Raw genomic sequence first — 57,671 nt, 5'->3', positions numbered from 1 at the left:
AGCTCTTGACGAGACCGGCCCGGCGGGCGTTGGACAGGGTCCAGTCCAGCGGGTTGCCCGCGTCCTTCATGGTGGTCGGGTACTCGTAGTCGATGTCGACGCCGTTGAAGCCGTACTTCTTGATGAAGTCGACCGTCGAGTCGGCGAAGGTGTTGATCCCGGCCTGGTTGACCGAGCCGTCGGCGTTGGTCGCCATCGAGTAGAAGCCGCCGGAGTCCACCCGCTTGCCGCTGTCGTCGAAGTAGCCGCCGGTCTCGGCCCAGCCGCCCACCGACACCATCGTCTTCACGTTCGGGTACTGCTTCTTGAACTTGTTGAGCAGGTTGAAATGGCCCTTGTAGGGGAGGCCCGGGTCCATTTCGGCACCGGCGACTCCCGGCCACGTCATGCCGGTCGAGGCGTTGTCCGGGCCATCGGCGCCGACCGAGAGCTTGTTGGCGCCGTCGACGTGGGCGAACGCGTAGTTGAGGTGTGTGACCTTGTCCCACGGGATGTCGGAGGCGAGGTAGGCGGGCTTGCCGTCCTTGCCGGTCCGCCAGTTGGTGAAGTATCCGATGACCCGCCGCGGGTGGTCGGCGCCCATCTTCTCGCGGCCCTCGGAGTCGTACACGGAGCAGTACGGGACGGCGACGCCGGGGGTCTCGTAGAGCCCGTCGGGGCGACAGGACTCCTGGTCGGCGGCGTGCGACACGGTTGCGGAGAGCGAGCCGATCAGCAGTGCGGCGACACTGGCGCCGGCTGCGAGCAGCGTAACTCTCGCGCGGGTGGGGGACAGCACGTTCGGTTCCTCCTGGGGAGGTCGGCAGAACACAACTGGCAAGGGGCTGGGTCGTGTTGGTTCCCGGGTGTGCGCACACCGCGGAACCGTTCCTCGGAGGTGACGCAGAGATTAAGAGGACTAGACCACTGCGTCAATAGGTCTGGACCAATAGAGTGCGAGTGTCCGAAAAGAGCCGTTGTCGCAGCCTGTTTGTGAGCCACTCCACAGCGTTCGCCCGTATGGGTCACGGCCAGTCGTGGCACACTGATCGTGTACCAGCAGCAGCGCACTCCGGGGTCGGTGTAATTCCGAACCGGCGGTTATAGTCCGCGACCCGTCCGCATCCAGCGGCCGGTTGACCAGGTGAGATTCCTGGACCGACGGTGAAAGTCCGGATGGGAGGCAGTGCGCGGCGGGCCGTTTCGCGGGTACGCCGCCGTCGGCGGATGGTTTTCGGGCGACCGATCCATCCGTTTTTCGGGCATATCGGCGTCCCTGTTCAGCGTTCCGCTTCATCTGTCGTCATCGACAGGCCCCGGAGTCCGTGCCCGAAGAGGCAGGAGGACCCGGTGGACACCGCAGCCGACGCCACCGCCATGCGCCGAGCCATCACGCTCGCCGCCCGCGGTCTCGGCTCCACCAGCCCCAATCCGGTCGTCGGATGTGTCGTCCTCGACGCGACGGGACACCTCGTCGGTGAGGGCTTCCACCAGCGCGCCGGAGGGCCGCACGCCGAGATCCACGCCCTGCGCGCGGCCGGCGCGAAGGCCCGTGGCGGCACCGCCTACGTCACCCTCGAACCCTGTAACCACACCGGACGCACCGGCCCCTGCGCACAGGCGCTCGTCGAAGCCGGGATCGCCCGGGTCGTGTACGCGGTCGGCGACCCGAACCCGCAGGCCACCGGCGGTGCGGACACCCTGCGCGCCGCCGGGACCAAGGCCGAGCAGGGCCTGCTCGCCGAGGAGGCCGAAGCGGTCAATGCCGCCTGGCTGACCTCGGTGCGCCTGGGCCGCCCGCACGTCACCTGGAAGTACGCGGCGACCCTGGACGGCCGGATCGCGGCGGCGGACTCCACCAGCCGCTGGATCACCTCCGCCGAGTCCCGCGCCGACGTGCACCGCCTGCGTGCCGAGGCGGACGCCGTCGTGGTCGGCTCCGGTACCGCCCGCACCGACGATCCCCAGCTCGGTGTACGGGGCATCGACGGCGCCGTCCAGCCGCTGCGGGTCGTCGTCGACACCGCCGCCACCGCCGTACGGCCGGACGCCCGGGTCCTCGACGCGACCGCGCCCACCGTGATCGCGGTCGCCGACGACGCCGACGCCCGCCACCTCCCCGACGAGGCCGTCCTGCGGCTGCCCCGTGCGGCCGACGGCCCGGGCCTGGACCTTTCCGCACTCCTCGCCGCCCTCCACGGGCGCGGCGTCCGCTCCGTACTCCTCGAAGGCGGTCCGACCCTGGCCGGGGCCTTCGTCGCGGCGGGACTGGTCGACAAGGTCGTCGGCTATCTGGCCCCCGTACTCCTCGGCGCCGGGCCCGCGGCCCTCGCCGAGGCCGGAATCTCCACCATCGCCCAGGCGTTGCGCCTCGATGTGACCGAGGCCGTACGTATCGGTCCCGATCTGCGCATCACCGCCGTCCCCGGCCCTGCCCCGAAGGGAAACTGAGTGTTCACCGGAATTGTCGAAGAGCTGGGTGAGGTCACCGCCGTCGAGAACCTCGGCGACGCCTCCCGATTCCGCCTGCGCGGTCCCGTGGTCACCGAGGGTGCGAAGCACGGTGACTCGATCGCCGTCAACGGTGTGTGCCTGACCGTCGTCGACCTCGGCGAGCACGACTTCACCGCCGATGTGATGGCCGAGACCCTGAACCGCTCCAGCCTGGGCGCGCTGGCGACCGGCTCCCGGGTCAACCTGGAGCGCCCCATGGCGCTCGGCGGCCGGCTCGGCGGGCACATCGTCCAGGGGCACGTCGACGGCACGGGCCGCATCATCGAGCGCAAGATCTCCGAGAACTGGGAGATCGTGAAGATCTCCCTGCCGGCGGACCTGACCCGCTACGTGGTGGAGAAGGGATCGATCACCGTCGACGGCGTGAGCCTGACCGTCGTCGACGCCGGACCCGACTACTTCACCATCAGCCTCATTCCCACCACCCTCGCCCTGACCACGCTCGGCATCAAGGAGCCCGGCGACCCGGTCAACCTCGAGGTGGACGTCATCGCGAAGTACGTCGAGCGGCTGCTCGGCAACTCCGCGCAGGAGCACGGGGAGCCGGCGAAGTGAGCGCCCTGCACTGGCTGAACTCGGAGGCGTTCACCGTCTTCGACCAGCACATCATCTGGTCCGACATGATCGGCAACACGATCGGTCTGATCGCCCTCACCCTGGGCTGGCTCCGCTCGATCTGGACCTGGCCCGCCCAGCTCCTGTCCGGCGCCGTGCTCGTCGCCGCCAATGTCTCCGTCCACCAGGCGGGCAGCGTCGGCAAGCAGGTCGTCGTCATCGCCGTGGCCGTATGGGGCTGGCAGCAGTGGACCAGGGGCCGGCAGCAGGCCCAGGACGGATCCATCGCCGTACGGTTCGCCACCTGGCGCGAGCGCGGCTACCTGCTCGGTGGAGCCGCCCTCGGCACCCTGGCGGTCGGCGGCCTGTTCACCGCGTTCCCCTCGCTCTCCTGGAGCCCGTGGGCGGACGCGTACATATTCGCCGGGACGCTCGTGGCGATGCTCGCCCAGGCCCGCGGCATGGTCGAGTTCTGGTTCGCCTGGCTCCTCGTCGACCTGGTCGGTGTACCGCTCAACTTCCACAGCGGTCTCGCCTTCTCCGGTCTCATCTACGTCGTCTACGGGGCCCTCGTCCTGTGGGGCATGCGCGACTGGTGGCTGCGTACGCGGACACCCGCTCTGGAAGGAGCCACGGCATGACTGCCCAGCCCGCCTGGTTGCACCGGGAACACGACGTGCCCGTCGAGGACCTCTCCCTCGACCCCGTCGAGCAGGCCATCCGTGACATCGCGGCCGGCCGGCCCGTCGTGGTCGTCGACGACGAGGACCGGGAGAACGAGGGCGACCTCGTCATCGCGGCCGAGAAGGCCACGCCCGAGATCATCGCCTTCATGATGAGCGAGTGCCGCGGACTCATCTGCGCGCCCATGGAGAACGACGAACTGGAGCGGCTCGAACTGCCGCAGATGGTCGAGCACAACACCGAGTCGATGAAGACCGCTTTCACCGTCTCCGTCGACGCCTCGGCCGCCCACGGCGTGAGCACCGGCATCTCCGCCGCCGACCGCGCGACCACGCTCCGGCTGCTCGCGGGCGGCACGGCAGGACCCGGCGACTTCGTGCGCCCCGGCCATGTCTTCCCGCTGCGCGCCCGTACCGGCGGGGTGCTCGTGCGCAACGGCCACACCGAGGCCGCGGTCGATCTGGCCCGGCTGGCCGGGCTGCGGCCCGCCGGCGCGATCGTCGAGATCGCAGGGGAGGACGGCGTCATGCTGCGCCTGCCCCAGCTGGTCCCGTTCGCCCGCAAGCACGGGCTGACGATAATCTCCATCGAGGACCTGATCGCCTACCGGCGGACCTCCGAGCCGACCGTCCGTCGCGAGGCCGAGGTGCGGCTGCCGACGAGTTTCGGCGCGTTCACCGCGTACGGCTACCGCTCCACCGTGGACGGCATCGAGCACGTCGCCCTGGTCCACGGCGACATCGGGGACGGCGAGGACGTCCTGGTCCGGGTCCACTCCGAGTGCCTGACCGGCGACATCTTCCAGTCCCAGCGCTGCGACTGCGGTCCCCAGCTGCATGCCTCCATGCGGCGCATCACGGAGGAGGGCCGCGGCGTGATCGTCTATCTGCGCGGCCACGAGGGCCGCGGCATCGGACTGGTGTCCAAGCTGCGGGCGTACGAACTCCAGGAGCGCGGCGTCGACACCCTCGACGCCAATCTGGAACTCGGCCTGCCCGCCGACGCCCGGGACTACGCGGCCGGTGCCCAGATCCTCAAGGACCTCGGCGTGCGCAGCCTGCGACTCATGACGAACAACCCCGAGAAGACCGCCGCGATCCTGCGGCACGGTCTGGCGGTCACCGGCCGTGAGCCGATGCCCGTCCAGGCAGGCGAACACAACCTGCGGTACCTGCGCACCAAGCGCGACCGCATGGGCCACGACCTGCCCTGGCTCGACGCCGCCACCGCGTCGACCTGCGGCAACCAGTAGCCGACCGCATTTTCCGAGTAGCCATCCCTGAACAGCTGTAGGAGAGACATGAGCGGCAAGGGCGCACCCGAACTGTCCGTACGCAACTGCGGTGACCTGCGCGTCGCGGTCGTCGCGGCGCAGTGGCACGAGAAGGTCATGGACGGACTCGTCGACGGTGCACTGCGCGCGCTGCACGAGCTGGGCATCGACGAGCCGACCCTGCTGCGGGTCCCGGGCAGCTTCGAACTCCCGGTCGTCGCCAAGGTGCTGGCCGGCCGCGGCTATGACGCGATCGTCGCACTCGGCGTGATCATCCGCGGTGGCACCCCGCACTTCGAATACGTGTCCCACGGGGTCACCAACGGTCTCACCCAGGTCGCCGTCGACACCGGCGTCCCCGTCGGCTTCGGTGTCCTCACCTGCGACACCGAGGAGCAGGCACTCGACCGGGCGGGCCTGGAAGGGTCCAACGAGGACAAGGGGCACGAAGCGGTCACCGCCGCCGTCGCCACCGCCACCACACTGCGCTCGGTCAGCGAACCCTGGCGCTGAGTGCGGGTCCGGGACCCCTTATTCTTAAGGACATCATGGCGAACAAAACCTTCGAAGAGCTCTTCGCCGAGCTGCAGCTCAAGGCCGCCAACGGCGACCCCTCCACCTCCCGTACCGCCGAACTGGTGGACAAGGGCGTGCATGCCATCGGCAAGAAGGTCGTCGAGGAGGCCGCCGAAGTCTGGATGGCCGCCGAGCACGAGAGCAAGGACGCCGCCGCCGAGGAGATCTCGCAGCTGCTCTACCACGTCCAGGTGATGATGGTCGCGCGCGGAATCTCCCTCGACGACGTCTACGCCCACCTCTGAGCACGACCTCCGCACCCGTCCGCACGTTCCCAGTCACCCCTTTCGCAAAGGAAACCCGACCTCATGCTGCGCATCGCCGTCCCGAACAAGGGTGCTATCTCCGGGCCTGCGATGGCGATGCTTCATGAGGCCGGCTACAAGCAGCGCAAGGAGTCCAAGGAACTCGTCCTCGTCGACCCCGAGAACCAGGTCGAGTTCTTCTACCTGCGGCCGCGCGACATCGCGATCTACGTCAGCTCGGGCCGCCTCGACATCGGCATCACCGGCCGCGACCTGCTGCTGGACTCCGGTGCCGATGCCGAGGAGATCCTCCAGCTCGGCTTCGCCCGCTCCACCTTCCGTTACGCCACCAAGCCCGGCACCGCTGCCGGCCCCGAGGACTTCGACGGCATGACGATCGCCACCTCCTACGAGGGCATCGTCGCCAAGCACCTGGCCGAGACCGGCGTCAACGCCTCCGTCGTCCACCTCGACGGTGCCGTGGAGACGGCCATCGAGCTCGGTGTCGCCCAGATCATCGCCGACGTCGTCGAGACCGGCACCAGCCTGCGCAACGCCGGACTCGAAGTCATCGGCGAGCCGATCATGAAGTCGGAAGCGGTCGTCATCCGCCGCACCGGCGCCCCCGACGACGACCCGAAGGTCCAGCAGTTCCTGCGCCGCCTCCAGGGCGTCCTGGTGGCCCGCAGCTACGTGATGATGGACTACGACTGCCGCGTCGAGCACCTGGAGCGCGCCGTGGCCCTCACCCCGGGCCTGGAGTCGCCGACCATCTCCCCGCTGCACCACGAGGGCTGGGTCGCCGTCCGGTCCATGGTCGCCTCCAAGGAGGCGCAGCGGATCATGGACGACCTGTACGACCTCGGCGCCCGCGCCATCCTCACCACGGCCATCCACGCCTGCCGCCTCTGACGGCGGGAGACGGAAGAAGACCATGTCAGCCCCCGTACCCCCCGACCTTCCTGTCACCTTCCGGCCCACCCGCACCCGGGTGGTCCTGCTGAGCGTCGGGGCGGCGATGTTCGCCGTCATCACCGTCGTCGCCTTTACCCTCGAACAGCTCAGCGGGGGAGAGCGGGTCAGCTTCGTCTTCACCGCCCTGCTCTTCTTCGGTGTCCTGGCGCTGCTCAGCCGCCCCAAGGTCGTGGCGGACGACGGCGGGGTGACCGTGGTCAACCTCACACGCACCCGGCGGCTGTCCTGGGCGGAGATCGTGCGCGTCAACCTGCGCGCCGGCGACCCGTGGGTGTTCCTCGACCTCAGCGACGGGACCAGCATGCCCGCCCTCGGCATCCAGCCCGGAATCGCCAAGGCACAGGCCATTCGCGACGCCAAAATGCTCCGCGCCCTGGCCGAGAACCGCGGCACCGGCAAGGACAACGGCTGAGCCCCCTGCCCCGTACGGCCTCTCGTTGATTACTCTGGAGGGTGGCGGCGCCCTGTGCGCCCCGCCCCGCACCAGAGGCCCCCGAGGCCCGCGGGGCTTTCCTGCGACCCAAGGAGTGACTCCCTCCAGCAATGGACGGATCGTCCGGTAGTACCTGCGCCGCCCCTTCTGTGGAGGCGGCGGCATGACCACCCCCCTGCTGCTTCTCAGCGCGGCATTCCTTCTCATCCTCGCCAACGGGTTCTTCGTGGCAGCCGAGTTCGGGCTCGTCACCGTGGACCGGGCGGACGCCGAGCGCGCCGCCGCCGAGGGCGACCGGCGGGCCCGAACCGTCGTCGGCGCCCTGCGCGAACTCTCCTTCCAGCTCTCCGGCACCCAGCTCGGCATCACCATCACCTCGCTGGTGGTCGGCATGCTCGCCGAGCCGGCTCTCGCCCAGCTGCTGGAAGGCCCCCTCTCCCTGACCGGTCTGCCCGACGGTGCCGTCCCCGGCATCAGCGTGGTCATCGGCATGCTGCTCGCGGCCGCCGTCCAGATGGTCATCGGCGAACTCGTACCGAAGAACTGGGCGGTCTCCAAGCCGCTCCAGGTCGCACGGTTCGTCGCCGGACCCCAGCAGGGGTTCACCCGGGTCTTCCGCCCGGTGATCGGCCTGCTGAACACCGTCGCCAACCGACTGGTGCGGCTCCTCGGAGTCGAGCCGACCGAGGAGCTGGCGTCCGCCCGTACGCCGGGGGAGCTGGTCTCCCTCGCGCGGCACTCGGCGGAGGCCGGCACCCTCGAACAGGACACCGCGGACCTCTTCGTACGGACGCTGTCGCTCGCCGGGCTCACCGCCCAGCACGTGATGACCCCGCGCGTGAAGGTCAGTGCCCTGCAGTCCTCCGCGACCGCGGCGGACGTTCTCAACCTCACCCGCGCCACCGGCCTCTCCCGCTTTCCCGTCTACCAGGACCGGATCGACGAGGTCGTCGGCATGATCCACCTCAAGGACGCGCTGGCGGTCCCCGCCCATGAGCGCCTGCGGACCCCGGCCGGCCGGATCGCCGTGCCGCCGCTGCTGGTGCCCGAGAGCCTGCCCGTCGAACAGCTGCTCCAGCGGCTGCGCAACGAGCAGCCGATCGCCGTCGTGGTCGACGAGTACGGCGGCACCGCCGGCGTCGTCACGCTGGAGGACATCATCGAGGAGCTCGTCGGCGAGGTGCGGGACGAGCACGACGCCGAGGGCGCCGACCGCCCCGAGCTGGCCGCCGCTGCCCCCGAGGACGGGCGGCCCGCCTGGGACGCCGAAGGCAGCTGCCGGGTACTGACCCTGCGCCGGATAGGCCTCGACGTACCCGAGGGCCCCTACGAGACCGTCGCCGGGCTGGTCGCCGACCTGCTCGGCCGGATTCCCGCCCCCGGTGACCGGGCCGAACTGCCCGGCTGGCGGATCGCCGTCCGCCAGGTCGGCCACTACCGGGCCGAGAAGGTCCGCTTCGTGCGCCTGGCCGAGTCGCCCGCACCGGCCGCCGCGCCTCGGGCGTCCCGCCGGGTCCTGGAGGCTGCGCGATGAGCCTGGTCCAGTTGCTCTTCGCCGGACTCCTCGTCCTGGCGAACGGCTTCTTCGTCGGGGCGGAGTTCGCCCTCGTCTCGGTGCGCCGCAGCCAGATCGAACCCCTGGCGGCTGCCGGGTCGAGCCGGGCCCGCAAGGTGCTGTACGGGCTGGAGAACCTGCCGCAGATGATGGCGGCCGCCCAGTTCGGCATCACCATCTGCTCACTGACCCTCGGTGCCGTCGCGGAACCGACCGTCGCCCGTCTGCTGGAGCCGGTCTTCCACGCGGTGCACCTGCCCGAGGAACTGATCCACCCGCTCGGCTTCGTGCTGGCGCTGGCCCTCGTCGTCTTCCTCCACCTCGTCGTCGGCGAGATGGTCCCGAAGAACCTGGCGATGGCGGCCCCGGAGAAGACCTCGCTGTGGTTCAGCCCCGGCCTCGTCGGATTCGCCCGGCTCTGCCGTCCGGTCACCTCGGCGCTGGGCGCCTGCGCCCGGCTCGTGCTCCGGCTCTTCGGTGTCGAACCCAAGGACGAGGTGGAGGCCGTCTTCACCAGCGAGCAGCTCAACCGGCTCGTCGAGGACTCCGGACAGGCCGGGCTCCTGGAACCGGAGGCGCAGGAACGACTGGAGGACGCACTGGAGCTGGGCAGCCGGCCCGTCACCGATGTGCTGCTGCACCGGGCCTCCCTGGTGACGGTGGACCCCTCCGTCACCCCGCGCCGGATCGAGGAGCTCACCGTACGGACGGGCTACTCACGCTTTCCCGTCTGCGCGGAGGGCGGCGGCCCGTTCATGGGCTACCTGCACGTCAAGGACGTGCTGGACCTGGAGGACGGCGAGCGGGCCGTCCCGCAGCACGTGTGGCGCCCCATGGCCACCGTGCGGGCCGAACTGCCCCTGGACGACGCCCTGACCGTGATGCGCCGCGCGGCGACGCATCTGGCCCAGGTCGCCGACGCATCGGGCCGGGTGCTCGGCCTGGTCGCCATGGAGGACGTCCTGGAAATGCTGGTCGGCGAGGTACGTGACCCGGCCCACCGGATCGCGGAGCCCCGCCGAACCGAGGAGCGGCAGACCGGATCTGGATCGGACGAACACTCCGCCCTGGTCGGCCAGGGCGGGTTTCGAAAGTAGCGTCGTCCGCCTGATGGGCGGGCCCGGCGGCGTCCGGTGCGTGCGATCGCACGCTGGAGGCCACCCCGGTACTCGTCGTACCGGGGTGGCCCCGACCACGCGGCGAGCGTGTGTGCCAGGCGTCGCCGGGCAGCCGGGACTCCCGGAACACGCCCCAGGGCGTACCGTCCCCGGCCGTCGGGCGCTACGGCTCCGGCGGTCCGGGACGGCCGCCTCACAGCTCGGGCGGCTCCTGCCGGCCCCGGCCCACCGGTCCCCGCCCCGACAGCACCTCGCCGTACGCCTGCATCAGATCCGGCAGCCGCAGCGTCGCCAGATCGTCCCGCGTCGGCACCGTCGCATAGCCGGAGAGCCGCAGGTCGCGGTAGGCGCAGCTCTTCTCGTACAGCGTGCGCAGGAAGCGCCCGTTGCCCAGCTCGTCGAGCCAGCCCTGGTCGACGACATGGCCGCTGATGGACCGCAGCTCCTCCAGCGACTCCTCGTCCCACGCGTCCCCGTTCTCCGCGGCCAGCACCTCACCGATGGAGGTGAGCTCCAGCGGCCGGTAGCTGGGGAAGTCCACCCGGGTGGTGAAGCGTGAGGAGAGCCCGGGGTTGGTGGACAGCAGCCGGTCCATGCCCTCCGGGTAGCCGGCCAGGATGACGACGAGATGGTCGCGGTTGTCCTCGGCTCGCTTGAGGAGGACCTGGAGTGCCTCGTCGCCGTACGCGTCGCCCTTGCTGTATCCGGTGTTGGAGAGGCTGTACGCCTCGTCGACGAAGAGCACCCCGCCCAGCGCCGAGTCGATCAGCTCATTGGCCTTCACCGCTGTCTGGCCCAGGAACTCCCCGACCAGGTCCGCCCGCTGGGCCTCGACCAGATGGTCCCCGCCGAGCAGGCCCAGCGCGTAGAACACCCGGCCCAGGATCCGCGCCACCGTGGTCTTGCCTGTCCCGGACGGCCCCGAGAAGACGAAATGCCGCTTCGGCGGCTGTACGGGGAGCCCCTGGCCCGCCCGCAGCCTCGCCATGTTCAGCTGCGCCGACAACGCCTTGACCTGCCGCTTCACCGGTTCCAGGCCGACCATCCGCTCCAGTTCCGCCAGCGCCTCGGCGAGCCGTACGGGGTCGCTGGGCCCGGCCGGGAACGACTGCGACGCGCTCTGACCGGGTGCCGCGGTCTTCTGTCGCGCCCCGTCCGGGGGCGGCGACACCCCGAAGCCCGGCAGGTCCTGCGCCTCGACACCGGGCCGCAGCTCCCGGCCGTCCACCAGATCGGTGCCCAGCAACGAGTCGCCGTCCGGCTGTGCCTCCGCGAACGAGCCGTCGGCACCCAGGCCGGTCAGTGAGACGGCAGCCAGGCCGGACGCCTCCTCGGAGCCGTCCAGCCCGTCGTAGTCCGCGATCGCGGCCAGCCGCGCCGACGTGTCCATGAACGCGGGGTCGATCCGGTGGACCGCCCGGTACAGGGGCAGCGCGGCCGCGCTGCGGCCCGTGCCCTCGTGCGCGCGGGCCAGCCAGTAGCGCAGTTCCTTGCGCTGTGGCTGCTCACTGCGGCAGCGCATGAGCGCGGTGGACAGCAGGGGCTCGGCCTGCCCGTACATCTCCAGCCGTACCCGCGCCATCCCGCCGAAGAGCCCCGCCTCGATGCCGAGCAGCGGATCGTCGATCAGTTGCTCCGTATGGCGTACGAGCTGCTCCCAGTCCTTGACGAGGTAGGAGCGGCAGGCGTGCAGGAAGCGGACCTGGGGGTCGGCGTCCACCGGCGGCAGGCCGGCCAACGCCCGGTCGAGTTCCGGGACATGGCGGCCGTCCAGCCAGTGCGAGGCGTGCGCGAGCAGCAGGTCGCGCGGACTCTCCAGCACCGGCTGCACCCACCAGCCCAGCCAGTACCAGGAGTTGAGTGTGCGGCGGTGGCGCCCGCGCTGATCGCCGAACCGGTCGCGATGGCGGTACATGTGCAGCAGTGCCGTCGTCGTGTCGACCCGCAGCGCGTGGAGGCCGAGCCAGGCGTCCGCCATACCGGGATCGAGGCTCACCGCGGCCCTGAACTCTTCTTCGGCCTGCGGGTAGGCGCCCATGGTGTAGGCGTCCACGCCGCGCAGCCACGCGAGGTCGGCCGGGGCCTGTGCGCCCTGCGTGCCGCTGTCCATCAGGTCCCCCACAAACCGTGCCCCCAGGATGTCCCGTCGCACGACGGCCCGCCGAGGCGCGCCGAATCACTGTGCCATGGACGGGAATTGACCGCACCGAGAGGCATCGTACCTGCGCAGGGAGTGTGCGACTAAGGGCGCCGCAGGCCGAAGGTCGGCTGTGACTCACGGTAAGTGAAAGGGGGTGTGGTGGGGCCGGAAACCCGCGTCGAGCACAGAACGAAGCCCCCGATCACGGGGGAACAACCGGGGGCTTCGTGTCTGCGGGGGCTCCGAAAAGCCGCACATTGAGAACGTAAGACCTGTACCGCCCCCGGGTCAAGAAGAGTTGAGGCACTTCCGGTCCGATTTCCGACTGCTCAGTATGGCCCGGCCAGGCGATCACGATGGGTGACGGAATGGATCGTTCCTGCTGTCGGAGGGACTCCCTCCAGCCACTCGTACCCCACAGGCAACTGGCGTACCAGAGCATCGGCCCAGGGGCGCGAGGGATCGGCCGAGAAATGGGCCGACTCGGCTGCCGTCCAGCCGTCCCAGAAGGCGCTCAGCGCCGGCCCGTCGCGTCGGCGGCCCCGCTCCCAGGACTCCTCGGCCGGCAGATCCATCCACAACAGGTGGGTGAGGGAAGGGCGCAGGGCCCGCCGTCCAGCGCCGACGCCTTCGATCAGGACCACCGGTGCGGGGCCCAGGACGCGCGGCGGTCCGAAGGTGCGCGCCGTCCAGTCGTACGGCGCGTAGCGGGCGGTTTCGCCGCGCGACAGCGGGCCGGTCACCTGCTCGCTCAGCCGTCCGGTCCACGCGAACAGTTCCTCGTGGGTGGCCAGATCGTCCAGATGCAGCACCGGGGCGTCGTCGAGCGTCGCCGCGAGCCGGGCGGCGAAGGTGCTCTTGCCCGATCCCGCATGGCCGTCGACGGCGATCAGCCGGACCGGCCCGCAGGACGGCGGCAGGGTGCGCAGCCGTGTGGCAAGGCGTGAGAGGTCGTTCATGGCCCCAGCCTACGAGCCGGTGCGAAGCAGCCGCAGGTCACGCCAGTGGTCCACACCAATATTGGTCCTTCGACGCGAGCCGAATCGCTGGCCGAACCGGGGGAGGACCCGCAATAGTTGGCGCACTGTCGTGCACCTGCCGCCCTATTCCGCTTACGACCGGGGGTCTCGCCCATGCCCAGTCCGACCTCACGCAGAACCGTGCTCACCGCCGCGATCGCGGCAGCGGCCGGCGCCGGAGCGGTGTCGTCCGCCGCCTCCGCGTCAGCCGCGGCCCCGCCCCGTACCCGGCCCGACGCACCTTCGGCGGCAACATCTCTCGTGGACAACCACTTCTGGACGTCGTACACCGACTGGCGCTGCGGCTCAGCCGCAGGCACCCGCGCGGTCGCGGGCCGCCGGCCGGGGCTGGTGATCGCCCACCCGCTGGGGCGTACCGACTACACGGACCCGCACACCGGCACCACCGCGGCGTGGGACTACGCCACCTGGACCTCACCGGTCCACCGCTCCGCCGTCCCGGCAACCGAGGTGATCGCGTCCTGGAACGCGGACACCCCCGCCGGCACCTGGATCCAGATCGAACTGCGGGGCGGCTACTCGGACGGCACCGAGACCCCCTGGTACGTCATGGGCCGCTGGGCCGCGGGCGACGGCGACATCCGCCGTACCTCCGTCGACGACCAGACCGACGGCAAGAGCTCCATCTGGACCGACACCTTCTCGGTGGACGACGCGGCGAGCGGCCTGCGCCTGCTGTCCTACCGGCTGCGCCTCACCCTGTACCGCACCCCGGGCACCCGGCTCACACCCACGGTGTGGCGCCTCGGCGCGATGGCCTCGGACATCCCCGACCGCTTCACCGTGCCCGCCTCCGCCCCCGGGCTCGCCCGGGAACTCGCGGTGCCGCGCTTCTCGCAGAACGTGCACGTGGGGCAGTACCCCGAGTACGACAACGGCGGTGAGGCGTGGTGCAGCCCCACCTCCTCGCAGATGATCATCGAGTACTGGGGGCGCAAGCCCTCCGCGGAGGACCTCGACTGGGTCAAGCCCGGACTGGCGGACCCGCAGGTCTGCCACGCGGCGCGTTTCACGTACGACAACCAGTACGAGGGCTGCGGCAACTGGCCGTTCAACGCCGCCTACGCGGCGACGTACGAGGACATGAGCGCCGTGGTGACCCGGCTCGGCTCGCTGGAGGACCTGGAGACCCTGATCCGGGCCGGCATCCCGGTCATAACGTCGCAGTCGTTCCTCAAGACCGAACTGACCGGTGCGGGGTACGGGACCTCCGGCCACCTGATGACGGTGATCGGCTTCACCGAGGACGGCGACGTGATCGCCAACGACCCGGCGTCGCCGAGCGACGAGGCGGTGCGGCGTGTCTACCTGCGGCACGAGTGGGAGACGATCTGGCTCCGCACCAAGCGCCACAACGCGAGCGGCAGTGTGGTGTCGGGCACAGGCGGCGTCTGCTACCTGTACTTCCCCGCCCACCCGACACCCGCCCAGCGCCGGGCCCTGGCGGCCGTCGGCGTCCGCTGACGCGGTCCGGCAGGCCCCCGGGGCAGTGACGCGGATCTCTACCCCGGGGGCCTGCCGGGATGGCACTGTGGTCGCGTCATCGCAGGCGCCCTCCAAGGGCCGCCCGCCCCCGGCCGACCGAGCGAGATGCCATGACCGCCACCGCCGCCACCGCCGCCCACACCCGCCGCCGTGCCCGGACGGGCGGGCCCGGCGACAGCTCGAAGCTGCTGGAGAACATCCTGGGCTGGACGCTCGTCGTGGTCGTCGCCATGCTCGTGACCCGGCTCGGCCTCATGTGATCCTGCGGGCAGGTCCCGTGTCCGTGATCCAACGCGGGCCGTGCGCAAGCCACCGGGCCGGTCCTGTGCGAGCCTCCTGCCATGTCACTCAGGAGCGGCACGTCACCTTCATCTGAGCCGCGGCGTGGTGCGCGTTCTTCCACCCGGCGGACCAGTCGTCCCCCCGGTCCAGGAGCTTCACCCCGATCGTCGAACCCTTCATGGCGAAGGTGCCCGCGTTGACCCACTGACCCCGGTGGCTCGCCTGGTCGATCGAGAAGCTGTCGTACTTGGTGGTGCGGTCGTTGGCGTTCACCAGCACGTGGTACGTCGTCGGGTGCCCGCCCACGTACAGCGTCGTGTTGCTGTGGGGGACGAACACGGAGATCTGGCAGGTGCGTGCCTTTGTGCCGGGCTTCCACCACCACTTGACGCGGCTGCCGGCATCGGTGCCGGCGTCGCCCGACATCGGGACGGCGAGGTAGCCCCCGTTGCAGCCGCCGGCCGTCGAGCCGCCGGACGTCCGGGTGTACCAGCCCGAGGTGCCCGAGGTGAAGAAGCCGTCCCGCTGGAAGCCGCCTCCCGAGGGAGTCGGGCAGCCCTGACCGGTGACGCCGGTGTACACAACGCTGGACTTCGGGGCGTCGTCCGACGCGGCGGCGGCCGACGTGCCTGAGGTCTTGCCGGACGTGGTCGCCGTGGTGCCGGACGCCTCGCCTGCGGCCACGGCCGAGTCGCTGCCGCTCCCGCTCGTGGGCGTGGTGGCACTCCCGGAGGCGGTTGAGCCCTTTGCGGTCTTCTTCGAGCCGGCGGCCGCGGACGCCGAATCCTTCTCCGTGGCGCCGTTCGCTGTGACGCCCCCGCCTTCGTGGACGCCGCCCGTGCCCCCTTGCTTCTCCTTCGTTCCGGTGGGGGTGCCGCTCCGGGCCGCACTCTTCTTGTTGTCCTCCAGCGTGCCGGAGTCGGGTGCCTCCTGCTCACCCGGTACGAGGCCCGGTCCGGAGCCGTCCGGCCCCATCGGGCTTCCTGCGGGCGCGTTGGCGCCGGAGGGGGCGTCCTTGTCGTGCGGCCCGGATATCAGGAAGGGCACACCCACCAGGACGAGGCCGCCGATGATCGCGGCGGCGATCATCGGCCTGCCCGGCCGCCCGAGCGGAAGCCCGACGGTGCGACGGGAGACGGTGGCGGGCCGGCCGTTCGCCGCGAGCAGGCCCTCCGCCTTTGCTGCCGTGCTCCCTTCGGCCTCCGCCGTCGCCCCGGTGCGCGCCGCTTCCCCGGCTGCCGGGCTTTCTTCGGCGCTCGCCGCTTCCCCGGCTGCCCGGCCTTCCTCCGCGGCCGCCGTCGTCCGGCTCTCTTCCGGTTCGGCCTCCGCAGGGGCGGCCTCATGCTCGGCGGTCGCGCGGCCTTCCTCCGCCTGCGGCGCGGGCCGCGCAGCCGGGACGCTCCCCGGCTGCGCAACGGCTGCCGAAGGCGCCGATGCCGTGGACACCGGCGGGGCGGCCGACGCCGCCGCTGCCGTCGGCTTCGCCGGCGGGAACAGGCCCGTGGCCGGCTCCTCGGCCAGTACCGCAAGCGCTGCCGCGCGCGCGACCGGGGAGCCGGAGGCGCTGTTGGTCCTGCCGGCGGGAGCGGGCTCGCTGGTTGTCATGACGTGTCTCTCTCTGGGGTGGGGCGGAGCGGAGATGGTGGGCGAGCCGTTCAGCGGACGCCCGGGGTGTGCTGGAACGGACCGGTGCACCGGTCGGGCCATGGCGGGCCCGCCGACACGTTCACCCGGCGGGCGGTCGCGTCCAGCCGGGCGACGGCATCGGCGGAAGGGGCCCGGGCCCCTGCGAGGGACGGCACTTCGGCCAGCAGGACACGGGCCGGGAGATCGCCGTCCGCCTCGTGCCGGGCCAGGACGGTGAACGCGGTGCCCGAACCGAACAGCGCGGTGGCACTGTTCATGTCCCGCGCCAGGATCGATGTGCGGCGGGCGGTCAGGGGACGTACGGCATACCGGACGTGACCGGGCGGCGGAAGCGGGGCGTTCCTCGCCTCCAGGTGGACGACGTCGAGCGGCGCGTCGCAGTGCAGCACGGCGCCGGGCACGATGTCGTCGGGGATGTCCGGGCCCGGCACCGCGCGAGCCAGCGTGCCCCGCAACGCCGGCAGTCTGCTCAGCCCGGAGGCCAGACATGCGGCGTACGGGCGCAGTCCACCCGCGTCGGTCGCCAGCGCGCGGGCACCGAAGGGACCGTCGGGCGGGGACGAGAGATAGAGGTGCACGGCGACGAGGTCGGTACGTGCCGCCCCCTCCGCCGCTCCGCGCAGACCCGGCAGACGTACGAGTGTCTGGCTCACCGGCCCGTTGTGCGCCTCCCAGACGTCGGCGACGAGCTCCCGGAACGCGGCCCGCTCCGTGTCGCTGCTGAACCCGCTGGGCGGGGAGGCGGCGCCGCGCGGGGCCGCCGGGATCCGCGCGGGTGAGGTGCGGGCCGGGTGGCGAACGACACCGGCCGCCGGTTCCGCGGAAGGCGCGGCAGGAGGCGCGGCAGGAGGAGGGGTGGTGGAGACGGCCGAGACTGCGGAGACGGCGGCGGACGTGGCGGGGGACCCCACACCGGCGGGTGCCACGGCGCCGGTACCTGTCACGGCGCCGGTACCCGTCACGGCCGCCGACCGGGGCGTGCTGCTCGTGGCCGGGCGGCCGGGCGTGGACTGCGGCTCCCCGGTGGCGACGGGGAGCGGGGCCGGCGGTGGCGGTGGTGCCGTGGCGGAGGCGGGCACCCCCGACGTGGTCGACGGCTCCCCGGTGGCGACGGAGACCGGTGGGCCGGTGGCGGGCTCCGCAGCGGCGGAGGCCGTGCCGACGGCGGCCCGGACGGTGCCGGTCGCGGCTGCGGCGAAGGTGAGACCGTTCCGCACGGCGAAGCGGCGCAGCTGGGTCACGGCTTCCGGGTCCGAGCCGTGCGGGGCGGCCAGCTCCGCGTACGCGCGCAACTCGTCGTCCAGTTCGGACAGCAGCCCCGACAGCGCTTCCAGGAGGGCGGCCCGGCTGTCGCCGTCCTCGGACGACGACGGGTCCAGCTCGATGCGGAAGGCCCTGGCCTCGGCGGGCCGTTCGCGGACCGTGGCGAGCGGCCGGGGCGACCGCCCCAGCCAGAGTCCCGCCCGCACCGCCACTGCGTAGTAGCCGTCCGGCAGACGCAGCGCGGCCTCCTCGGGGAGGGCCGTCCCGGTGGCGGGCAGCTGCCGGTGCGCCGGGCGGGCGGGCGGACGGCGGCCGTCGGGCCCGGCGGGCGAGCAGAGCAGGGAGGCGAGCAGAGCGGGCCAGGTGCAGTCGCCCTCCGCTGATGTCACCCGCACCGATTCCGTGTGTCGTTCGGGCGCGCCGTCCGCCCCGGCCGTCGTGGTGGCGAACGGCAGACCGGTGCAGTATTCGACGTCGGTGCCGAGCAGGTCGGCGACGCCTTCGGCGAGCGTCAGCAGGTCCCGCCCGTCGCCCGGGACGAGCCGGACCGACCGTCGCAGTTCGGCCGGCAGCCCGGCGAGCAGGGTGGCCAGGTCCTCGGCCGGTACCTGTCCGGAGGACGCGGTGCCCACGAGGACGCTCAGCCGCTCCGGATGGACGGACAGCGCGAACGGCAGCTGGCCCGGGCGCGGCGGGGCCGCCCCGGTGGGCCGCACCAGCAGCCCGGCGGGAATCTGCGTGACCGTGCAGGCGCCCAGTTCACCGAGGGGCAGGCGGGACAGGGCTCGCTGCCAGCGGGGCGCGGGGATGCGTGTGCCGAGCGCCTCGGGCTCGGCGCCCGGTTCGAACCGCCACCAGCCGCCCGCGGGGGTGGCGGGTGCGTCGACGTACAGGATGCCGCCGGGAACGAGGACGGCGGCGGCGTCCGGAGCCTCGACCTCCAGCTCCCAGGCATCGGCGAGCCGCTGTGCCAGCGGAGCGCGGTCCTGCGCGGGGGCCGCCGCGCCCGACATCACCAGCCGGATGCCGGGGCGCTGTTCGTCACGGAGCCTGGCGAACAGGCCGCCCAGCTCCTCGCCCAGGTTCCCGGCGGCCTCCGCGGCGACGTCGACCACGACGACCGGCCGCCCGGGGGCGGCGGGGAGGCGGTCGGTCAACCCCCGGACCGAGGTGCGGCGGTCGGCGGAGGAGCGCAGCAGGAACCTTTCACCGTGCTCCTCCAGCACCGTGTGGGGCGCCGTCCGGGATGTGCCGCCGGCGGCCTCAGGGGAGGCGTCGCCGCGGCGCCCGAGCCACCGGGAGAGACGCGAGGGTACTGCGCTCACCGGACCTCCTGCCGGGAACCGATACCGCTGTGCTGCACTGATCCTCCATCAATGACCAAATGATGTTGAGCGTGACCGTAGCCTTCGCCGCGTCAGGCGGCGCCCCCGGGGCGCGTCACCGCACGAGTATCGCCACGACGTCGTCGGAGCGCCGGGAGCGCGAGGGGCCGGCCTCGTTGTTCCCCTCGGGCGCGGGGAAGTCCGCCAGGTAGGTGCCTGTCGGGGTCACCAGGCCGAGCCGCAAGGGGCGGTGGAGGATCCGGGCCATCGACTCGGCGATGTCCCGGGCCCGCTGGATCCTGACCTGTTCGACCGCGGCCCGCTCCTCGTTCCGTTCCTCCTCGTCCCCGGCCTCGTCCCGGGCCTCGTTCTCGCGGATGTCGAGCCACAGCTCCGCCGCCGGTCCGGCGGGTTCGGCTCGTCCGATGTCCTCCACGAAGAGCTGGACCATGTCGTCCGTCGCACTGTCGGCCCAGTGGCCGGCGTGACCGTTCTCCCGGAGGAGCGACTCGCCGTCGAAGACGTGTTGTGCGACATGGCCGGGCAGCACGCCGAGGCCCAGCAGGTCGCGTTCCGGCAGCCGTACCAGTGCCGTGCCGTTGACCCGGCGCGTACCCGCCGGTCCTTGGACGGTGATGACTGTTCCGACGGTGACCAGGTGTGTCTGCCAGAGGCGTTGGCCCTCCGGCTCGGAGGTGACGCCCTGCCGCTGCCAGCTGCGGTCGGTGGTGGTGTGCGAGCCGCCTGCCGCAGGGCGTTGCGTCTGTCCCCGGACCAGCGGCGCCGTGGTGCCCGTGGCGAAGGTCTTCTCCTCGTTCAGGTCGTACTTGAACTGGAGGTTCACCGCGGAGCTGTTCGACTGGACCGCCGACGACGTGGCGGAGTTCGCCTGCACGTACACCCGGTCCATCGCCACGGAGCCGGTGTGCGAGAGCGACACCGGCCGCAGCAGGTCGACGGAGAACGTGACCCGCTCGTCGAAGGACCAGGGCGGGGCGACGCCGAGCAGTGCCGCGACCTGGAACGCGTCCAGGTCCACCGACGCGTGCTGCACCAGTTCCGTGAGCTGAACGGCGGCCAGGTCACCGGCTTCCGATCCCGGTTCGGCGGCATCGGACGGCGGCGTCCCGACGAGGCCCAGCGAGGGAGCCACCGCGTTCACCGCGGCCAGCAGGTCCTTCACCCCGGTGAACCGGTGCACCACGACACGCCCGTTGCGCGGCAGTTTCCGCTCCAGGCCGGCGACCGCGGCGTGTGCGGTCGCCGCCTCGTGCACATCGCTGCCGGTGAGCCGCAGATCGACCCGGACGCGTACCGGGGGAGCGTCCTCGGCGGTGGCCGTGTCCTCCCAGCGCCGGTCCAGTGCGCTGTCCAGCCACTCGGCCACCCCGTTCCCGGAGAGCACGGAGCTGTTCAGGCCGTCCTGGACGAGCTGGACCAACGAGAACGGAAGGTTCTTGGTCCGCACGTCGACGTGGTACTCGTAAGTGACCCGGAACTCCGCGGCGTTGTCGGTCCGGAGCCAGAATCTCCGGTCCGACGACTTGCCCGTGCCGGTCGTGACCGCCCGGCTGCTGCTGTGCATGCCCTGCAGCGCCAGAGTGTCGGCGTGCTGCCCGACCAGCGGCCGTGGGTAACGGGTTCCGGTCGACCCGGTGATCGTGTGCCTCTTGGTCACGCTGTCGGACACCTGGGTGTTCCCGGGTACGTGGGTGAACACGTTCTCCTGGCCCGATCCGGCGTCGGCCGGGGTCCCCATCAGCGTGTTCAGGTCGTCGGCCGGGGCAGCCCACACGGACACCTCGACGAGTCTGGCGGATCCGTTGCGCACATGGACGAAGCGGACGCGTATCGGGTTTGCGCGGCCTCGCGAGGGGAGCGTACGCATGCCCGCCGTCGACGACAGGTCGTTGATACGTGCGCGGGCGCCCGGACTGTAGGAGTCGCCTGGCGTCAGCAGGCCGGGTGCCGCGTCCTCCACCCGCCTCCTGATGGCGTCACCGAACCGGTCGCGTTCGGTGTCGGGCACGTTCCGCGTGTCCTCGGAATTCTGCGCGGGCGCGAGCGGGACCGCGTTGAGGACGGCGCCGATTCCGAAGGCCCGCCCGTCCCGGAGCGTCGGAGGGAAGGCGATGAGCTGTTCCCCGTCCGGAGGCAGGACCACACCCTCGATGTCCGGGAGGAACTCCCGGTTGCGCCGCAACTGCCCCGCGGTCGTAAGGAACTGGACCCCGTCCGGCACTTCCACCGCCACCCGCACGACGGTCGGTCCGAGGCTTACGGCCCTCTGCAACGCCTGCGGTGCCGCGTTGACGAAGACGTTGCGGTTGCCGCGCCGGACGGTGATCACATAGGTCGCGTCGGCTTTCACGCGCAGGAGCGTCATCGACTCGGCGGGGGTACGGGTGATGGTGTCGGACGTCGTCCGGCTCTCGCTGTGGTCCTGGCGTGTGTTGTACGCGTGCCCGACGGGCGGCTGGAGCCATGGTGCGGCCGACGGCTTGAACGTGATGGTCCCGGCGTGGTCGTGCGAGGATCCGGTCGACTCCTGGAAGGTGTGCGACACCGAGGCCGCCGCACCCGTCTCGATGTACTGGGCGTGCCCTTCCACACTGGACAGCAGTCTCGGCGCGGTGGCGTATCCCTGGATCTCCACGGAGTACTCCGTGTCGCGGACCATGCCCGGCAGTATCAGGCCCTCGATGACGTAGCCGCCCTTGAAGATCTGATGGCCGCGGGCGGCGAGCTGGCCGGCGTTGAGGGCGGTGTGCAACTGCTCGGCGAGGGACGTGGTGCGGTCGTTGCTCTCGTCGCCGATGAGAGCCCGGCTGATCGTGCCCCGGCTCCCGGTGGTGCGTGAGTCTGTCCGCTGCGCCTCGGCGTTCGGGTTCGGGCCGGCGTCCGGGTTGGGTCCGGAGTTCCGGTTCGGGACGGCGTTCGGGTCCGGGACGGCGTTGGCGTCCGGGTCCACGACCGTGTTCGCTTCGACGAGCTGTTCGAGGCTCGCGAGTACGGCCTCACGCAGGAGGTTCGCCTCCTTCACCAGGTCGATGAACGCGTCGTCGGGTATGCGGAGCGGCCGGATCGGAGCGTGGGCCGTGTCGGCGTTCGCGAGCCGGTCCGGAGCATGGGCCGGCGGGTTCTCGTTCCCGGCGGGGCGGAAGGAGAGCAGAGCCGTATCGCTGTTGAGCCCCGCCGTGGTGACCGTGCGTATGCTGCCGTGATCCGTCGTCGGGAGGTCGGTGCCCAGGGCGGCGGTGCGGTCGTAGGGCACCGCGAGCAGGATCCAGGGCTCGGCCCGGAGTTCCGGTTCGATCTGGATCACGTGCGCGTCCCGAGGCGGTTCGGTGGTGAACGGGGGGACCGGCCTGTTCCCGTTGCTCCCGGTGACCGTCAGTACGAAGTCCGCCGGAATGGAGAACAACTCGGTCGGCTCGTTCCGCGTGAGCACCAGCTGATCGTGGCCGAGCCCGTTGCCCTTGGTCGCCGTCCGTGTCGACTGGGAGTTGTAGGTGTACGCGTATCCGCCCGCCACACTGAGCGGCTGCGAGCCTGCGGGGCCGGAGAGCGATCCGCCGCCGCCCGTTGTCCATCCCTGGGACACCGCCTTCTGCTCGGTGCCCGGCAGGGAGAGACCTACCATGTTGATGGTTTCGACGCTCTTGAGCGCACCTATGTGTTCGACTTCCGTCGATGTGCGGCGGAGCGCTCCGAGGGAGAGTTCCACACGCCGCTCGGACCTGCCCAGCCCACCCGGAACGGTGAGCCAGACGCGGTGGTTGCCCCTCACCATGTCGTCGAGCGCGGCGCGCAGGCCGAGCTGGGAGCGCATCTGCTCGAACAACCGCAGGTTGGCGAGGCGCGCCGCGACCGTCGTCTCGTCGGGGCGGCTCAGCACGTCCGGCACCAGCCCGGTGACGCGCTCGTACAGTGACTGCCCCACTTCCGCGGGGGCGGGTGGCAGGAAGCCGTTGTCGCGCAGCCACTTCTCCGCTCCGTCGAAGACCGACTCGGTGCCGTCGATCCGCAGCGAGGTGGCCGACAGGCCGATCGCCTGGAGCGCGGCGATCTCCGGAGCCGCCTGACGCGTGTTGGCGGTGTTCGCGTCCACGCTGAGCGGGTCGGGGAGCATCCGCACGTTGATCGCGCTCGTTCCCCAGGTGAACGGCGGCGGGCCGGTGCCGTCCCGGCCGATCAGATGGGCGGTGTACGTGACGGTGAACGGTACGAGCCTGTTTTCCTTCGTCGTGCGGAGTGTGTGGTTCACCGTGGCGGCCCCGCCGGAGTTGTGGCCGTAGGTCCAGCTCTTCTTCCATCCGCCCTTGAACCCGCCGGTGACGCCGATCACCCAGTCGGCCACCGGCTTGAAGACGCTCGCCACCAGATTGAAGGAGGGATTCACGGCGATGTCGACACCGAAGCCGGAGGCGATCTTCACCGAGGTGTCGAGCTTCATCGTGCGGGTGAGGTGGCTCTCCAGGAAGAAGTCCCCCGGCGTACGGGAGACCGCCGCGTTCGCGACGGGCGCGATGCGCGCGGCCAGCCGCAGCATGCCCACGACCTTGCCCTTCGGCGTGTACAGCAGCGGGGTGTACTGCCCGCCCGTGCCGCCCGGTCCGACTCGCTGGAGGGGCAGCCCACCGCGCTGGTTGACCTCGCCGAGGAGCGTCAGAACCGCCTTGCGCGAATCCTCCTTGAGCGAGTCGAGCAGCTTACGGAACGCGGGGTCGGCGGCTGCCGTCCGCGCGAGGGCTCCGGGATCCCTGACCGAGTCCACGGCCCACAGCGGAAGAGGGCCCAGGGTGTCGTCCAGGGTGTCGGTCAGAGTCACGGGGCCGGCCTCGGCGTTCTCCGCGTCGGCTTCGACGACGTCCGGGACGGTGGCCACGCGGTGGGGGAACTGCACGGTGAGAGAGCCGTGGTCCTGTGCCTGCGAGCCGAGTTCGTGAAGCTCGATGTCACCGAGCGCCGGATCGCCGGAGGCGTCCGCGTTGCCGGCGCGGTCACGGAGGCGCACCTGCCAGTCGGTGGTGAAGTCGACCGGATGCGAGGGGGTGTTGTTCCTCATGACCTGCGTCTGCGCGACGGCGTCGGCGGTCGTGGAGGTGACGCTGCGCTGATTGTGCGTCAAGGCCGGAGACAGGGTGACCGGTGTGCCGGCGTACCAGCCGGAGACGGCCCGAATCACGTTGAGGGTCCACGGTACGGACAACGTGCGCGGGTTGACCGATCCCGATGACGAACTGCTGTCGAGGGCGCTCGTCGCCCGCTTCTCGATGCGCCGCTGCGGGTCCTCCGGCGTGTGGCCGCTGAACCGGGTGGAGGTGACGGGGTCGGACAGGGTCAGCGACACGTCAACGGTGTGCGGGCCGTCCTCCAGCTGGACGGTCACGGCGTACCCGCGCTCGCTCAGTACATAGGGCATCCGGGCGTTCAGCGCGGCGGCACCGAACTCAGCCGCGATCTCTGTGCGCACTGCCGCGGTCTCGGAGGCGGAGAGCGTGCGGCCGGAACGGGCGAAGGCGGCGGCGACCCGGGCGGCGAGGGCGTTCAGCTGCGCCGTCGTCAGCGGATCGAACTGCTCCATGCCGACACCGTCGAAGTCCGGGTGCCGGCCGCCGTAGTTCCTCACGTACTCCGACAGCGGGCGGTTCCAGTGCGGGGGCGCCGCGCTCGTGGGCCACGAGGGACCGCCGCCGGTGTCGTCGGGGAGGAACATCCGCTCCGACGAGGGGACGACGGGCAGGGGCAGTGGCGAACCGACGGTGTGCAGCGGGATCACGGCGTGCATGCTGACGCGCTCGATGGTCCGCAGATAGTCCTCGGGCATGGTCAGCAACGAGGCTTCGTCGGCATGGACCATCACGCCCTCGGAGTGGACACCGGACGCGTTCTCGTTCCGGCGGAACACGAAGGGACTGCCCGAGTCCGCGTCGGCGTACTCGTCGGAGAGCCCGAGGTAGTGCAGGGCCTCGTGGATCAGTACGGCATCGCTGTGTCCGACGTCCCAGTTGTGCTGGTCGGCCCGGCCCGGTGTGGCCGCGTTGGTGAGCTGCACGGAGGGGCGCGTGCCGGGGGTGTTCACCAGTTCCAGCGTCACGAGCAGCTGATCGCCGGACTCGGGGAGCCGGTAGCCGATGTTGACGTACTTGTCGAGGCCGGCCTGTATGCGGGCCTGGAGACCGGCGAGGTGCTGCACGGTCAGCCCGTCGGCGAGGCCGACCCCCTGACTGATGAAGAAGTGCCGGACCGTACGCCCGTCGGGAAGCCGTTCCCGGCGGACGTGGTTCTGGATGACGGTCATGGCGCCGTCCAGCCTGCCTGCGTTCTTCCCGGACTGTACGACCTGCGGATCGAAGCGCGCGGTGTTCACGGCGGCGGTCGGGGCACCCAGGAAAGGCCACAGCTCGGACGGGAGCACGGGCGCCTCGACCAGCTCGCCCATGGGACGCGGCGGGCGTCCGGCGTCCCGCGCCGCTGTGTCCGACGTGTCGCCCCGGGTGCTGCCGGGGCCGTTCACCGGAGCCTGCGGGGCGGGCCAGGAAACGGGCTGCGACACGAGCGACTGCGTCGTGGGGTCGGTCGGCGGCGGTACTTCGAAGAGGCCGCCCACCGGGCGTGGCGCCGGGCTGGTGAGACCACCCTGCCGGTGGACGTCGGCCAGTTCCCTCGCGGCGTTCGCCAACTCCTGGTTCGCGGCGGCGAGGGCCCGTTCGGCACGGTCGAGGTTCAGTTGCAGGCGTGCCTCCCGCCCGTCCAGACGCAACTGCTTGCGGACCGCGTCGACGGCCGCTTCGGCATCGGCACGCTCCTCGGCCAGACCGGCGAGTTCCCTCTGCTGCTCGCGGATCTCGTTGCGCAGCGCTTCGGCCATCAGTGCGTTGCGTCGCGCGATGTCGGGGTGCGGAGCGGGCGTCGCCGACAGACGGTCACTGATCCTGCCGGCCTGCCCGTTCAGGCCGTCGAGCGACGTCTGTGCCGCAGCCCGCCTTGACGCGATGCCGGCCAGCAGCTCTTCCAGAGCGGCGTGCCGGGCGGTGTTCGCCGCAATGGCCCGCTGAAGCTGTTCGATCCGGTCCCCGCCGCCCGCGGCCGGTGGCCGCGAGCCTTCCGGCCCCATGGCCCGCAGCGCACGGAAGGTGGTGAGCTCGGTGCGCGCGTCGGCGCGGCCACGGGTCGCCCGGTCGTGGCGCTCGAACAGCTCGGTTCCATTGAACTGCGCGCCGCTCGGCGTGGTCTGCCTGCCGCTGCCGTCGAACTTCCAGAAGCGGGTGCCGTTGCCGTCCCGCAGGGCGAGTTCCACGGGGCGCCCGCTCGCGAGCGCGATCTCGGACGCCCGGCGGAGGGCGTCCAGGCGGGCCGAGGGAGCGGGGTCCGGTCCGAGGTCGTGCCAGAGCTGCGGCAGGGCGTTCTCGGGAAGCGGGGCCGCAGCCGTGATCTGCGCGGCCAGGGTGCCGGTCGAGGTGTCTCCGGTCGCGGAGAGGTCCCAGATCCCGTCGCCGCGGTTCGGATCCGTCAGGACCCCGAGTCCGAGCAGGTCCCGCTCCGGTACGCGCATGACGGCTGTGCCGGTGACGTGGCGCACGGTGCCGTCGGGGCCGGTCACCTCGGTGACCGTGTCGACCTCGACCTCGTGCGTCCGCAGGCCGTTCTCCGCCTCGGGTGTCCCGGCCGCGCCGGTCTTCTCCCAGCGGCGGCCCGCGGCGGAGATGCCGCCGCCCTGGCCCCCGGGGACCGACTGGTACTGGTTCAGCGGGACGGACACCCCGAGGCTGTGCCGGCCGTCGGCCGACGTCGTGCCGGAGACCGCGAGGGTGAACGCGGTGGAACGCGACATCGACGAGCTGGTCGTCGCGCTGAAGCCGGCGACCCGCACCCGGTCGACCGTCACCCCGTTGGTGCTGTCGACCGGCCTCGGATTGAACACCTTCGTGCTCATGGTGACCTGCGGGTGCTTGCCCGTGCCGGTGACCTCGCCGCCGAATCCGGCCGCCACGCGGACCGGGTCGAGGAAGAGCTTCCCGCCGTGCACGAGTTCGGTGAGCCGGATGGCGGCACCCTCGTCCGTCGAGCCGGTTCCGAGGCCGTCGCCCTTGAGCGCCGGCGCGACCTCCTGCACCGCTGCCAGCAGTTGCCGCTGGTTGGTGAGGCCGTAGACGATCTCCTGGCCGGTCGGTCGCAGCGGCGTGGCGCCGGACAGATGACGCACGGTCCGGGCCGGGTCCTGCGTGTACACCCGGTCTTCCAGCAGCTCCCGGCCGGGGTTCTGCTGGTCGCGGTCCCCGGAGAACCGGAGGGTGACCGAGGCGTCGACGGGCTCGGGCAGCACATGGGTCGTGCCACCGATGGTGAGGTCCGCCGAGAAGGTGTACGCGAGGGTGAACTCGGCGCCGCTCTCGGTGCGTTGCCAGACTCGGTCCTCGGCGGTGCTGGTGATGCTGACGACATCGGTCCTGAGCGTGGAGTGCGCGGCGCCCGGTCCGAACGCAGCCTTGCGATCCCCGTCCGTCGGTACGCCGACACTGCCGGGCACACCGAATCCCATGCGGGTGGTACGGCTGGTGCTCTCGGTGATGTTGGCCGGGGCGTGCGAGGTGAAGTTCTCCAGCGCCGCTCCCGGCCCCGCCTTCCGCCCCCGCACCCGGTCCAGCTGCTCGGGGGACCAGCTGGGGCGCGCGGAGAGCCTCACCGTCACGGCCCGGGTGAACAGACCACTGGTGTACGGGAACGTGAAGCTCAACGGCTTGTCGCTGCCGCGCCCGGGCAGCACACCCAGGGCGGCGGGCGAGGTGTGGTCGGCGATGCGCCGGCGCAGGCCGGGCACATAGTTGGTGTGGCCGGGGACGAGACTGCCCGGTGCGTGCTGCTCGACCAGGGCGGTCAGGCGGTCGCGCAGCAGGTCGAAATCGGGTGTCGGCTGCTGTGTCCCCTCGGCGGTGGGGGATTCCGGTCCCGTGACCACGGGCGCGGGCAGCGGAGACTTCAGTGCTGTGACGTCGAGGACCGCCGCGAGTCCGAGGAGACCGTACCTACGGAACCTGCGCGGCAGCGGCACGTTCTGCGGCCTGGACGTGTCGTCGACGGGGCCCGCGAGATCCATCAGGGTTTCGTCGCCGCTGCGTCGCAACTGGTCCGGGGTCGCCAGGAACTGGATGCCGCCGGGAACCGACACCGTGCGTGTCACGGCATCGGCCTCGATGTTCAGCGGCGTGACCCCGCGCAGACCGCGCCGGATCGTCACCTCGTAGGTGACGTCGGCGCTGATCCGGAACTGCGTGCCGCTCTCCGACGGCACGCGCGTGATACCCGTCGAGGCGGAAGTGGTCACGGAGTGGGCGGTGCCTCCGCCGTACACGCCCTTGGCGCCCGCACCACCCGTGACCGGCTTCCCGGTCCCGGAGCGGGCCGCGGACTCCGCGTCGGAATCCGCCGCCGCGGAGGCCTCCACCTCGGCCTTGCTCTTCCCGGACTTCAGGGTGAACCCGGGGCCGCCCTCGTGCGTGCTGCCCCTGGTGACCTGGTGGGAGGCGGCGTCGCTCACACCCAGGTCCGTCTCCCCGTACTGCTTGACCTCGCCCAGGTTCCGCGGGTTCGCGACGACGGCGCGTACCTGGACGACCAGGTCCGTACCCGCCACCGCGCCCGGGACGAACAGGTCGTCGATGACGTACCGGCCCTTGGTGATCTGGTGGGAGCGCGCCAGCAGCGCGGCCGGGGACAGCTGTGCGCGGATCGCCTCGTTCAGCAGCAGACCGTGGTCCGCACGGTCCTCCCCGAACAGCGAGTGCTGGACCACCGAGCCGACGTACAGGACGTGGCCGGCGAGGGTCTTCGCCGCGGCGACAGCGGGTGACCACCAGGACGAGGACGGCGTGCCGGCAGGGACCTGGGGTGTGTTCGCCGTGACCGGCAGGGGCAGTCCGTCCGGCCGCTGGTCCGATGTGAGCTGGTCCGGTGTCTGCTGGGGCGGTGGCTGTGCGAGCTTCCGCAGCATCGTGTCGACGGCCTCGTACAGCTTGCCGCTGCCCCGCATGACGTCGACGAGGGCGCTGTCCGGGATCCGGAAGGTGTTCTCCTGTTCCTCCAGGGTGACCCGGCCGGGGTCGTTGACCGTGGCGGGGTCGTATGTGAGCGGGTTCTCCAGGGACGCCGGCCGGGTGCGGCCCTGCGGCACGGCGAGGTCGACGAAGACATCAGAGTGCGTCCGGTCCGCTGTTGCCCGGATCTGGGAGTCCCAGGAGAACACGGGGTTCTGCTCGGCGCCCTCGAACACGTCCAGCGTCAGAACCGCCGGCACCCGGAAAAGCTCCGTGGTCTGGTTGCTCGTGAGGATGAACTGCGAGTGGGTGACCGACGAAGAGACGGTGGACGTCTCGGTGGTCTGCCACGTTCCCTTGTAGTCCGCCGTGAAGGACGCCCGCAGACGGCCCAGCACGGCGCCGGTGATTTCTCCTGACGCACCGAGGTTCCCGGTGGTGGTGGTCGCCTGCTGGCTGTTGCCCGGGACGGAGAGACCGCTGGCGCTGGGCATGTGCACGCCCGAGAGCGTCTTGATCCGCGTCGCGGCCTGATCCGTGTCCCGGCGGTCGAGTCCGAGCCGCACCTGGACCCTGCGGACGCCGCCGCCCCTCTCCGGCCTGCTGAAGTGGATCAGCAGGCCTCCGTCGACGAGTTCGTCCAGGACGCCCAGCAGGCCGTTCGGTGAGCTGAGCAGCATGAACCTGCGGAGGTTCTCCAGCCGGGCCTTGGTGAGGCTCTCGCTGGAGAACACGGAGAGCTCACCGGGAACCGGGAGGAAACCCTCGCTCCCGAGCCAGTCCCCGGCCCGGCCGAGTACACGGGCGATGCCGTCGCCGTGCAGGCCCACCGGAGTGGTGGAGATGCCGATGCTGTCCAGCCGGTCGAGCTCGGGAGGGAGCTCCGGTCCGGTGGACGTTCGGGTGCCGTCCGCCGTGCCCGGGTCGAGCGTCCGTATCCGTACGGTGGTCGGCTCGGCGGACCACGGGCCGGACCGGGTTCCGTCCGCCGGGATGAACTCGAGGTGGTACGTCACCGTCGCGGGAGTCAGGACGTGCCCGCCGTTGGTGCGGAGATTGTGCACGATGTTGTGCGTGGCCCCGGCCCCGAAGCCCTTGTCCTTCTGGTACGAGTAACCGCCCCTGGGCACGAGCGATCCACCCACGTGGAATTCCCTCAGGGCCTTGTCCACCTCCGCGGGTCTGTTGTTCATGACGGGACCGACAGCGGCGTCCCCGCCCAGCGAACTGGACACCTTGGAAAGGGAGTCGGCCTTCTGCTGCCGGTCGAGGTATCGCTCGAAGCTGTACTTCTCGCCGACCTTGATGTCGCGCAGGCCGTCGCCCTGGCGCGGGTTGACGTCCGCGACGACACGGAACATGCCGTAGGCGTTGCCGTGCGTGTCGAGGAGGACCGGTGAGAGGACCCCGGACGTGACGGTGTCGTTCTCGTTCTGCCTGCGCTGGAGCGGCAGGGCACCGAGCTGGTACTCGCCCCCGAAGAACTTCTCTGCGGTACTGAGGGAATCCGGCGCCAGCCTGCCGAGCTCCGTGCTGTAGCGGTCCCGGGCCTGCCGCAGAAGGCTCCCCGGGTCGGACATCGAGTCCATGGCCCACAGCGGCAGCTTGTCCAGGTGCTTGTTGAACTCCTTCGGGTCGCGGCTGATGACATGGGCGGGCCCGGAATCCGTGCCGGAGTGCGGCAGGGCAAGGTGTTCGGGGAACCAGGCCGTCACCGTGCCCCGTTCCTGAGGCGGCTTCCACCGCTGCTCGGGGGAGGCCGGCTGTTGCTCCCTGACACTCCACGACGCCCGGTAGTCGTAGGGGCTCGCCGGTTCCGTACTGCGCAGCAGGCTCGTCGAGTTCACCGAGCTGCTGACGGTCGACGCCAGGCTGCGCTGCTGATGGGTGCCGCTGATGTTCAGGGCGGCCATGATGCCGGTGAGGGAGAGCCAGTTCTTCGAGAACGTGTTGGAGTACGGGATCGTCCACGGGCGCGCAGCGGTGGTGCCGGCCTGGGATGTGGTGTCGAAGGCGGCCGTCTGCCGCTGTTCGTTGTTGTGCGGCGGCTTGCGGTCTCCGGTTCCGAAGACGGCCGTGGGCCTCGGGGCGGAGAGATCCAGTTTCACGTCGGCCCGACGGGCCGTGCCGTCCACGTCCACGGTGACGCCGTGGCCGTCGGGGCTCAGCAGCATCAGCCGGTTGTCGTGCAGTGCCTGCGGCGAGAGCAGCTTGGCGAGCTGCGCCCGGACCTCGTCCTGATGTGCTGCGGGTACGCGCAGCTCCTCCAGCACCTGCTCCTGGACACCCCTTGCGACGTCGTCGGGTATGGGGGAGATCTGGACGCCCCCGATCCCTTCGCTCCCGGCGGTGCCGAACCTCGCCACGTCGGGCGAGAGGGAGGACTGCCGCGCGGACGGAACCGGAGACACGGCGGGCGGGACGACGGACGGGGCGGGCGGGATGACGGAGGCGGCGGGCGGGATGACGGGCGTGGCGGACCGGAGGTTCTCGAGCTCGATCGACTCGTGCGTCGTGTCGCCCGACGGGAACTGCTCCGTGACGAGGGCGGACTGCCGCACACCCGACGCCGGGGCGGTGTCGGTGCTGTCCTGCGGCGACTTGCTTCGGGACCACTCGTCCTGCGTGGACTCCTCGTTGGGGAACAGGCGGCTCTGCGGGTCCGGTTCGCGCCGCCGGCTCAGGCCGTCGTCGCTCGTCGGGGCCTGGTTCCGGTCCTCGGTCACCAGGGGCGCAGAGCTGCTGGACTCGGTGGCGAGCGGGGACCGCTGCTGGTTCCGGACCTCCTCCTCGTTCGGCCGGACCGGCGTACCGGTCTGTGTGCCGACGCTCCGGACGGGCGGCTCAACCGGGCCGGCCGTACTCTCCGTGGTCTTGCTCGTCGTGTTGTCCGTGGCCTTCTCCGGGGACATGACCGACGGAGCGTTGACGGGCCGGACGTTCGACGGCGGCGGCTGACTGTTCTGCTGCGCCGGACCGGTGGTCCGGTTCGGGTGGACCGGGATGTTCACCGCGTTCGACGGTGCGCCGGCCTCCTGACCGGGACCATCCACGGGCGGCACCCCTGTCGCCGGCTGCTGGGGACCCGTGTTCCCCTGGCCGTTGAGGACCTCGGACGTGTTGCCGCCCCCGTTCTCGCCGGTCGCCTCCGACATGACGGCGACGGGCGGCTCCGTGGCCGCCCCCGGTCCGTCCAGGAGACGGTCCGGCCCGTCGAGACCGACCGGGTCCGTGACGACGGTGGTGTTCGCGTCCGCCGTCGAGGTCGTGACCGGGGAAGCAGCCGGGGAAGTGACCGGGGAGCTGACCGGGGTCGTCAGGGTGCCGTTCTGCTGTACGTCCTGCGCCCCGTCGTCCGTGTCCGAACCCCCTGACCCTCCGAAGCGTGACGACAGGTTCAGATGGCCGAGTCTGTCCCGCAGCCCGGCCCCGAGACGCTCGCCGCCCGACTCCATGACATGACCGACCCGGCCCTCGACCATGCCGGAGCCGAAGGTGAGCCCGGACGTGGTGAACTCGTGCTCGTCGGAGAAGACCAGGTTGTAGGTGCCCTCGGACACCGCGGCGTGCACGCCCTCGAACGCACCGGTGACGGTGGACCGCACCGTCGTCCGAAGGATGTTCCCGGCCAGGACGTCCGCCGTGCCCTGGCTGAGCACCCGGGTGACCGGGGCGTCCATCAGGCCGGCCAGCGGCTTCAGGGTCTGCTCCAGCGCCTGGGGCAGATCCTTCTTCCCTGTCCTGTCGAGCACCGTCCGGGCCCAGTCACGGCCCGCGTTCCTCGCTTCGGTGCCTCCCAGATGCTTCTGGAAGGTGTCGCCGACGGCGGTGACGAACGCGTCGCCGGCCTCCTTGGCCCCGGGACCCGCGGTGCCCGGGAGGTGTGTCCTGAAGGTGTCGGCGATGTCGGTCCCGAACGAGGTGACCGCCGGGCCGGGCCCGATGCCCTTGGACGACGGCAGGACGACGTCCAGCTGCCGGCCCAGGCTCTTCCCCGCGTCCTGGCCGAACATGTCGGCGAGCGTCCTGCCGAACTTGTTGCCGAGCGCGTGGAACGGGCCGGCCATCAGACCCTGCACCGCTCCGGAGAGGGCGGCGGCCGTCGTGAGCGAGGTGTCGAAGCTGTCCCGGGTGCCCTTGTTGAGCTGTGTCCACTGCACCATGGAGTCCATGGCCACACCCATGCTGATGTTGATGACCTCGTGCATCAGCACGGTTCCGAGCAGCTGAGCGAGACGGGAGCGGATGATGAACCGGGCGATCGCCTGCCGGGCCAGGTACGCCTGGATCGAGGCACCGAAGAAGAAGGCGAGCGCCGCCGCGACGACCGCCTCGACCAGCAGCTCCACGAGCTGAGCGATGATCATGTACTTCGTGTACTGGAGCTGGGTCGCGCTCTGACGCGTGAAGTCGGACAGGAGCTGCGCCTGGTCGGTCACCGCGTTGAAGTAGTCGAGCCCCTCCTGGCCGCCGAGGAAGCTCTTCATGGCGTCCTGGTACACGGCGGAGGCATCGCCGCCGAAGTTCTGCCGCGTGATGCCCATGGCTTCCGCGACCTGCCGCTGGATGTCCTGGGTGAGTTTGCCGTGCAGGCCGCGGTGCACCTCGGCCAGCTCGAACATCCTGTCCTCGTCGCCGTTCGGCGGCACTTCGCCGGTCAGGGCGGCGAACAGCCAGGCGGCCTCCGGGGGAAACTCCAGCGACACGGCTCAGTGCTGCTTCGTGCTGTTGCTCTGCAGCGCGTCGAGCACATCGCCCTGCTGCGAGCGGAAGCTGCTCGCCGTGTCCGTCAGGCTCGTGGCGCTGCCGGACAGAGCCGCGCTGAGCTCGGTGATCCCGGCCCTGGCGAACTCGACACCCTGCACGTACATCGACGCGAAGAGGTCACCGAAGGCACCGTCGCCCCAGCAGCCGTGGTAGGAGGTGACCTTGTCCAGGTAGTCGTCCCGGACGAGAACGAGCCTGTCGGCCACCTTCTCGACGACCTGCCCGCTCTTCCCCAGCCCCTGGGTGTCGACGTCCAGCCCGCTCATCGCTGCGCTCCCTTGTCGTTGCCGGCTTCGTACGCACCCTCGTCGTCCTCGTCGACCAGTTCGTCCAGCAGCGCGCCCGAGGAACGAGTCGGCGGCTGTTCGGGCGGCACCGGGAGCCCCTCCTCGATCAGCGGAGCGAACAGCTCGCCCCAGTCGACTTCCCCGAAGGTGCCCGCGCCCGGCGCCTCCTGCGCACTGTCCGGCTTCAGCCCGGGTATCGGTCCGAAAGGCCGGTACACCTCGGCGAGTTCGCCGGCCGCCCGGGCGCGGGCCGCCGCGATGGTGGACATCAGTACGCTCGCGAGCTGGGCCGGGGCCATCGTCCGGTACCGGACCGTGGGGAAACGCAGGTGCGTCAGCTCGCCCTGCGCCCCGACGGTCGCCTCGACCGAGCGGTCCTTCGCCATGACGGTGGCCGAGATACGGGCCGCCGTCGCCGCGGCCTCGCCGAGCTTCGCGCGGGTCTCCTCGAACTCCGCAAGCGCTTCGGCCAGCCGCTCCTCCATCGGGTTGCTCATCGCTTTCGCGCCGCCTTCGTCCGTACCGCAGGAACCTCTGTCGTACATCCCGGCCGGGTCACCGCCCGATCACCCCGGCCACGCCGCCCTCGTCCGTGCCCCACACGTCCTCGTCCTCGCTCACCCACGTGTGCCGCTCGCGCTCGTCGCTCTGAGTGCCGCCGCTCATGCCACCGGCGCCGCCCATCGGCGGCATCATGGGGGTGCCGCCCGACGAGCTGGTGGCGGGACGCCGAGCCAATGAGGCCTCCTCCGCCGCCAGTTGTGCCGAGCGGGTGCGGGCGCCGTTCGTCTCCAAGGTCCCGGTGCGCAGCCGTTCGGCCGCGGTGCCCGCGCCCGATGCGGCGGTGCCCGCCGTGCCCATGGGGTTGAGGCCCTGGGCGCCGAGGGGGTTGGCCGCAAGCGGGGTGGCGGAGCCGCCCGCGTCCCCGCTGCCCCGGGAGCCCGCACCGCTCAGCGGAGAGACCTGCTCGCCGTCGTCCGGGTAGTCGTAGTAGTCGTAGAGCGACGAGGGCAGGCCCGTACTGCCGCCCGTGGAACCGCTGTTGAGGTCGAGCAGTGCACTGCGGGTGCCGGTCGTGACGCCGTTGGCGTCCGTGGTCACCGTCCGGCCGTCCGGGTAGCTGATCTCGTGCCCGCCGTCCTTGAGCTGCCTGTCGACGGTCCCGTCCGGGTACGTCGTGACGCTCGACCCGTCGGCCCGGTACGTGGTCTGGGCGCCGGCGTTGCCGCCGAGCGTGTTCAGATGCTCCGTGGTCTTGTGTCCCTGGGCGTCGGTAGAGGTGAACGTGCCGTCCGCGCCGAGCTTGGTGGTGCTGCCGTCCTTGTACGCCGTCGTCACCGAACCGTCCGAGCCCACCGTGGCGACGGACCCGTCCGCGTACGTGACGGTGGATGTGCCCTTGCCCAGGTGAGCGACCGTCCTGGTGCCGTCGGGGTCGACGGTGGTGACGGTTCCGTCGGCCGATACGGACGTCCTGGTGCCGTCCTCGTACGTCGTGACGGCCGAGCCGTCCTCGCCGAAGGCCGTACGCGAGCCGTCCGGGTTCTGCACCGTCTGCCCCGGACCGGGGTGGGTGGTGGTGCTGTGGCCCTGGGCGTCGGTCGTGGTCAGCATGCCGTCCGGGGTCGTGCTGGTCCTCGAACCGTCCGGGTACTGGGTGACCGTGCTGCCGTCCGGCTTGATCGTGGTCCTGGTGCCGTCCTGATAGGTGACGGTCTCGCTGCCGTCCTTGTTCAGTACGGTCCTGCTGCCGTCCGGGTTGACCGTGGTGACCGTGCCGTCCCGGTCGACGGTCGTCGACGTTCCGTCCTTGTGCGTGGTGGTGCGTGAGCCGTCCGCGTTGTACGAGGTCGTGCTGGAGTCCGGGCCCTTGACCGTTCTGAGCGCGGACACCGGGGTCCCGGTGGCGCCGCCCGTCAGTCCGCCCGTGTTCAGGGGCAGCAGCGGAGTGCCGCCGGGCGGCGTGGTGACCTGGCTGCCGTCGGGATAGGTCGTCACCGAGGAGCCGTCGGCTTTGCGCACGGTGGTGGAACCGTCCGCGTTGTACGTCGTGCCGCCGGTGCCGGCGAGCCCCGAGCCCGAGGTGCCGGACCCGCTGAGGGAATTGAGGCCCAGTCCGGCCGGCAGCTGCGCGGAGTCCACCGACGGGTTCGTCACGGTGTCCCCCTCGGGGCCCGCGCCGACGTCCCCGATCCCGGCGTCGCCCACCCCGTTCGGGTCGAGCGGCGACTGGTCGCCCGCGCCGGCACCGCCCGCGAGCTGATCCTTCAGGGCCTCGCTCTCCTTCTTCGCCTCCTCCTGCTCCTTGCGCAGGTCCTCCTTCTCCTTCTCCGCCTCCTCCTTGGCCGTCGCATCGGCCAGACTGGTCACACCGGGGCGGAAAATGAAGGCTGTGCGGCCTTTGCCGGCCGCGGAGAGTGCCTTGTTCAGGGTGGCGGCCGCGGCGGTGGCCGGTGCGTCGAGCTTCACACCGATGTTGGCCGTCCACTCCTTGTACGCCGCGTCGGCGATGTTCTGCCACGCCTGGACCTGCCGCAGGTCACCGTAGGGAGGCATGCTCACCTGATAGCCCGCCTGACGCACCCAGTTCAGGCCCGACCCGTCCATCCGGCCGATGTTGTTGGCGTTCACCCACTCCGCGACGCGGTCGAGGACCCGCAGCAGCACGGCGGTGGGCAGCCATTCCTGGCCCGGCTGCGAGGTCCAGTCCTGCCAGGCCAGGCGGAGCGTCGTCGCGCAGTCGTGCAGTGCCTTCTCGGCGGAGATCAGGTTGTTCCCGATACCGGTCGTGGCCGTGTACGCGGAGTGGGAGGGGGAGACCTGGACCTGGTCGACGGGGTCCAGGTCGTGGGCGAAGTTCTTGTATCCGGTGTTCAGACCGTCGATGAGGATCCGGAAGACGCTTGCCGCCTTGCCCCGCAGAGCCGCGTTCTCCTCGCCGAGGTCCAGGTGCCACTGTTCGAGGGTGCGGGAACGGCTGTCGAAGAAGTCCCGCACCCGGTCGAACGCCATCGACGTCTGGACGAAGCTCTTCAGATTCAGGCCCGCTTCCGCGCCGACACTGCGCGAACCGTACGTGAACCCCACGGTGTCGAACTTCGTGCTCAGCTGTTCCAGGGCCATGCCGTAGCCCCAGTCGAAGGCGCTGGCGACGCCGTCCTTGCCCCAGTCCCAGTCCATGCCGGTCTTCAGCCAGGGAAAGGTGATGCTGACCTGGTAGGTGTCGATCCGGGAGTCGCTGCCGGGGCCGTCGTCCGCGCCGTAGAACTGGATGATGCGTTCGGCCCTGCCCGGCGCCGGGGCACCGCCCGTCGGCGGCGTTCCGTTGATCCTGGTGATCGTCGGCGTCATCCACCGGGTGTCGCCCGCGGTCTGTTCGTCCTTGGACGGATTGTCGCTCCCGCCGCCGCTGTCCTTGCCCTTGATGCCGCCGACATCCTCCCGGGTGCCGCCGTCGAAGCCGGTGAGCTGCTTGACGATGGACTCCCACAGGGCGGGAGAGGGAGTGGTCATGGGGGCGCTCGGTCTCTGTACGGGGGGCGGGAACGGGTGAGTCGGCGGACGGGGGGCGTGGGCCGCCGGGTCAGACGGACGGCCTCGTGGTCAGGTCGTCCTCCACGTTGTGCAGGTCGTTGAGGAACGTCGCACCGTCGACCTGGTCCAGGCTGTCCTGCTGGGCCTTCTTCATCTCGGCGATCGTGGTGCCGAGGTTCAGCCGGATGTCCCGGAACAACTGTTCCTGGGAGGACTCGACGGGATGCAGACTCGTTGCGGCGCCCTTCACGAAGGTGAGCAGCACACCGCCCGCCAGGGCGCCCGACTGCTGGGCCAGGAGGCCGATCTGCAGTCCGCCGGCGCCGAACGGCGCCGAGGGTGTGCCGAGCGCGTCCGACAGCGTCTTCATCGACATGACCGGACCGTCGGCGGAACCGCCGTCCAGATCGGTCTGGAGTTCCACCAGCGCGTCGATGACGCCCTGGACGCCCTCCGTCGTCCCGTCCCCGCCCTTGCCGTCGATGAACTTCTGGAGGTTCTCCGGATCGAGGTGGGACAGATCGAAGGAGGTCGCCATGACGTCTCTCGCAATCGGCAGGGGGTGGGCGGCGGACGGACCGGGGGCTGTGCGGCGCGGGCGTGCCGGCCGGTCAGCCGCCGATGCGCACGTTCGACCACTGGTCGGCGCTGCGGTTCTCGTGCTTGCGGTACAGGTCCGAGATCTCGTTGAGCGTGCCGCTGTGGCGTTCCAGCACCGTGCCCAGCTGGTTCGACGCGTCGTTCCAGGCGGTCTGCTTGCCCTGGTAGGTCGCCGCGTCCTGGCCCTGCCAGGCGCCGCGCAGACCGGCCAGTTCCTCGTTCAGCGCGGTGATGGTGTTCTGGATCGCCCTGGTCTGCAGGCGCATGTCCTCAGCGGCCCGGTCGACGTGGTTGTACTCGACGTGGATGATGCCGTCGGTCGTGTTGGAGTAGTCGGGCACGGGGGGCTCCTCTGGCGGTCGGGCGTGAAGACGGGAGGCGGTACGGCAGGCGGCGGGGCTACTTGCCGGTCAGCGTGTCGAAGACGCTGTTCGACTTTCCGGCGGAGGTGATCGTGTCGGTGGTCTGTGTCTGGAGGCTGCGCTGCTGCACCCCGGTCTCCTCCAGCTTCTGCATCATGTCGCCGACGTTCTTGGTGATCAGGTCGACCTGCTGGCTCCAGTCCGCGAGCAGTCGCTGGAAGGCGCCGCCGTCCTGGCCGCCGTACGCGCTGATCAGCCCCTGCATGGTGGTCTTCACGTCCTCCTGCGCGCGCTGGACTCCTCGTTTGGCCTGGTCCAGAGCCTGGTAGCCCTTCTGGTTCTCGGCCTGTGACGAAGTCTGGAGATTGCCGGGCAGGGGAGGCGTCGACATGGCGAGTTCCTTGTCTGAGCGAGGGGCGGTACGCGGCCGGTGGCCGGGGGAGCGAACCCGGGGACGGCGAACACCGAGACGGTGATCATCTGTCCGATAAGGATCGATGCTAGGGATGTTTGTGTGACACACGCAATCCGATGCGGTGAAATCTGAGCTCTTCTTGATCTTCGGCGCCACGCCCGTCCCAAATGTGACGTGACGTCAATGACCCGCTCCGTCAGCGGGCGTGACGTGGTCTCAGCGGCGTACGACCGTACGGGTTCAGCCGCACCGAGCGCCCGGCGCCACGGAAACGGACGGCTTCTCGCCCGTCGCGGCCGCCGCGTCGAGCACCGGCCCCGTCGGCAGCATGTCGAGCAGCCGGGACGGCACAGCCTGGGCGTGAGCACCCTCGAAGCCGAGACGGCTCACGGAATCGGCGTCCGGCAACCGGTACTTCACCCCGACATCGGTGACCAGGTACGTCGTCGTCCCGATCACCCCGCCCCCGGCCCCGAGCGCCTGCACGAGCGCGCCGCCCCCCGGCGGGACCGCCACGCCGTCGACGGGCAGGCAGGCCGCGCCGATCTCCGCACCCGCGGCGGGTGCGGCCACCCGCTCGGTGTCCGGCAGCAGCGCGAGCCGCACCCGGGGCGCGTCCCCGTCCGGCTGTACCTGCGCACACACCGCCGTGCCCCGGTCGGGTTCCTGGGCCCTGGGCGTGCGCGCCGGCCAGTCGGTGGGGTCGCTGCCGGCCTTGCCCGCGGGTGCCTGGTGCCGTGCCACCTGGTCCGCGGAGATGCGGAGTGCGGCCGGCACGGCGCCCCGGTAGGCCAGTTCGGCGGTCCGGTCGTCGGCCAGGACGAGCGCCGCGGCGGGGGCACCGAGCGCGCGCAGACCGGACTCCTCCAGCAGGAAGTACTCCGCCGCCGCGCCGGGCGAGGAGAGCGTGAAGACCTGGCCGACCCGGCTGGGCCCGCCGCCGATCTCCGGGCCCGCGCCACCCCGCCCCTCGATCTCCGGCGGTGCCAGGTCCGCGCCCGCGGGGACGCTGTCCAGGAACGCCGCGGACACCCGTACGGGGGTGACGCCTGAGTAGCCCAGCGCCTGCGCGGCGCCGTGCTTGCCGAGTCGCAGCCGGTGGTCGCCCCACAGGACGTAACGGGAGCCGTCCGGGCCCTGGACCAGCACCGCCCGGCCCGTCGCGGGGAAGACGCCGCCGGTGGCCGCGCCCAGGCGCAGGGAGGTGACGGGCTGCCGGCCGGTGCCGTCGGGCCCGGTGTGCACCGGCTCCTGCGCGCAGACCTGCCAGGCACCGTGCTCCAGATCGCCGGATGCGGGCAGCGCGTCCGGCGCGCCGGGTATGCCCACCGGCGTACCGTGCGGCTCTCCGCTCAGCGAGGCCGCCGATGTCGACACGGTCGTGAGCCGGTCGGCCGCGATCAGCCGGGCGGAGGCGTAGTTGCGTACCGGCCGCAGCACCCCGTCCAGGTAGAGGTACCGGGTGCCGGTGTCCTTCTGCACGATCAGTGCGTCCGCCTGACGCCAGGACTTCGTGCCGGCCGGCGAGATCAGCCCGAACAGCAGGAAGCCGACGACGAGCACCACCCCTAGGCCGATGCCCCACGCCATGCCCCTGTTGGTGCGGCCGACGGGGCTCTCCGGCGCGTCCGGATGGCCTCGCAGCATGCCGCTGGTGAGCCGCCCCATGACGAACATGTGGGCCTGGACCTGGTCCTTCCTCGACTGCATGTCCGCCGCCCCCTCAGCCGGTCACGGTGCGCAGGGCGGAGTACACGCCCAGTACCCACAGCGCCAGCGGGATCAGTGCCACGGCCGCGAGCGAGTGCAGGATGTCGGCGGCCCGCCCCCAGTACGGCAGCAGCCTGCGCCCCGGTACCGTCCAGGACGCGACGGCCGAGGCCGCCGCGGCGGTCAGCAGTCCCGCCAGCAGGACGGGGCGCTCGGCGGCCGGCATCTCCCCGGCCGCCCGGACGGCCATCAGGACCACTCCGTACAGGCCGGGCAGCAACACCGCGGGCCGCTGCCACACGTTGCCGATGCCGCGTGCGTGCAGGAGCAGCAGCAGACAGAGCACGGCTGCCGTCACCAGGGACGCGGTTGCGGGTTCGTCCAGGACCAGTGCGGTCAGCACACCCGCGCACACCACGCCGACCGCCGTGTACAGCGCGGTCATCCACTCCTCGGCCAGCGCGGTGCGGCTGACCACCCGCTGGTGCGGATGGGGCTCGATGCCCTCCTGCAACTGCTCGGCGTCGGTGGGCAGGGCGGGCAGCCGCAGCCCCGACAGACGGAAGGCGATGCCCGGGACCAGCCCGCCGAACACCACGGCCAGTACCGCGACGATGCTCGCGGCGTGTGCGGCGGGAACGTCCAGCGTCAGCATGAGGACGCCCCACAGAGCGCCCGCCACGGCGATCACCGCCGTGCACAGCAGCAACGGGACGAACGCGGCGACCGCCGCCACCGCCAGGACCGCCCCGCCGGCCGCGGCAGCCGAGGCGGCCAGCAGCCGGGAGCCCAGCAACTGCCCTCCCGCGTCGGCGTCCCCGACGGGAAGCAGCGCGCCCGCCAGTGCCAGATACGGCGCCACGAGCATCCCGAGCGCCGCGCCCGCCGCCGAGTCACCGACTGCGCGACTGGCCGATGCGGCGCCGAACAGCACGAGCAGCGCGGTGCCCGCGGCGACCGCCGCACGCAGCGGCGCGGACCCGCCGGGCAGTGCCAGGACCAGTAGCCCCGCCGCCGGCAGCACGACCGCGGTGCCGCGCAGCAGCCACCTGCTGGTGCGGGCCTCCCAGCCGTGCGGCCGCTCGCGCATGGTCGTGGCGACGCCGTCCACCAGATCGTCGAAGTGGATCGGCGGCAACGCCTCGGTACGGGGGCGCAGATGCAGCATCTCCCCGTCCCGCAGAGTCAGTGCCTCGGGGGTGGCCTCCTCGTCCAACGGCTCCTCGCCGAGGCGTTGCAGAACCCATCCGCCGTGCTCGACGCCCTGCTCCGCCAGGTTGTCCCCGGCGTGCTCGAGCAGGATGGGCAGCAGGTCGGCGACCGGTACGTCAGCCGGAACGGCGAGGTCGACGACGCGCTGCGGGGTTCTGACCGTGAGTCTGCACAGGCCGGAGCCCGATATGTCTGTCATGGCGGGTGGCCGCACCTCTCCGAGGGGCCGGAATACCGAAGTTGATCACCGCACACTACCTTTGGCCATGCGTCAGGCACCAAGTCGCCTGTGCCGCCCTCCGCGTCGCCCCACGGCCACCCGGACGCGCCACCGGCCCGGACGCGGCGCGCACCGCGTCCGCACCGGGATTCCGGACGCGACGAGCCCGAGGAGGCATCCAGCGTGAGCACCGTCCTGTTCCGCAGACCCGCGCGCCGCCGCGGACCAGACATGCCCGACGGCGAACTCGCCCTCCAGGAGCCGCCCACCCTGCCGGAGGCCGAGCCGAGCACCTCCGCCATGTGGATGTACCTCCCCATGGGCCTCACCTCGCTCGCCATGCTCATGATGTTCATGAAGCCCGGTCAGGCCACCACGTTCAGCTACGTCGCGATCGGCCTGATGCTGCTCTCCTCGGCGGGCATGATCGTCGGCCAGCTGATCCGCAGCGCGGGCGACCGCAAACGCAAGCTCAAGGGCGAACGACGGGACTACCTGCGCTACCTGGCGCAGAGCCGGCGACGCATCCGCCGCAGCGTTGCGGCACAGCAGAAGGCGCTGGCGTGGCGGCACCCCGAGCCGGCCGCCCTGTGGGCCCTGACCGGCACCAGCCGCCAGTGGGAACGCCGCCCCGCGGACGAGGACTTCGCCGAGGTACGCGTCGCCGTGGGCGACCAGAAGCTGGGCACCCGGCTCGCACCGCTGTCCACCAAGCCCGTCGAGGACCTCGAACCGCTGTCCGCGCACGCGCTGCGCAGTTTCATCCGCGCCTACGCGACCGTCCCCGACCAGCCGATCGCGCTCTACCTGCGGGCCTGGTCGAGGATCCTGGTGCAGGGCGAACCGGACCGCGCCCGCTCCCTGGCACGTGCCCTGATCGCCCAGCTCGCCGCGTTCCACGCACCCGAGGAACTCACCGTCGCCCTCTGCGTCGACGACGAGCGGCGAGCCGCCTGGGAGTGGGCCAAGTGGCTGCCGCACGCCCAGCACCCGTACCAGCGCGACGGGGCGGGCCAGGCCCGGATCGCCGCCGCCGGACTCGTCGAACTGGAGGAACTGCTCGGCGCGGACTTCACCGAACGCCCGCCCTTCGACCCCGACACCCCGCCGGGCCGCGACGAACCCTTCACCGTGATAGTCGTCGACGGCGGCCTGGTCCCCACCGGTCACCGGATGGAGGGCCCCGGCTACCGCAACACCGTCGTACTCGACCTCTCCACCGCGTTCGCCTGGAAGGCCGCGCGCGGCACCCTCCGGCTGCGGATCGAGGACGACGGCCTGCATCTCGTCCGTACCGACCGTGAACGCAAGGAGCAGGCCACCCTGCTCGGGCGACCCGACACACTCGGCCCGGCCGCCGCCCGCGCACTGGCCTCCCGGCTCGCCCCCTACCGGCTCGGCGGCGGTGCGAGCGTCACCGAACCCTTCGCCACCGACACCGAACTCACCGGCCTGCTCGGCATACCCGATCTGCGCCGCCACGACCCGGCACGGCTGTGGAACCGGCCGCTCGAAGGCCGGGAGCGGCTGCGCGTGCCCATCGCCGTCGCCGAGGACGGCACACCGGTGGAGCTCGACATCAAGGAGTCCGCCCAGGGCGGCATGGGCCCGCACGGAATGCTCATCGGCGCCACCGGCTCCGGGAAGAGCGAACTGCTGCGCACGCTGGTGCTCGGTCTCGCCCTCACCCACTCGTCCGAGACGCTGAACTTCGTCCTCGTCGACTTCAAGGGCGGCGCGACCTTCCTGGGCATGGACGAACTGCCGCACACCTCGGCCGTCATCACCAACCTCGCCGACGAGACCGCGCTCGTCGGCCGCATGCAGGACGCACTGCACGGCGAACTGATCAGACGCCAGGAACTCCTGCGACGGGCCGGGAACTACTCCTCCGTCCTGGAGTACGAGAAGGCGCGCGCCGCCGGCACCCCGCTGGCGCCGCTGCCCAGCCTTTTCATCGTCGTCGACGAGTTCAGCGAACTGCTCGCCGCACACCGCGAGTTCATGGACCTCTTCGTGATGATCGGCCGGCTCGGCCGGTCCCTCGGCGTCCACCTGCTGCTCGCCTCGCAGCGGTTGGAGGAGGGGCGCATGCACCAGCTGGAGAGCCATCTGTCCTACCGCATCGGCCTGCGCACCTTCTCGGCCATCGAGAGCCGTGGCGTGCTCGGCGTGCCCGACGCCTACCACCTGCCGCCGCAGCCCGGCAGCGGCTACCTCAAGAGCGGCGTCGAAGCCCTCACCCGGTTCCGTGCCGCCTATGTCTCAGGCGCGTACAAGCCCAGGCGCGGCAGCGTCCAGCAGGCCCGGATCGCCCGGCAGGTGGTGCCGTGGGGAACCGGCTGGGTGGTGCCGCGAACCCTGCCCGCCGCCCCCGACCCCGACCCGGTCGTCGAGCCGGGGACCGGCGAGACGCCGCTCGGCCTCGCCCTGGAACGGCTCCGGGACAGCGGCCCGCCCGCCCACCAGGTGTGGCTGCCACCCCTGGACACCCCGCCCAGCCTGGACGCCCTGCTGCCACCGCTGGTGCCGGACGCGGACTTCGGCCTGACCGCCGCCGGCTCCCCGGACCGGGGGAAGCTGAGGGTGCCCGTCGGCATCGTCGACAGGCCCTTCGAGCAGGTACGCGACCTGCTCACCGTCGACCTGTCCGGCGCGGGCGGCCACGTCGCCGTCGCGGGCGGTCCGCAGAGCGGCAAGAGCACCCTGCTGCGTACCCTCATCACGGGACTGGCCCTCACCCACAGCCCGCGCGAAGTCCAGTTCTACTGCCTGGACTTCGGCGGTGGCGCGCTCGCCGGACTGGCGGGGCTTCCGCATGTGGGCGGCGTCGCGGGCCGCCTGGACCGCGAACGCATCTCCCGCACCCTGGCCGAGGTCACCTCGCTGCTCAACCGCCGGGAGCTGTTCTTCCAGGAGGAGGGCATCGACTCGATGGCCTCCTACCGCAGACGGCGGGCGGCGGGCCGGTACCCCGACGAGCCGTTCGGTGACGTCTTCCTCGTCGTGGACGGCTGGTCCACGGTGCGCGCCGACATGTTCGACGACATGGCCCTCTTCAACGGCCTGGCCGTGCGCGGCCTCAACTACGGGGTGCACCTGATGGTCAGCACGCCCCGCTGGGTCGAGCTGTCGGCCGCGCTCCGCGATCAGATCGGCACCCGTCTCGAACTGCGCATGGGTGACCCCATGGACTCCGCGATCGACGTCCGCAAGGCCGGTTCCGTCCCCGCCACGCCGGGCCGCGGACTGAGCCCGGACAAGCTGCACTTCATCGCCGCGCTGCCGCGGATCGACGGCCAGGAGCAGGCGGAGGACCTGAGCGAGGCTCTCGCCGACCTCGTCGAGGCCGTCGCCGAAAGCTGGGACGCACCGCCGGCACCCCCGGTGCGCATGCTGCCGACACGCCTCACCGCCGCGGAACTGCCCGCTGCCGAGCATCCGCTGCACGTGCCGATCGGTCTGGACGAGGCCGGGCTCGCGCCCGTCCTGCACGACTTCGCACAGAACCCGCACCTGATGGTGGTCGGCGACAGCGAGAGCGGGAAGACCAGTGTGCTGCGTCTGCTGGCCCAGCGCATCGTGGCATCCCACACCCCCGACGAGGCCCGCATCCTGGTCGTCGACTACCGCCGCGAACTGGTCGAGGCGGTCCCCGAGGAGTACCGCCTGGGCCACGCCGTCGCGGCGGACCCGCTGCGCGAACTCGTCGACGGCGTCGCCCGCGCGATGGCCGCCCGGGCCCCCGGTGAGGACATCTCGCCGGCCCGGATGCGGCGCGCCGACTGGTGGACGGGCCCACGCGTGTTCGTCCTGGTCGACGACTACGAGATGGTCGCCTCGGGGTTCAACGGCCCCTTCGAGCCGCTCCTGCCGCATCTGCCGCTCGGCCACGAGCTCGGACTGCACATGGTGGTGGCCCGCGCCGCCACCGGAGCGGCCCGGCTCGACCCGCTGATGCGCAAGCTCCAGGAGGTCAACTCGCCGGCCCTGCTGATGTCCTGTCCGCCGTCGGAGGGGTACGTCTTCGACAACGTCAAACCGCGGATCCTGCCGCCGGGCCGGGCCCTGCGCATCGCGCGCCGCAAGTCGGTGCTCGTCCAGCTGGCCCTGCCGTCGGACGTACCGGAGGCGACGGGTCAGGAGTGAGGGCCGCGGGCGGTCCGTGTGCGCAGTGCGCGCGCGGCCGTCCGGCCGGACGAACCCGAGGTGGCGGGCCGGGAGCGAGGGCCACGCGCGGTCCGTGCGCTCAGTGTGCGCGCGGGCCGTCCGGCCCCAGCCGGCCGGGCCGCCAGCGGCGGGACCGGCCCCGTGGCAGCACCACGGCGAGGAAGGCGACCAGCAGGGCCGTGGCTCCCGCCCCCGCCGCCACCAGGTAGGCGGTGGCGCGGGCTCCGGCCGTGTCGGGCCGAACGGGCAGCCGAACCGGCCCGGGGTGCGCGGCCCGGGGGGCTGCGGAGGCCGGCGTGACGCCCGACACGGCGCCGTACGGATCCAGGGCGGGAAGGTCGCCCGGGTACGCCGTGGCGAGCAGCCGGGCGCGCACCTGGGCGGCCGTCAGCTCCGGCTGGTACGAGCGGACGAGCGCAGCCGCCCCGGCCGCCACCGCGGCCGCCAGCGAGGAGCCCGACCCGGTCCATTTGCCGTCGCCCACCGGACCCGGCCCGACCAGCGCGTCACCCGGGGCCGACAGATCGGCGTGGCGGTAACCCGGGGCGTCGTCGGCCCGGCCGCCCTGTGGTCCGGTGTCGAGGACGGCCAGAGCGCCGGCCGGGGGCGCGGGCGCGGGCGGCGCCGCGCTCCCGCCCCGGGGAACGCTGTCCACCGCGGCCGGGACGACCACCAGGGCGTCCTCGTGCGCGGCCACGGCCATCGCCGCCCGGACCGCCTTGTCGGCCCCGTCCAGCGGCGCCGTCACCGTGATGACGTCCGCACCCGCCTCCGCCGCCTCGCGCACCCCGGCCGCCAGCCGGCCGGCGTCCGGCTCGCCCCTGATGCCCGTGCCCCGCACCGCCAGAACGGCCGCCTGCGGGGCGACCCCCGAGAAACCCTGGCCGGTGGTCGCCGCCCCTGCCGCCAGACCGGCCTGGAGCGTGCCCCGGCCCACGCAGTCCCGGTCCGCGTCCCCGAGCGCCTTCACCCGGCCCCGCAGCACGGCGGGGGAGTCGCTCACCCCCGTGCCCACGACCGCGATGCTCACGCCCCGGCCCCGCGAGAGCCGCCACACCTGGTCCAGGCCCAGGGCCTGCCGGGTCCACGGCGCCTGCGAGGTGATGTGCCCGCGGTGCGAGGTGCACTTCTGGTCGGCGGCCAGCCGCTCGGGCATGCCCGGCAACGCCACCGTCGCCCCGTCGTCGGCGTGGGCGAGCGGTCCCGGCAGGACGGCCGCGACGACGGTGACGCACAGCAGCAGATGGGTACGGCGACGCATGGGAGGGTCCTCGGTTCGGGCGGCTCTGCGGGTGACGGGTCAGTGGCTGGACAGGTCCTCGGGCAGCAGCAGCCGGAGTTCGTCCAGGCTCGGGGCCGCGACGGCGCTCAGCCGGCCCGCCTGTCGAGTCATCATCAGCTCCAGCGTCTGTCGCGCGAGCCGCGCGTTACCGAAGGTGCGGCCCCGCGGCACGGTGTCGAAGTGGGCGCGCAACGCCGACGGGGTGCCCGGCGCGCACTCGTAGCCGTTGTCCACCGCGTGCTGCCGGACGATCGTGACGAGTTCGTCCGATGAGTAGTCCGGGAATTCGATGTGCCGGGTGAAGCGGGAGGCGAGCCCCGGGTTGGAGCCCAGGAAGCGGTCCATCTCCGCGGTGTAGCCCGCCACGATGACCACCACCTCGTCACGGTGGTCCTCCATCAGTTTCAGCAGGGTGTCCACCGCCTCCTGGCCGAAGTCGGACGAACCGCCGCCGTGCCCGGGCGTGAGGGTGTAGGCCTCGTCGATGAACAGCACACCGCCCAGGGCGCGTTCGAAGACCTCCCGGGTCAGCTGGGCGGTGTGACCGACCCAGCGGCCCACGAGGTCCGCGCGCGACACCTCCACCAACTGGCCGCGCGGCAGCACCCCCAGTGAGGCCAGCAGTTCGCCGTGCAGCCGGGCGACCGTCGTCTTGCCGGTGCCGGGCGGACCGGAGAAGACCAGGTGGTTGCTGATCCGGGGCGTCGGCAGCCCGGCCGCCGCCCGCCGCCGGGTGGTGGCGAGCAGGTTCACCAGATCGCCCACCTCGCGTTTGACGGCGGCCAGTCCGACCAGCCCGTCCAGCCGCAGCAGCGGATCGTCGCCGGGACCGCCGGCCGCGGCGCCCGGCCCGGTCACGGCCCCGACATCCTCGGCCGTCAGTACCGCGAGGTCCCGCTCGTTGACGTCCGCCCGCGCGGCGAGCCGCGACGCCTGCCGGTCCACCATCTCCTCGAACACCTTCCGGGCGGTCCGGCCGTTGCCGAACCCCGCGTCGCGCGGGATCCGTTCGAAGTGGGCACGCAGCGCGGAACGCGCCGCCGCGTCCGGTTCGTAGTGGTGGGCCGTGCACATCCGCTCGGTGATGGTGACGAGTTCGTCCGAGGTGTAGTCGGTGAACTCGACGTCCCGGGTGAAGCGCGAGGCGAGGCCCGGGTTGGAGGCCAGGAATCCGGCCATCTCCTTCGGGTACCCGGCGGCGACCACGACGATGTCCTCCCGGTGGTCCTCCATCAGCTTCACCAGGGTGTCGATCGCCTCCCGCCCGAAGTCCGCGCCGGAGCCGCCGTCCGACAGCAGCGTGTACGCCTCGTCGATGAACAGCACGCCGCCGAGGGCCTTGGTGAAGGTCTCGGTGGTCTTGATGGCGGTGCCGCCGATGACCTGTGCCACGAGGTCCGCCCGCGAGACCTCCACCAGGTGCCCGGTGCGCAGCACCCCGAGGGAGGCGAGGATCGAGCCGTACAGCCGGGCGACCGTGGTCTTGCCCGTGCCGGGCGGGCCCGCGAAGACCAGATGGCGGCTCATCGGCGGAGCGGGCATCCCGAGACTGATCCGGCGCTGTGCCATCCGGTTGAGGTTGATCAGCGTGAGTACCTGCCGCTTGACGTCGGCCAGGCCGATCAGCGACTCAAGCTCCGCCACCGGTCCGGTTCCGTCCGCCGGCCCGGCCGCCGTCGGTACGGCTCCACCCGGCAGCCGCCCGTCCCCCGCCGCCTCGGCGCCCGCCGTGCTGCCCCACGCGTCCGGGGCCCCGTTCTCCGTGCTGCGCAGTCCCTCGACGGCCAGCCTGTCGCCGGACACGGCCTGGCGCAGCCCGCTGCCACGGTTCTCCCGCACGGTGCAGCCGATCAGGGAGACCGCATCGGTGCCCTCCACCCGTACGCCGTCGGCGGCCGACCCGGTCACCTCGCAGGCGTTCAGCGAGGCCCGGGCTCCGGCCGCCAGCAGCACCCCGTGCTCGCCGGACCCGCTGACCCGGGCCCGCGCGGCGCTCAACTCGCCCTCCGCGTCGACCCGTATGCCGTCGGCGCCGGAGTCCTCCACGGACGTGTCGCGCAGCATGAGCGTCCCGAGGGCACCCACGTGCACGCCCGCGCCCGCGGCCGCGTACATCCGTCCGCCGCCCACGTACAGGCTGCCGTGGCCCGACACGTGGACCGCCGAGCCGGCGGCCGCCTCCACGACGCAGTCCTCCAGGCGGCCGCGGCCGTCCTTGGCGACCTCCACGCCGTGGCCGCCGGACCGGGCGACGGCGGCTCTGCGCAGGAGGGGGTTGGCGCCGCTGCGGATCACGATCGCGCTTCCCGCACAGTCCAGCGCCTCCAGGCGGTCGAGTTCGGCGGCCGAATCCTCCTCCAGCAGCAGCCCGACGCCTTCCGTGTCCCGTACGACGGTGGCGGTCAGTACCGGGGAGGAGGAGCCGCAGACGCGGATCGCCGCCTCCCCGGCGCCGGTGAACACGCAGTCCTCGATCAGCCCCCGGCTGCGTTCGGTCACCAGGAGGCCGTGACCGGAGGTGCGTTCGCCGCGGCAGCGGCTGAGCGTGGGTGAGCTTCCGGCGCCCAGGACGAAGCCGTGCCCGGAGGTGTCCCGGACCGTGACGTCCTCCAGCGCGGTGGGGCCGGTGCTGTTCACGAACACCCCGACGACGGACTCGCGGACGGTGCCGCGCACCACCCTGACCGAGCTGTCCTCCTCGACCGCGACGCCGGGCTTGTCGGTCGCGGATATCTCGCAGTCCTCGACCAGCACCTGCGCCCGGCCGTTGGCGAGGACGCCGTTCCCGCGGGCGTCGCGCAGCCGACTGGACCGTACCGAGATCCGGCCGCGTTCCCCGGCCACCACCGCGGACGAGCCCAGGTGCTCGATGACGCAGTCCTCCAGGAAGCTCTCGGTGGCGGACGTGGCCACCACGCCTGCGCCCGCCGGGTTGCTGATCCGGCACTGACGCAGCGCCAGCGACCCGGTGCCGCGGGCGAAGAGCGCCGCCCAGGCCGAACCGTGCACGTCGCAGCGGTCCAGGGCGATCTGTCCGCGTGGGGCGTCCACGACCGGTACCTCGTCGTCGTGCCCGCGCAGGACCAGGTCGCTCACCATCACGGCGTCCGCGGTGAGTACCAGTGCCGACCCGCGCCGCGGCGCGAGCTCGACCGTCCCGCGGCCCTCGGCGGCGGTCAACGTGATGGCGGCGGTGACGGTGAGGCTCTCCTCGTACCGCCCCGGGGCGATGCTGACGACGGCTCCTGTACGGGCCCTGGCGACGGCCTGGGCGACGGTGCGGCAGTCGCCTGTCCCGTCCGCCGCGACGGTGAGCAACTGGCGAGACACGTGTCGACCTCCCGGACCCCGGGGCCTCTGGGGGAGGGGCGGGGACGCGCGGCATGTGGGGCGTGTGGAACTGGTTTGATCATCATGCCTGTTGCCGCAGGTGACACGCCACATCGGTGACGGATACGGAAGAGGGGCAGGAACCGAACCGGTCCCCGCCCCCCGTGTGCCGCTCCTAGTCGATCGCCTTGATCAGTTCGCCGTCGGTGGTGTCACCGCTGAGCTCCCAGAAGAAGGTGCCGCCGAGGCCCTGCTGGTTCTTGTACGCCATCTTGGTGCCGATGGTGGCCGGGGTGTCATAGCTCCACCAGTTGGTGCCGCAGTGCGCGTACGCCGTGCCGGCGACGGTGCCGGTTGTGGGGCAGCTGTTCTTGAGGACCTTGTAGTCCTCGATGCCCGCCTCGTACGTGCCCGGAGCCGCGCCGGTCGCCGTGCCGCCCGGTTCGTCCTGCGTGACGCCGGTCCAGCCGCGGCCGTAGAAGCCGATGCCGAGCAGCAGTTTCGAGGCGGGGACGCCCTGTGCCTTCAGCTTGTCGATGGCCGCCTCGCTGTTGAAGCCCTCCTTCGGGATGCCTGTGTAGGAGGTCAGCGGGGAGTGCGGGGCCGTCGGCCCCTTCGCGTCCCAGGCGCCGAAGAAGTCGTACGTCATCGGGTTGTACCAGTCGACGTACTTGGACGCGCCGCCGTAGTCGACCGCGTCGAGCTTGCCGCCGTCGGAGCCGTCCGCGCTGATCGCCGAGGTGACCAGGTTGTCCGTGCCGAACTTGGAACGGAGGGCCGACAGCAGGTTGCCGTAGGCGTCATGGCCGCTGGTGTCGCAGGTCAGACCGCAGGCGTTGGGGTACTCCCAGTCGATGTCGATGCCGTCGAAGACATCGGCCCAACGGGGGTCCTCCACCAGGTTGTAGCAGGACTCGGCGAACGCGGCCGGGTTCTGCGCGGCCTCACCGAAGCCGCCGGACCAGGTCCAGCCGCCGAACGACCAGATGATCTTGAGGTCCGGGTGCAGCTTCTTGAGTTTGCGCAGCTGGTTGAAGTTGCCGCGCAGTTCCTGGTCCCAGGTGTCCGCGACCCCGTCGACCGACTGGTCGGCCGTATAGGCCTTCTCGTAGTCGGCGTAGGAGTCGCCGATCGTGCATTTGCCGCCCTGGACGTTGCCGAAGGCGTAGTTGATGTGGGTCAGCTTGTCGGCCGAGCCGGAGGTCTCGACGTTCTTGACGTGGTAATTGCGCTGGTAGACACCCCAGTTGGTGAAGTATCCGACCACCTTGCTGCCGGCCGCTGTGGGGGCGGCCGGTTCTGCTGCCGGTGCGGCGGCCTGCTGGGCGGCGGGGGCCGCTCCGGCGGACCCGGTGCCCGCGACGCCCAGCAGGGCGGCGCCCAGGGCGGCGGTACAGGCGGCAGCGGCGAGAGCCCGCATACGGGCTCCCGGGCGATGCGGTCCGGTCATGGTTGCTCCTCGTGGGGGAGGGGACGTGCCAGTGGACGACCGGCTTCCGGCGAGCGTGCAAACTTGGCATGAACGCGGAAAGCGGGTTCGCTGGGAACCGTAGATGGACTAGACCAGTTGGGTCAATGGTTCGGACCAATTCCCGTGATCCTTCCGGCCTCCATCGGCCGTTTCCGGCCGTGTTCTGCCAACCGGTGACGGATACCGTCCGATCGGGCATACTCAACCCGCTGCAGCCGTCGGCCTGCGCCTCTCGTAATCCGGGAGGGCAACATCGGCTGGACAGCAGTGTTTTCCGGGCATAGTCCGGAGGTCCCCCGGCGGCGCCGCTCACACCCCTCGCGCGCGACCGCCGCAACGCCCGACAGGGAGGAGAGCGCCGTCATGTCCGACCGTGCCCCGCAGCTGGTGGAACGCCGTCTGCCCACCGAGGAGTCCAGGCAGCTCATCGCGCTCGTCCGCGACATCGCCCAGCGGGAGATCGTGCCGCGGGCCGCCGAGGAGGAGGACGCGGGCCGGTTCCCGCGCGAGGTCTTCACTCTGCTCTCCGAGTCCGGACTGCTGGGCCTGCCCTACGACTCCGCACACGGCGGCGGGGATCAGCCGTACGAGGTGTACCTCCAGGCCCTCGAAGAACTTGCCGCCGCCCGGCTCACCGTCGGGCTCGGCGTCAGTGTCCACTCCCTCGCCTGTCACGCGGTCGCCGGTTACGGCACCAAGGAACAGCAGGCGGAACACCTCCCGGAGATGCTCGGAGGCGGTCTGCTGGGCGCCTACTGCCTCTCCGAGCCCGCCTCGGGCTCCGATGCGGCCTCGTTGCGCACCAAGGCCGTACGGGACGGTGAGGACTGGGTCATCACCGGCACCAAGGCGTGGATCACCCACGGCGGTGTCGCCGACTTCTACACGGTCCTGGCCCGCACCGGAGTCGAGGGCCCCCGCGGAATCACCGCCTTCCTCGTCCCCGGCGACGCGGCCGGCCTGAGCGCCGCCGCCCCGGAGAAGAAGATGGGGATGAAGGGTTCGCCCACCGCCCAGCTGCACTTCGACGGCGTACGGGTCCCCGACGCGCGCCGGATCGGAGACGAGGGCCAGGGCTTCGCGATCGCCCTGTCCGCGCTCGACTCCGGCCGGCTGGGCATCGCCGCCTGTGCCGTCGGCGTGGCCCAGGCGGCGATGAACGAGGCCGTCGACTACGCCACCGGGCGCAAGCAGTTCGGCCGCCCCATCGCGGACTTCCAGGGGCTGCGGTTCATGCTCGCCGACATGGCCACCCAGATCGAGGCGGGCCGCGCGCTCTACCTGGAGGCCGCCCGGCTGCGCGACGCGGGGAGCCCCTTCTCGCGCCAGGCGGCCATGGCCAAGCTGTTCTGCACGGACGCCGCGATGCGGGTGACCATCGACGCCGTCCAGGTGCTCGGCGGATACGGCTACACCCTGGACTTCCCCGTCGAGCGGCTGATGCGCGAGGCGAAGGTGCTGCAGATCGTCGAGGGCACCAATCAGATCCAGCGGATGGTCATCGCCCGCCACCTCGCGGGTCCTGAGACGCGCTGACCCGCAGTGGCCGGTCAGACCACACGGGCGTCGTCATGATCCGGTTCCACTCCTGGTCGTGGCGGCCCGGCAGGGTCCTGCCGGTGCTCTCCCAGTGCCGGAGCAGCGACCGGTAGATGGGCGGATCGGTCGAGTGGGGTGCCGAGCGCGGCGCCGGGCGCGGCGACTCGGAGGGCGCCGGCGAGGTGCGGGACTGCGGAACCGATTCTTCGGAGGCCGGAGCGGCGAGACGGCGACGACCGGGGCCGGCCGTGGAATGCAGCAGGGTCATGCCGGGCCAACGGCGCGGAGCCGGGCCGGGTCACTGCTCAGCCGATTCGGGCGACTGTTCGCCAGGTCCTCTTGGCGCGCCGTCCGCGGCCGGAACTGCTGCGGACCGCCCGCACCAACACCGCGGCCAGGCCGCTGTCGTGGTGCGGGCAGTCCGTCCCAGGCGCGTCAGCGCCCTTCCGTGGCGCCGCCCTCAGGCGGCGTCGCGGCGCAGCTGCTGCGGCACCCGGAAGGGGCGCGAGCCGGTCCCCCCGGCGTGCGAGAACGGCTGCATCCTCCAGTCGAGTCCCTGGGGGAGCGTGAGCAGCAGGGCCGTCTCCTGCTCCTGGGCGTCGGCCGACTCGTCGGCGGGCCGGGCCTTCGACGCGGCGCGGCCGGTGCCGGCACACACCGTCAGAACGAACGGGTTCCACGGGGTGGGGCACAGTGCGTGCTCCGGCAGCACGTCCTCGTCCGCCAGGAGCGCGATGGGCTGCGCGCAGTCCGGGCAGACGACCCGGTACATCTCGAACGTGTCGTACTCGTCGGGAGCGGTGTCCTCGAAAGGATCAACGGGCTCCGGTTCGGTACGTCCGGTGAGCTTCAGGCTCTGCATGGGAAATTCCCCCCTCGGGTGGGCCGACAAGGCGCCGCGGCCTCGACCACAGCAAGCACTTCCCGTCGGGAATCCGCCGTAACCGCGAGCGGCTCGGCTACTGACGCGTAAACCTGTGGCATTCGTCACATGCCTGCCGCAGGTGCCTTTCTCTGCCCTCCGCGGCTGTGCCTGGAGGGCCCGGGGCCATAGATTGATCCATATGGAGGAGCTGGACCGTCAAATCGTGGAGTTGCTCGTCAAGGACGGGCGGATGAGCTACACCGACCTGGGCAAGGCCACCGGCCTGTCCACCTCGGCCGTTCATCAGCGTGTCCGCAGGCTGGAGCAGCGCGGGGTGATCCGGGGCTATGCCGCGGTCGTCGACCCCGAGGCCGTCGGCCTGCCCCTGACCGCGTTCATCTCGGTGAAGCCCTTCGACCCGAGCGCGCCGGACGACATCGCGGAGCGGCTCGCGGGCGTCCCGGAGCTGGAGGCCTGCCACAGCGTCGCGGGCGACGAGAACTACATTCTCAAGGTGCGGGTCGCGACCCCGCGGGAGCTTGAGCACCTGCTCACCCGGATCCGTTCGCTCGCCGGCGTCTCCACCCGCACCACGGTCGTCCTCTCCACGGCCTACGAGGCGCGCCCGCCGCAGATCTGACCGGCGGGGCCGTAAGGGGGGCCGCGCACGGCGTGGGCCCCCGCAGGCGGGAGACTGGTCCCCATGACCGAGAGCACCGCCCCCCAGAGCGAACACCGCACCGTGCTGCTGCGCGGTGGAGACGTCCACAGCCCCGCCGACCCCTTCGCGACCGCCATGGTGGTCGAACGCGGCCATGTCGCCTGGGTGGGCTCCGAAGGGGCCGCCGACGCCTTCGCGAGCGGTGTCGACGAAGTGGTCGACCTCGACGGGGCGCTGGTCACTCCCGCGTTCACCGACGCGCACGTCCACACCACGTCGACCGGTCTGGCCCTCACCGGCCTCGACCTCTCCGGTGCCCGCACCCTCGGCGAGGCCCTCGCCCTCGTGACGGCGTACGTGGCGGCGCACCCCGCCGACCGGGTGGTCCTGGGGCACGGCTGGGATGCCACGCGCTGGCCGGAGCAGCGCCCGCCCACCCGCGGCGAGCTCGATGGGGCGGCGGGCGGACGGCCCGTCTACCTGCCCCGGATCGACGTCCATTCGGCGGTCGTCACGACCGCGCTGCTGGATCTCGTCCCCCGGATCGCCTCGATGGCCGGCTACCGGCCCGACGCGCCGCTGACGGGCGCCGCCCACCACGCGGTGCGCGCGGCCGCCCACGACGCCGTGTCACCGCGGCAGCGCGCCGACGCCCAGCGCGCCGCGCTGGCCCGTGCGGCGTCCCTCGGGATCGGCACGGTCCACGAGTGCGGTGGCCCCGACATCTCCGACGAGGACGACTTCACCTCGCTGCTGAAGCTGGCGGCGGGGGAGCCGGGGCCCCGGGTCTTCGGCTACTGGGCCGAACAGGTCGGCGACGAGAAGGATGCCCGGCGCATCCGGGAGCTCGGCGCGGTGGGCGCGGCGGGGGACCTCTTCGTCGACGGCTCGCTCGGCTCGCACACCGCCTGCCTCCACGAGCCGTACGCCGACGCACCCGTCTCGGGCACCGCCCACCTGGACGCGGCGCAGATCGCCGCCCATGTCGCGGCCTGCACCGAGGCCGGGCTCCAGGCGGGCTTCCACGCCATCGGTGACGCGGCGCTCTCCGCCGTCGTCGACGGCATCAGGGCGGCGGCGGAGAAGGTGGGCCTCGGCCGGGTGCGGGCCGCCAGGCACCGTGTCGAACACGTGGAGATGCTCACGCCCGAGACCGTGGCCGCTTTCGCCGAACTCGGCCTCACCGCCTCGGTCCAGCCCGCCTTCGACGCCGCCTGGGGCGGTGAGGGGGGCATGTACGCCCGCAGGCTGGGTGCCGGGCGGGCGAGGACCCTCAACCCGTACGCGGCGCTCCTGCGGGCCGGTGTGCCCCTCGCGTTCGGCTCCGACAGCCCGGTGACCCCGCTGGACCCGTGGGGGACGGTGCGGGCCGCCGCGTTCCACCGGACGCCCGAGCACCGGATCTCGGTACGGGCGGGCTTCACCGCCCACACCCGGGGCGGCTGGCGGGCGGCCGGCCGTGACGACGCGGGCACCCTGGTGCCCGGTGCTCCGGCCGACTACGCGGTCTGGCGCACCGAGGAGCTGCTGGTCCAGGCCCCGGACGACCGGGTGGCGCGCTGGTCGACGGACCCCAGGTCGGGGACGCCCGGGCTTCCGGACCTCAGCCCCGGTGCCGAACTCCCGCTCTGCCTGCGCACGGTTGTCTTCGGACAAACTGTCTACGTACGACCGAACGAGTGACGTGCGGACATTTCGTACCGCCGATCGAAGACGTCCCCGTTCTGCCGCGACCTGGGGATCTTCGGGACTGACCAGGCAAGTTTGCTAAACGATGCAGGTCAGGCAACTATTGACAGAATGCGCCCACCGGCCGGTAGGTTCGGCCGAGTCCACCACAGGACGTCCGACCGGTGAAACCTCCACGCAGTCGTCGAACGCCGCTGGGTCATGGGGTGGTGTGCCGCACCGGTGCACCATCACTGACAGCCAGGTTCAGCGCCCGCGCCTCGGGGGCGAGGGAAGGTTCCAGCCGGGCGGAGGGTGTGACCCGGGTGGGGCCCGGACGTTCAGTAGACAACGGCTCTAGGCCGTGTATCGAAAATGGATCCCGGCATACAGAGGCCGAGCAGTCATGGTGCGGAATCGAGCAGCCGGCCGGAAGGGCTTCAGCCGGTGGG

The 57,671-nt window shown here is 71.6% G+C and carries 34 protein-coding genes and 1 riboswitch (1 of these 35 running past the window's edge); of the genes, 16 read left to right on the top strand and 18 right to left on the bottom strand.

Translation table 11 applies throughout. From position 1 onward, the window contains the following. Positions 1-778: the 5' portion of a chitinase C-terminal domain-containing protein gene (locus tag ABT025_RS14075; protein ID WP_350993548.1), read on the bottom strand. The gene continues 1,565 nt to the left of window position 1, outside the view; only the first 778 of its 2,343 coding nucleotides appear in the window; the start codon lies at positions 776-778; its stop codon lies beyond the left edge, outside the window. 264 nt (positions 779-1,042) lie between these two features. Continuing rightward, a riboswitch (FMN riboswitch) is annotated at positions 1,043-1,173 on the top strand. Between the two features lie 156 nt (positions 1,174-1,329). Here ABT025_RS14075 and ribD point away from each other — a divergent pair. The 10 genes from ribD (at position 1,330) to ABT025_RS14025 (ending at position 9,886) form a co-directional block, all read left to right on the top strand. Next, positions 1,330-2,430: a bifunctional diaminohydroxyphosphoribosylaminopyrimidine deaminase/5-amino-6-(5-phosphoribosylamino)uracil reductase RibD gene (gene ribD, locus ABT025_RS14070; protein WP_350993546.1), complete on the top strand. Its 1,101-nt coding sequence runs from the start codon at positions 1,330-1,332 to the stop codon at positions 2,428-2,430. Continuing rightward, positions 2,431-3,048, top strand: a complete 618-nt coding sequence (locus tag ABT025_RS14065) for a riboflavin synthase (protein ID WP_350993544.1) — start codon at positions 2,431-2,433, stop codon at positions 3,046-3,048. After that, positions 3,045-3,689 (top strand): nicotinamide mononucleotide transporter family protein, encoded by a 645-nt coding sequence (locus ABT025_RS14060; RefSeq protein WP_350993542.1) that lies wholly within the window; start codon positions 3,045-3,047, stop codon positions 3,687-3,689. Before ABT025_RS14065 ends, ABT025_RS14060 begins: the two co-directional genes overlap by 4 nt. Then, positions 3,686-4,984, top strand: coding sequence for a bifunctional 3,4-dihydroxy-2-butanone-4-phosphate synthase/GTP cyclohydrolase II (locus ABT025_RS14055; RefSeq protein WP_350993540.1), 1,299 nt, complete (start codon positions 3,686-3,688; stop codon positions 4,982-4,984). Before ABT025_RS14060 ends, ABT025_RS14055 begins: the two co-directional genes overlap by 4 nt. 48 nt (positions 4,985-5,032) lie before the next feature. After that, positions 5,033-5,518 carry a 6,7-dimethyl-8-ribityllumazine synthase gene (gene ribH, locus ABT025_RS14050; RefSeq protein ID WP_266776450.1) on the top strand — a complete coding sequence of 162 codons (486 nt, stop codon included), beginning with the start codon at positions 5,033-5,035 and terminating at the stop codon, positions 5,516-5,518. A 35-nt stretch (positions 5,519-5,553) separates the two neighbouring features. Next, a complete protein-coding gene (locus ABT025_RS14045) occupies positions 5,554-5,826 on the top strand; it encodes a phosphoribosyl-ATP diphosphatase (protein WP_018524273.1) in 273 nt (90 codons plus the stop codon). A 63-nt stretch (positions 5,827-5,889) separates the two neighbouring features. After that, a complete protein-coding gene (hisG, locus tag ABT025_RS14040; RefSeq protein ID WP_350993538.1) occupies positions 5,890-6,738 on the top strand; it encodes an ATP phosphoribosyltransferase in 849 nt (282 codons plus the stop codon). 22 nt (positions 6,739-6,760) lie between these two features. Continuing rightward, complete coding sequence (locus tag ABT025_RS14035; RefSeq protein ID WP_350993536.1) at positions 6,761-7,213, top strand: PH domain-containing protein; 453 nt, start codon at positions 6,761-6,763, stop codon at positions 7,211-7,213. A gap of 184 nt (positions 7,214-7,397) precedes the next feature. Next, a complete protein-coding gene (locus tag ABT025_RS14030; protein ID WP_350993534.1) occupies positions 7,398-8,768 on the top strand; it encodes a hemolysin family protein in 1,371 nt (456 codons plus the stop codon). Next, a complete protein-coding gene (locus ABT025_RS14025; protein ID WP_350993532.1) occupies positions 8,765-9,886 on the top strand; it encodes a hemolysin family protein in 1,122 nt (373 codons plus the stop codon). Before ABT025_RS14030 ends, ABT025_RS14025 begins: the two co-directional genes overlap by 4 nt. 214 nt (positions 9,887-10,100) lie before the next feature. Here ABT025_RS14025 and ABT025_RS14020 read toward each other — a convergent pair whose 3' ends face one another. Together ABT025_RS14020 and ABT025_RS14015 are read right to left on the bottom strand one after the other, a co-directional pair. Continuing rightward, complete coding sequence (locus tag ABT025_RS14020; RefSeq protein ID WP_350993530.1) at positions 10,101-12,017, bottom strand: AAA family ATPase; 1,917 nt, start codon at positions 12,015-12,017, stop codon at positions 10,101-10,103. A gap of 359 nt (positions 12,018-12,376) precedes the next feature. Next, on the bottom strand, positions 12,377-13,006 hold the full coding sequence (locus ABT025_RS14015; protein ID WP_350993528.1) for a uridine kinase family protein: 630 nt from the start codon (positions 13,004-13,006) through the stop codon (positions 12,377-12,379). A 174-nt stretch (positions 13,007-13,180) separates the two neighbouring features. Between ABT025_RS14015 and ABT025_RS14010 the strand changes: the two genes are divergently transcribed. Both ABT025_RS14010 and ABT025_RS14005 read left to right on the top strand, forming a co-directional pair. Next, positions 13,181-14,551, top strand: coding sequence for a C39 family peptidase (locus ABT025_RS14010; RefSeq protein WP_350993526.1), 1,371 nt, complete (start codon positions 13,181-13,183; stop codon positions 14,549-14,551). 131 nt (positions 14,552-14,682) lie between these two features. Then, a complete protein-coding gene (locus ABT025_RS14005) occupies positions 14,683-14,832 on the top strand; it encodes an SCO1431 family membrane protein (RefSeq protein ID WP_350993524.1) in 150 nt (49 codons plus the stop codon). Positions 14,833-14,920: 88 nt separating this feature from the next. On the opposite strand, the gene ABT025_RS14000 is transcribed toward ABT025_RS14005, so the two are convergent. From ABT025_RS14000 to eccD, 11 genes are all read right to left on the bottom strand, one after another. Continuing rightward, positions 14,921-16,459 carry a hypothetical protein gene (locus ABT025_RS14000; protein WP_350993522.1) on the bottom strand — a complete coding sequence of 513 codons (1,539 nt, stop codon included), beginning with the start codon at positions 16,457-16,459 and terminating at the stop codon, positions 14,921-14,923. Between the two features lie 50 nt (positions 16,460-16,509). Further along, positions 16,510-19,089, bottom strand: coding sequence for a hypothetical protein (locus tag ABT025_RS13995; RefSeq protein ID WP_350993520.1), 2,580 nt, complete (start codon positions 19,087-19,089; stop codon positions 16,510-16,512). A 115-nt stretch (positions 19,090-19,204) separates the two neighbouring features. Continuing rightward, complete coding sequence (locus ABT025_RS13990) at positions 19,205-33,832, bottom strand: WXG100-like domain-containing protein (RefSeq protein ID WP_350993518.1); 14,628 nt, start codon at positions 33,830-33,832, stop codon at positions 19,205-19,207. Positions 33,833-33,835: 3 nt separating this feature from the next. Next, on the bottom strand, positions 33,836-34,159 hold the full coding sequence (locus tag ABT025_RS13985) for a hypothetical protein (protein ID WP_350993516.1): 324 nt from the start codon (positions 34,157-34,159) through the stop codon (positions 33,836-33,838). Further along, positions 34,156-34,677: a YbaB/EbfC family nucleoid-associated protein gene (locus ABT025_RS13980; protein WP_350993514.1), complete on the bottom strand. Its 522-nt coding sequence runs from the start codon at positions 34,675-34,677 to the stop codon at positions 34,156-34,158. Before ABT025_RS13980 ends, ABT025_RS13985 begins: the two co-directional genes overlap by 4 nt. 58 nt (positions 34,678-34,735) lie before the next feature. Further along, positions 34,736-37,693, bottom strand: a complete 2,958-nt coding sequence (locus ABT025_RS13975) for an AAWKG family protein (RefSeq protein ID WP_350993512.1) — start codon at positions 37,691-37,693, stop codon at positions 34,736-34,738. A 70-nt stretch (positions 37,694-37,763) separates the two neighbouring features. Continuing rightward, positions 37,764-38,252 (bottom strand): type VII secretion system-associated protein, encoded by a 489-nt coding sequence (locus tag ABT025_RS13970; protein WP_350993510.1) that lies wholly within the window; start codon positions 38,250-38,252, stop codon positions 37,764-37,766. Between the two features lie 73 nt (positions 38,253-38,325). Further along, positions 38,326-38,655 (bottom strand): WXG100 family type VII secretion target, encoded by a 330-nt coding sequence (locus ABT025_RS13965; RefSeq protein WP_350993508.1) that lies wholly within the window; start codon positions 38,653-38,655, stop codon positions 38,326-38,328. A 58-nt stretch (positions 38,656-38,713) separates the two neighbouring features. Continuing rightward, entirely contained in the window at positions 38,714-39,067 is a 354-nt protein-coding gene (locus ABT025_RS13960) for a hypothetical protein (RefSeq protein ID WP_350993506.1), read from the bottom strand. 264 nt (positions 39,068-39,331) lie between these two features. Further along, complete coding sequence (eccB, locus tag ABT025_RS13955; protein ID WP_350993504.1) at positions 39,332-40,801, bottom strand: type VII secretion protein EccB; 1,470 nt, start codon at positions 40,799-40,801, stop codon at positions 39,332-39,334. A 13-nt stretch (positions 40,802-40,814) separates the two neighbouring features. Then, the gene (eccD, locus tag ABT025_RS13950; RefSeq protein ID WP_350993502.1) at positions 40,815-42,212 is read right to left on the bottom strand and encodes a type VII secretion integral membrane protein EccD; all 1,398 of its coding nucleotides are present in this window, start codon (positions 42,210-42,212) and stop codon (positions 40,815-40,817) included. 204 nt (positions 42,213-42,416) lie between these two features. Between eccD and eccCa the strand changes: the two genes are divergently transcribed. After that, positions 42,417-46,382 (top strand): type VII secretion protein EccCa, encoded by a 3,966-nt coding sequence (gene eccCa, locus ABT025_RS13945; protein ID WP_350993500.1) that lies wholly within the window; start codon positions 42,417-42,419, stop codon positions 46,380-46,382. A gap of 100 nt (positions 46,383-46,482) precedes the next feature. Here the strand turns inward: eccCa and ABT025_RS13940 are convergent, their stop codons facing one another. From ABT025_RS13940 to ABT025_RS13930, 3 genes are all read right to left on the bottom strand, one after another. Next, a complete protein-coding gene (locus ABT025_RS13940) occupies positions 46,483-47,664 on the bottom strand; it encodes a S8 family serine peptidase (RefSeq protein ID WP_350993498.1) in 1,182 nt (393 codons plus the stop codon). Between the two features lie 39 nt (positions 47,665-47,703). After that, positions 47,704-51,015 carry a right-handed parallel beta-helix repeat-containing protein gene (locus tag ABT025_RS13935; RefSeq protein ID WP_350993496.1) on the bottom strand — a complete coding sequence of 1,104 codons (3,312 nt, stop codon included), beginning with the start codon at positions 51,013-51,015 and terminating at the stop codon, positions 47,704-47,706. 175 nt (positions 51,016-51,190) lie between these two features. Further along, entirely contained in the window at positions 51,191-52,465 is a 1,275-nt protein-coding gene (locus ABT025_RS13930) for a glycoside hydrolase family 18 protein (RefSeq protein ID WP_350993494.1), read from the bottom strand. Positions 52,466-52,849: 384 nt separating this feature from the next. Here ABT025_RS13930 and ABT025_RS13925 point away from each other — a divergent pair, with 384 nt between their 5' ends. Further along, the gene (locus ABT025_RS13925) at positions 52,850-54,022 is read left to right on the top strand and encodes an acyl-CoA dehydrogenase family protein (RefSeq protein WP_350993492.1); all 1,173 of its coding nucleotides are present in this window, start codon (positions 52,850-52,852) and stop codon (positions 54,020-54,022) included. A gap of 463 nt (positions 54,023-54,485) precedes the next feature. Here ABT025_RS13925 and ABT025_RS13920 read toward each other — a convergent pair whose 3' ends face one another. Beyond that, positions 54,486-54,887 carry a hypothetical protein gene (locus ABT025_RS13920; protein WP_350993490.1) on the bottom strand — a complete coding sequence of 134 codons (402 nt, stop codon included), beginning with the start codon at positions 54,885-54,887 and terminating at the stop codon, positions 54,486-54,488. A gap of 202 nt (positions 54,888-55,089) precedes the next feature. On the opposite strand from ABT025_RS13920, the gene ABT025_RS13915 reads away from it, so the two are divergent. Both ABT025_RS13915 and ABT025_RS13910 read left to right on the top strand, forming a co-directional pair. Then, positions 55,090-55,530: an Lrp/AsnC family transcriptional regulator gene (locus ABT025_RS13915; RefSeq protein ID WP_350993488.1), complete on the top strand. Its 441-nt coding sequence runs from the start codon at positions 55,090-55,092 to the stop codon at positions 55,528-55,530. 63 nt (positions 55,531-55,593) lie between these two features. Then, entirely contained in the window at positions 55,594-57,234 is a 1,641-nt protein-coding gene (locus ABT025_RS13910; protein ID WP_350993486.1) for an amidohydrolase, read from the top strand. The last annotated feature ends 437 nt before the right edge of the window (positions 57,235-57,671 follow it).

The sequence above is a fragment of the Streptomyces sp. NPDC002809 genome (assembly GCF_040295435.1).
GTDB lineage: Bacteria > Actinomycetota > Actinomycetes > Streptomycetales > Streptomycetaceae > Streptomyces.
The sequence above is the reverse complement of the archived record's forward strand: the minus strand, read 5'-3'. Positions and strand labels throughout refer to the sequence as shown.

What these genes read in the sequence shown, in the direction of transcription:
- ABT025_RS13925 (WP_350993492.1), top strand. Translation starts at nt 52,850, where the DNA reads ATGTCCGACCGTGCCCCGCAGCTGGTGGAACGCCGTCTGCCCACCGAG.
- ABT025_RS14010 (WP_350993526.1), top strand. Translation starts at nt 13,181, where the DNA reads ATGCCCAGTCCGACCTCACGCAGAACCGTGCTCACCGCCGCGATCGCG.
- ABT025_RS14045 (WP_018524273.1), top strand. Translation starts at nt 5,554, where the DNA reads ATGGCGAACAAAACCTTCGAAGAGCTCTTCGCCGAGCTGCAGCTCAAG.
- eccB (WP_350993504.1), bottom strand. Translation starts at nt 40,801, where the DNA reads ATGCAGTCGAGGAAGGACCAGGTCCAGGCCCACATGTTCGTCATGGGG.
- ABT025_RS13985 (WP_350993516.1), bottom strand. Translation starts at nt 34,159, where the DNA reads ATGAGCGGGCTGGACGTCGACACCCAGGGGCTGGGGAAGAGCGGGCAG.
- ABT025_RS13980 (WP_350993514.1), bottom strand. Translation starts at nt 34,677, where the DNA reads ATGAGCAACCCGATGGAGGAGCGGCTGGCCGAAGCGCTTGCGGAGTTC.
- ABT025_RS14025 (WP_350993532.1), top strand. Translation starts at nt 8,765, where the DNA reads ATGAGCCTGGTCCAGTTGCTCTTCGCCGGACTCCTCGTCCTGGCGAAC.
- ABT025_RS13940 (WP_350993498.1), bottom strand. Translation starts at nt 47,664, where the DNA reads ATGCGTCGCCGTACCCATCTGCTGCTGTGCGTCACCGTCGTCGCGGCC.
- hisG (WP_350993538.1), top strand. Translation starts at nt 5,890, where the DNA reads ATGCTGCGCATCGCCGTCCCGAACAAGGGTGCTATCTCCGGGCCTGCG.
- ABT025_RS13975 (WP_350993512.1), bottom strand. Translation starts at nt 37,693, where the DNA reads ATGACCACTCCCTCTCCCGCCCTGTGGGAGTCCATCGTCAAGCAGCTC.
- ABT025_RS13930 (WP_350993494.1), bottom strand. Translation starts at nt 52,465, where the DNA reads ATGACCGGACCGCATCGCCCGGGAGCCCGTATGCGGGCTCTCGCCGCT.
- ABT025_RS14000 (WP_350993522.1), bottom strand. Translation starts at nt 16,459, where the DNA reads ATGACAACCAGCGAGCCCGCTCCCGCCGGCAGGACCAACAGCGCCTCC.
- ABT025_RS13915 (WP_350993488.1), top strand. Translation starts at nt 55,090, where the DNA reads ATGGAGGAGCTGGACCGTCAAATCGTGGAGTTGCTCGTCAAGGACGGG.
- ABT025_RS13970 (WP_350993510.1), bottom strand. Translation starts at nt 38,252, where the DNA reads ATGGCGACCTCCTTCGATCTGTCCCACCTCGATCCGGAGAACCTCCAG.
- ABT025_RS14035 (WP_350993536.1), top strand. Translation starts at nt 6,761, where the DNA reads ATGTCAGCCCCCGTACCCCCCGACCTTCCTGTCACCTTCCGGCCCACC.
- ABT025_RS14030 (WP_350993534.1), top strand. Translation starts at nt 7,398, where the DNA reads ATGACCACCCCCCTGCTGCTTCTCAGCGCGGCATTCCTTCTCATCCTC.
- ABT025_RS13910 (WP_350993486.1), top strand. Translation starts at nt 55,594, where the DNA reads ATGACCGAGAGCACCGCCCCCCAGAGCGAACACCGCACCGTGCTGCTG.
- eccD (WP_350993502.1), bottom strand. Translation starts at nt 42,212, where the DNA reads ATGACAGACATATCGGGCTCCGGCCTGTGCAGACTCACGGTCAGAACC.
- ABT025_RS13960 (WP_350993506.1), bottom strand. Translation starts at nt 39,067, where the DNA reads ATGTCGACGCCTCCCCTGCCCGGCAATCTCCAGACTTCGTCACAGGCC.
- ribH (WP_266776450.1), top strand. Translation starts at nt 5,033, where the DNA reads ATGAGCGGCAAGGGCGCACCCGAACTGTCCGTACGCAACTGCGGTGAC.
- ABT025_RS13920 (WP_350993490.1), bottom strand. Translation starts at nt 54,887, where the DNA reads ATGCAGAGCCTGAAGCTCACCGGACGTACCGAACCGGAGCCCGTTGAT.
- ABT025_RS14005 (WP_350993524.1), top strand. Translation starts at nt 14,683, where the DNA reads ATGACCGCCACCGCCGCCACCGCCGCCCACACCCGCCGCCGTGCCCGG.
- ABT025_RS14015 (WP_350993528.1), bottom strand. Translation starts at nt 13,006, where the DNA reads ATGAACGACCTCTCACGCCTTGCCACACGGCTGCGCACCCTGCCGCCG.
- ABT025_RS14020 (WP_350993530.1), bottom strand. Translation starts at nt 12,017, where the DNA reads ATGGACAGCGGCACGCAGGGCGCACAGGCCCCGGCCGACCTCGCGTGG.
- ABT025_RS14055 (WP_350993540.1), top strand. Translation starts at nt 3,686, where the DNA reads ATGACTGCCCAGCCCGCCTGGTTGCACCGGGAACACGACGTGCCCGTC.